This window comes from Halomonas smyrnensis AAD6 (assembly GCF_000265245.1).
GTDB classification, from domain to species: domain Bacteria; phylum Pseudomonadota; class Gammaproteobacteria; order Pseudomonadales; family Halomonadaceae; genus Halomonas; species Halomonas smyrnensis.
Genome location: NZ_AJKS02000001.1, coordinates 226,757 through 281,940 on the forward strand (window position 1 = coordinate 226,757; position 55,184 = coordinate 281,940).

The 55,184-nt window shown below is 68.5% G+C and carries 50 protein-coding genes and 8 tRNA genes (2 of these 58 running past the window's edge); 33 read left to right on the forward strand and 25 right to left on the reverse strand.

The features are described 5' to 3' along the window. The 4 genes from aceF to UYS_RS0201015 all read left to right on the forward strand — a co-directional run. Nucleotides 1-306 carry the final stretch of a pyruvate dehydrogenase complex dihydrolipoyllysine-residue acetyltransferase gene (gene aceF / locus UYS_RS0201000; protein ID WP_016853625.1) on the forward strand. 1,662 nt of this gene lie to the left of the window's left edge, so the window shows 306 of its 1,968 coding nt (coding positions 1,663-1,968); the start codon falls outside the window, past its left edge; its stop codon occupies nt 304-306. A gap of 232 nt (nt 307-538) precedes the next feature. After that, a complete protein-coding gene (gene adk / locus UYS_RS0201005) occupies nt 539-1,195 on the forward strand; it encodes an adenylate kinase (protein ID WP_016853626.1) in 657 nt (218 codons plus the stop codon). Nucleotides 1,196-1,414: 219 nt separating this feature from the next. Continuing rightward, the gene (tsaB, locus tag UYS_RS0201010; protein ID WP_016853627.1) at nt 1,415-2,119 is read left to right on the forward strand and encodes a tRNA (adenosine(37)-N6)-threonylcarbamoyltransferase complex dimerization subunit type 1 TsaB; all 705 of its coding nucleotides are present in this window, start codon (nt 1,415-1,417) and stop codon (nt 2,117-2,119) included. Then, nucleotides 2,116-2,877, forward strand: coding sequence for a class I SAM-dependent methyltransferase (locus UYS_RS0201015; protein ID WP_016853628.1), 762 nt, complete (start codon nt 2,116-2,118; stop codon nt 2,875-2,877). The genes tsaB and UYS_RS0201015 overlap by 4 nt, the downstream gene beginning before the upstream one ends. A gap of 6 nt (nt 2,878-2,883) precedes the next feature. On the opposite strand, the gene plsB is transcribed toward UYS_RS0201015, so the two are convergent. Continuing rightward, a complete protein-coding gene (gene plsB, locus UYS_RS0201020) occupies nt 2,884-5,319 on the reverse strand; it encodes a glycerol-3-phosphate 1-O-acyltransferase PlsB (protein ID WP_016853629.1) in 2,436 nt (811 codons plus the stop codon). A gap of 137 nt (nt 5,320-5,456) precedes the next feature. Here plsB and UYS_RS0201025 point away from each other — a divergent pair, with 137 nt between their 5' ends. Further along, on the forward strand, nt 5,457-6,578 hold the full coding sequence (locus tag UYS_RS0201025) for a phospholipase D-like domain-containing protein (RefSeq protein ID WP_016853630.1): 1,122 nt from the start codon (nt 5,457-5,459) through the stop codon (nt 6,576-6,578). 5 nt (nt 6,579-6,583) lie between these two features. Here the strand turns inward: UYS_RS0201025 and UYS_RS0201030 are convergent, their stop codons facing one another. Beyond that, the gene (locus UYS_RS0201030) at nt 6,584-7,255 is read right to left on the reverse strand and encodes a YecA/YgfB family protein (protein WP_016853631.1); all 672 of its coding nucleotides are present in this window, start codon (nt 7,253-7,255) and stop codon (nt 6,584-6,586) included. Between the two features lie 65 nt (nt 7,256-7,320). Here UYS_RS0201030 and UYS_RS0201035 point away from each other — a divergent pair, with 65 nt between their 5' ends. The 4 genes from UYS_RS0201035 (at nt 7,321) to UYS_RS0201050 (ending at nt 12,055) form a co-directional block, all read left to right on the forward strand. Continuing rightward, nucleotides 7,321-7,863, forward strand: coding sequence for a SprT family zinc-dependent metalloprotease (locus UYS_RS0201035; protein WP_016853632.1), 543 nt, complete (start codon nt 7,321-7,323; stop codon nt 7,861-7,863). A gap of 169 nt (nt 7,864-8,032) precedes the next feature. Further along, nucleotides 8,033-9,982: an acetate--CoA ligase gene (gene acs, locus UYS_RS0201040; protein WP_016853633.1), complete on the forward strand. Its 1,950-nt coding sequence runs from the start codon at nt 8,033-8,035 to the stop codon at nt 9,980-9,982. 228 nt (nt 9,983-10,210) lie between these two features. Continuing rightward, nucleotides 10,211-11,170, forward strand: a complete 960-nt coding sequence (locus tag UYS_RS0201045; RefSeq protein ID WP_156821516.1) for a DMT family transporter — start codon at nt 10,211-10,213, stop codon at nt 11,168-11,170. A gap of 219 nt (nt 11,171-11,389) precedes the next feature. Next, a complete protein-coding gene (locus UYS_RS0201050) occupies nt 11,390-12,055 on the forward strand; it encodes a LuxR C-terminal-related transcriptional regulator (protein WP_016853635.1) in 666 nt (221 codons plus the stop codon). A gap of 82 nt (nt 12,056-12,137) precedes the next feature. On the opposite strand, the gene mntR is transcribed toward UYS_RS0201050, so the two are convergent. The 7 genes from mntR to UYS_RS0201085 all read right to left on the reverse strand — a co-directional run bounded on the left by mntR (nt 12,138) and on the right by UYS_RS0201085 (nt 20,835). Continuing rightward, complete coding sequence (gene mntR, locus UYS_RS0201055; protein WP_016853636.1) at nt 12,138-12,563, reverse strand: manganese-binding transcriptional regulator MntR; 426 nt, start codon at nt 12,561-12,563, stop codon at nt 12,138-12,140. Between the two features lie 6 nt (nt 12,564-12,569). Next, nucleotides 12,570-13,853, reverse strand: a complete 1,284-nt coding sequence (locus UYS_RS0201060) for an Nramp family divalent metal transporter (protein WP_016853637.1) — start codon at nt 13,851-13,853, stop codon at nt 12,570-12,572. Nucleotides 13,854-13,948: 95 nt separating this feature from the next. Continuing rightward, entirely contained in the window at nt 13,949-14,092 is a 144-nt protein-coding gene (locus UYS_RS18320) for a hypothetical protein (protein WP_016853638.1), read from the reverse strand. Between the two features lie 207 nt (nt 14,093-14,299). Then, entirely contained in the window at nt 14,300-18,067 is a 3,768-nt protein-coding gene (locus UYS_RS0201070) for a hybrid sensor histidine kinase/response regulator (protein WP_016853639.1), read from the reverse strand. 100 nt (nt 18,068-18,167) lie between these two features. Then, nucleotides 18,168-18,683, reverse strand: a complete 516-nt coding sequence (locus tag UYS_RS0201075) for a hypothetical protein (protein ID WP_016853640.1) — start codon at nt 18,681-18,683, stop codon at nt 18,168-18,170. Between the two features lie 91 nt (nt 18,684-18,774). Beyond that, nucleotides 18,775-20,568 carry a sodium:solute symporter family protein gene (locus tag UYS_RS0201080; RefSeq protein ID WP_016853641.1) on the reverse strand — a complete coding sequence of 598 codons (1,794 nt, stop codon included), beginning with the start codon at nt 20,566-20,568 and terminating at the stop codon, nt 18,775-18,777. A 6-nt stretch (nt 20,569-20,574) separates the two neighbouring features. Further along, nucleotides 20,575-20,835 (reverse strand): DUF4212 domain-containing protein, encoded by a 261-nt coding sequence (locus UYS_RS0201085; protein WP_016853642.1) that lies wholly within the window; start codon nt 20,833-20,835, stop codon nt 20,575-20,577. A gap of 609 nt (nt 20,836-21,444) precedes the next feature. Here UYS_RS0201085 and UYS_RS0201090 point away from each other — a divergent pair. The 3 genes from UYS_RS0201090 to ttcA all read left to right on the forward strand — a co-directional run bounded on the left by UYS_RS0201090 (nt 21,445) and on the right by ttcA (nt 24,908). Further along, nucleotides 21,445-23,271 (forward strand): putative nucleotidyltransferase substrate binding domain-containing protein, encoded by a 1,827-nt coding sequence (locus tag UYS_RS0201090; protein WP_016853643.1) that lies wholly within the window; start codon nt 21,445-21,447, stop codon nt 23,269-23,271. A gap of 19 nt (nt 23,272-23,290) precedes the next feature. Beyond that, complete coding sequence (locus tag UYS_RS0201095) at nt 23,291-23,911, forward strand: 3'-5' exonuclease family protein (protein ID WP_016853644.1); 621 nt, start codon at nt 23,291-23,293, stop codon at nt 23,909-23,911. Nucleotides 23,912-23,996: 85 nt separating this feature from the next. Beyond that, nucleotides 23,997-24,908: a tRNA 2-thiocytidine(32) synthetase TtcA gene (gene ttcA, locus UYS_RS0201100; RefSeq protein ID WP_016853645.1), complete on the forward strand. Its 912-nt coding sequence runs from the start codon at nt 23,997-23,999 to the stop codon at nt 24,906-24,908. 254 nt (nt 24,909-25,162) lie between these two features. Here ttcA and fnr read toward each other — a convergent pair whose 3' ends face one another. From fnr to ccoN, 11 genes are all read right to left on the reverse strand, one after another. Beyond that, nucleotides 25,163-25,906, reverse strand: a complete 744-nt coding sequence (gene fnr, locus UYS_RS0201105) for a fumarate/nitrate reduction transcriptional regulator Fnr (RefSeq protein WP_016853646.1) — start codon at nt 25,904-25,906, stop codon at nt 25,163-25,165. An 80-nt stretch (nt 25,907-25,986) separates the two neighbouring features. Next, nucleotides 25,987-26,952 carry an oxygen-independent coproporphyrinogen III oxidase gene (locus UYS_RS16670; protein ID WP_016853647.1) on the reverse strand — a complete coding sequence of 322 codons (966 nt, stop codon included), beginning with the start codon at nt 26,950-26,952 and terminating at the stop codon, nt 25,987-25,989. Nucleotides 26,953-27,040: 88 nt separating this feature from the next. Further along, nucleotides 27,041-27,796: a sulfite exporter TauE/SafE family protein gene (locus UYS_RS0201115; RefSeq protein WP_016853648.1), complete on the reverse strand. Its 756-nt coding sequence runs from the start codon at nt 27,794-27,796 to the stop codon at nt 27,041-27,043. Then, nucleotides 27,797-28,009 carry a cbb3-type cytochrome oxidase assembly protein CcoS gene (ccoS, locus tag UYS_RS16675; RefSeq protein ID WP_016853649.1) on the reverse strand — a complete coding sequence of 71 codons (213 nt, stop codon included), beginning with the start codon at nt 28,007-28,009 and terminating at the stop codon, nt 27,797-27,799. Next, nucleotides 28,006-30,486 carry a heavy metal translocating P-type ATPase gene (locus UYS_RS0201125; RefSeq protein WP_016853650.1) on the reverse strand — a complete coding sequence of 827 codons (2,481 nt, stop codon included), beginning with the start codon at nt 30,484-30,486 and terminating at the stop codon, nt 28,006-28,008. Before UYS_RS0201125 ends, ccoS begins: the two co-directional genes overlap by 4 nt. Nucleotides 30,487-30,494: 8 nt before the next feature. Next, nucleotides 30,495-31,007, reverse strand: coding sequence for a FixH family protein (locus tag UYS_RS0201130; protein ID WP_016853651.1), 513 nt, complete (start codon nt 31,005-31,007; stop codon nt 30,495-30,497). Then, complete coding sequence (ccoG, locus tag UYS_RS0201135; protein WP_016853652.1) at nt 31,007-32,422, reverse strand: cytochrome c oxidase accessory protein CcoG; 1,416 nt, start codon at nt 32,420-32,422, stop codon at nt 31,007-31,009. The genes UYS_RS0201130 and ccoG overlap by 1 nt, the downstream gene beginning before the upstream one ends. Before the next feature lie 68 nt (nt 32,423-32,490). Beyond that, nucleotides 32,491-33,420, reverse strand: coding sequence for a cytochrome-c oxidase, cbb3-type subunit III (gene ccoP / locus UYS_RS0201140; protein ID WP_016853653.1), 930 nt, complete (start codon nt 33,418-33,420; stop codon nt 32,491-32,493). After that, on the reverse strand, nt 33,417-33,626 hold the full coding sequence (locus UYS_RS0201145; protein WP_016853654.1) for a CcoQ/FixQ family Cbb3-type cytochrome c oxidase assembly chaperone: 210 nt from the start codon (nt 33,624-33,626) through the stop codon (nt 33,417-33,419). Before UYS_RS0201145 ends, ccoP begins: the two co-directional genes overlap by 4 nt. 1 nt (nt 33,627) lies before the next feature. Next, on the reverse strand, nt 33,628-34,236 hold the full coding sequence (gene ccoO / locus UYS_RS0201150) for a cytochrome-c oxidase, cbb3-type subunit II (protein WP_016853655.1): 609 nt from the start codon (nt 34,234-34,236) through the stop codon (nt 33,628-33,630). A gap of 25 nt (nt 34,237-34,261) precedes the next feature. Continuing rightward, nucleotides 34,262-35,689 (reverse strand): cytochrome-c oxidase, cbb3-type subunit I, encoded by a 1,428-nt coding sequence (gene ccoN / locus UYS_RS0201155; protein WP_016853656.1) that lies wholly within the window; start codon nt 35,687-35,689, stop codon nt 34,262-34,264. A gap of 185 nt (nt 35,690-35,874) precedes the next feature. On the opposite strand from ccoN, the gene UYS_RS0201160 reads away from it, so the two are divergent. The 10 genes from UYS_RS0201160 (at nt 35,875) to UYS_RS0201205 (ending at nt 44,403) form a co-directional block, all read left to right on the forward strand. Further along, nucleotides 35,875-36,546 (forward strand): alpha/beta family hydrolase, encoded by a 672-nt coding sequence (locus UYS_RS0201160; RefSeq protein ID WP_016853657.1) that lies wholly within the window; start codon nt 35,875-35,877, stop codon nt 36,544-36,546. A gap of 112 nt (nt 36,547-36,658) precedes the next feature. Then, nucleotides 36,659-36,734, forward strand: a tRNA-Val gene (locus UYS_RS0201165). 41 nt (nt 36,735-36,775) lie between these two features. Next, a tRNA-Asp gene (locus tag UYS_RS0201170) sits at nt 36,776-36,852 on the forward strand. A 28-nt stretch (nt 36,853-36,880) separates the two neighbouring features. Beyond that, nucleotides 36,881-36,957: transfer RNA gene (locus UYS_RS0201175), tRNA-Asp, on the forward strand. Between the two features lie 30 nt (nt 36,958-36,987). Beyond that, nucleotides 36,988-37,064 (forward strand) — tRNA-Val (locus UYS_RS0201180). 3 nt (nt 37,065-37,067) lie between these two features. Continuing rightward, nucleotides 37,068-37,144: transfer RNA gene (locus UYS_RS0201185), tRNA-Asp, on the forward strand. Nucleotides 37,145-37,338: 194 nt separating this feature from the next. After that, entirely contained in the window at nt 37,339-39,351 is a 2,013-nt protein-coding gene (locus UYS_RS0201190; protein WP_026068269.1) for an NADPH-dependent 2,4-dienoyl-CoA reductase, read from the forward strand. A 201-nt stretch (nt 39,352-39,552) separates the two neighbouring features. Next, a complete protein-coding gene (locus UYS_RS0201195) occupies nt 39,553-41,475 on the forward strand; it encodes a PrkA family serine protein kinase (protein WP_016853659.1) in 1,923 nt (640 codons plus the stop codon). Nucleotides 41,476-41,545: 70 nt separating this feature from the next. Further along, nucleotides 41,546-42,829: a YeaH/YhbH family protein gene (locus tag UYS_RS0201200; protein ID WP_016853660.1), complete on the forward strand. Its 1,284-nt coding sequence runs from the start codon at nt 41,546-41,548 to the stop codon at nt 42,827-42,829. 20 nt (nt 42,830-42,849) lie between these two features. Further along, nucleotides 42,850-44,403 (forward strand): SpoVR family protein, encoded by a 1,554-nt coding sequence (locus tag UYS_RS0201205; RefSeq protein ID WP_016853661.1) that lies wholly within the window; start codon nt 42,850-42,852, stop codon nt 44,401-44,403. 78 nt (nt 44,404-44,481) lie between these two features. Here UYS_RS0201205 and UYS_RS0201210 read toward each other — a convergent pair whose 3' ends face one another. Next, nucleotides 44,482-44,796, reverse strand: coding sequence for a high-potential iron-sulfur protein (locus UYS_RS0201210; protein ID WP_016853662.1), 315 nt, complete (start codon nt 44,794-44,796; stop codon nt 44,482-44,484). A 214-nt stretch (nt 44,797-45,010) separates the two neighbouring features. Between UYS_RS0201210 and UYS_RS0201215 the strand changes: the two genes are divergently transcribed. After that, nucleotides 45,011-45,286 (forward strand): Lrp/AsnC family transcriptional regulator, encoded by a 276-nt coding sequence (locus UYS_RS0201215; protein ID WP_016853663.1) that lies wholly within the window; start codon nt 45,011-45,013, stop codon nt 45,284-45,286. Nucleotides 45,287-45,337: 51 nt separating this feature from the next. Next, on the forward strand, nt 45,338-46,162 hold the full coding sequence (locus tag UYS_RS0201220) for a DNA/RNA non-specific endonuclease (protein ID WP_016853664.1): 825 nt from the start codon (nt 45,338-45,340) through the stop codon (nt 46,160-46,162). A gap of 168 nt (nt 46,163-46,330) precedes the next feature. Here UYS_RS0201220 and UYS_RS0201225 read toward each other — a convergent pair. The 3 genes from UYS_RS0201225 to UYS_RS0201235 all read right to left on the reverse strand — a co-directional run bounded on the left by UYS_RS0201225 (nt 46,331) and on the right by UYS_RS0201235 (nt 46,705). Then, nucleotides 46,331-46,417, reverse strand: a tRNA-Leu gene (locus tag UYS_RS0201225). A 47-nt stretch (nt 46,418-46,464) separates the two neighbouring features. After that, nucleotides 46,465-46,551, reverse strand: a tRNA-Leu gene (locus UYS_RS0201230). 67 nt (nt 46,552-46,618) lie between these two features. Next, a tRNA-Leu gene (locus tag UYS_RS0201235) sits at nt 46,619-46,705 on the reverse strand. Nucleotides 46,706-46,937: 232 nt separating this feature from the next. Here UYS_RS0201235 and rnr point away from each other — a divergent pair. The 9 genes from rnr to UYS_RS0201280 all read left to right on the forward strand — a co-directional run bounded on the left by rnr (nt 46,938) and on the right by UYS_RS0201280 (nt 54,742). Continuing rightward, nucleotides 46,938-49,310, forward strand: coding sequence for a ribonuclease R (gene rnr, locus UYS_RS0201240; protein WP_016853665.1), 2,373 nt, complete (start codon nt 46,938-46,940; stop codon nt 49,308-49,310). A gap of 37 nt (nt 49,311-49,347) precedes the next feature. Continuing rightward, a complete protein-coding gene (rlmB, locus tag UYS_RS0201245; protein WP_016853666.1) occupies nt 49,348-50,154 on the forward strand; it encodes a 23S rRNA (guanosine(2251)-2'-O)-methyltransferase RlmB in 807 nt (268 codons plus the stop codon). Between the two features lie 265 nt (nt 50,155-50,419). Continuing rightward, the gene (rpsF, locus tag UYS_RS0201250) at nt 50,420-50,794 is read left to right on the forward strand and encodes a 30S ribosomal protein S6 (protein ID WP_016853667.1); all 375 of its coding nucleotides are present in this window, start codon (nt 50,420-50,422) and stop codon (nt 50,792-50,794) included. A 31-nt stretch (nt 50,795-50,825) separates the two neighbouring features. After that, nucleotides 50,826-51,053, forward strand: a complete 228-nt coding sequence (gene rpsR, locus UYS_RS0201255) for a 30S ribosomal protein S18 (RefSeq protein WP_016853668.1) — start codon at nt 50,826-50,828, stop codon at nt 51,051-51,053. 12 nt (nt 51,054-51,065) lie between these two features. Continuing rightward, the gene (locus UYS_RS0201260; RefSeq protein WP_016853669.1) at nt 51,066-51,917 is read left to right on the forward strand and encodes a YybS family protein; all 852 of its coding nucleotides are present in this window, start codon (nt 51,066-51,068) and stop codon (nt 51,915-51,917) included. 15 nt (nt 51,918-51,932) lie between these two features. Beyond that, a complete protein-coding gene (gene rplI, locus UYS_RS0201265) occupies nt 51,933-52,379 on the forward strand; it encodes a 50S ribosomal protein L9 (protein WP_016853670.1) in 447 nt (148 codons plus the stop codon). 145 nt (nt 52,380-52,524) lie between these two features. Continuing rightward, nucleotides 52,525-53,913: a replicative DNA helicase gene (dnaB, locus tag UYS_RS0201270; protein ID WP_016853671.1), complete on the forward strand. Its 1,389-nt coding sequence runs from the start codon at nt 52,525-52,527 to the stop codon at nt 53,911-53,913. A gap of 70 nt (nt 53,914-53,983) precedes the next feature. After that, nucleotides 53,984-54,277 (forward strand): hypothetical protein, encoded by a 294-nt coding sequence (locus UYS_RS0201275; RefSeq protein WP_026068270.1) that lies wholly within the window; start codon nt 53,984-53,986, stop codon nt 54,275-54,277. Nucleotides 54,278-54,439: 162 nt separating this feature from the next. Then, nucleotides 54,440-54,742, forward strand: a complete 303-nt coding sequence (locus UYS_RS0201280; protein ID WP_016853673.1) for a DUF6482 family protein — start codon at nt 54,440-54,442, stop codon at nt 54,740-54,742. A 180-nt stretch (nt 54,743-54,922) separates the two neighbouring features. On the opposite strand, the gene UYS_RS0201285 is transcribed toward UYS_RS0201280, so the two are convergent. Then, nucleotides 54,923-55,184 carry the 3' portion of a thiol-disulfide oxidoreductase DCC family protein gene (locus tag UYS_RS0201285; RefSeq protein WP_016853674.1) on the reverse strand. The gene runs 158 nt beyond the window's last position, so the window shows 262 of its 420 coding nt (coding positions 159-420); its start codon lies off the right edge, out of view; its stop codon occupies nt 54,923-54,925.

The following is a 55,184-nucleotide window of genomic DNA, read 5'->3' on the forward strand; positions in this document are numbered from 1 at the left end:
GCCAAGAAGGCGCAGTCGAAGAAGCTCAAGCGCGAGGAGATGACCGGTGGCTGCTTCACCATCTCCAGCCTGGGCTCCATCGGCGGCACCGCCTTCACGCCGATCGTCAACCCGCCGGAAGTCGCCATCCTCGGCGTTTCCAAGGCATCGATGAAGCCGGTCTGGGACGGCGCGGCCTTCCAGCCGCGGCTGACCATGCCGCTGTCGCTCTCCTACGACCACCGGGCGGTCAACGGCGCCGACGCGGCGCGCTTCACCGCCTTCCTCGGCCAGGTGCTGACGGACATCCGTCGCCTGCTGCTCTGATCGAGGACGAGTGAGCCACGACCGACGGCGCCGCAAGGCGCCGTCGGCGTTTCCGGACCGGGAAATACCAAAGTGCTAGTCTCGCCAGTCCCTTGATCTCACGGGGTTTTCTGGCGCGTTCGGGGCCGTCGCGGGCGTGTGTCGCTTGTGTGACGTCGGTCGCCCCGGTATGGTTCGCTATTCTTCATTTTCTCCCCTTTCTGAATCCATCACACTTCCAAGGAGCAGTTCGATGCGAGTGATCCTGTTGGGCGCGCCGGGCGCCGGCAAGGGAACCCAGGCCCAGTTCATCTGCGAGCGCTACGGCATTCCGCAGATTTCCACCGGCGACATGCTGCGTGCCGCGGTCAAGGAAGGCAGCGAGCTGGGCCTCAAGGTCCAGGAGATCATGACCACCGGCGGCCTGGTGTCCGACGACATCATCATCGCCCTGGTCAAGGAGCGCATCGCCCAGCCGGACTGTGTCAACGGCTTCCTGTTCGACGGCTTCCCGCGCACCATTCCCCAGGCCGACGCCATGAAGGAAGCGGGCGTGAAGCTCGATCACGTGCTCGAGATCGCCGTGCCCGACGAGGAAATCGTCAACCGCCTGGCCGGCCGCCGCGTGCACCCGGCCTCCGGCCGCGTCTACCACGTCGACTACAACCCGCCGAAGGAAGAGGGCAAGGACGACGTCACCGGCGAGGCGCTGATCCAGCGCGACGACGACAGCGAAGCCACCGTGCGCAACCGCCTGTCCGTCTATCACGAGCAGACCGCGCCGCTGGTCGACTACTACCAGCAGTGGGCCCAGCAGGAGCCCGACGCCGCGCCGGCCTACCACAAGGTGGAAGGCGTGGGCAGCGTCGACGACATCACCAATCAGGTGATCGCCGCCCTCGAGAGCTGAGAAAAGGCGGATTTGCTACTGCGCTCGACATCTTGATCACCGGCGGTGCTCGAAATCCTCACCTAGTACCCCCTAGGCTCCGGTTTCTGCGCTCCGGCGGTGACCAATCTGTCTTCGCTCGTGACGTAAATCCACGCTTTTCTTCATCCCGGTAACGGCCCGCATTGCGCGGGCCGTTGTCGTATAATGCCCCGACACTTCCCGCACCGTTAGAGACCCATGCCGATCCTGCTGGCCCTGGATGCCTCCTCGAGCGCCTGCTCCGCCGCCCTGCTGCGGCGTCGCGAGGGCGCCGACGACGAGGTGATCTCCCGCTTCGAACTCACTCCCCGAGCCCATACCCGCCGGCTGATGCCGATGGTCGACGAGGTGCTGGCCGAGGCCGGCGTCGCCCCGGCCGAGCTGGACGCGGTGGCCTATGGCCGCGGCCCGGGCTCCTTCACCGGCCTGCGCATCGCCGCCGGCGCCGCCCAGGGGCTGGCCTTCGGCCTCGACCGCCCGCTGCTCGGGGTCTCGACCCTGCAGGCGCTGGCCCTGGGCGCCCATCTCCGCCATCGCTACCGCTACCTGATCACCGCGCTCGACGCGCGCATGGGCGAGATCTACGCCGCCGCCTGGCAGTGCTTCGACGGCCGCGTCGAGTGCCTGGCCGAGGAGGCGGTGCTGCCGCCCGAACGGCTGCGCCTGCCCGAGGCCCAGGCCGATCATGACTGGGTCGGCGTGGGCTCCGGCTGGTCCCTGTGGGACGCCATGCCGGCCGACGTGCAGGCCGGGATGAGCCTGTGCCTGCCCGACCAGGAGGCCGCCGCCGAGGACATGGTGCGCCTGGCCGCCGACGCCTTCGAGGCCGGTGAGGGGCGCCCGGCGGCCGAGGTCCAGCCGGTCTACCTGCGCGACCGGGTCGCCTGGCAGAAGAGCCGATGAGCGCGGTGGCGGCGGACGACGCGGCCCTGGCCGCGCGCTGGGGGCTGCCCGAGGCCGATGCGCTAGCGTCGGGCGAAGCGCCGCCGCTCACGCTCGGCCGCGAGGGCGGCCGGCTGGTGCTGGCCGGCGACGCGAAGGCCTACGGCAAGCCGCTGTCGGTGGACTTCGTCGAGGGCAAGGCGGCCCACCGGCGCCGCTTCGGCGGCGGCCGCGGCCAGCTGATCGCCAAGGCCTGCGGGCTCGGCAAGGGCGTGACGCCCTCGGTGGTGGACGCCACCGCGGGGCTCGGCCGCGATGCCTTCGTGCTTGCGACCCTCGGCGCCGAGGTGCTGATGGTCGAGCGCGTGGCGGCCATCGCCGCCCTGCTCGAGGACGGCCTGGCGCGTGCCATGGCGGACCCCGACACCGCCGAGATCGCCGCCCGGCTGCGGCTGGCCCACGGCGACGCGAGTGGCGAGCTCGCCGACCTGGTGGCGGCGTCCGGCGTCGCGCCCCAGGTGGTCCATCTGGACCCGATGTTTCCCCATCGCGAGAAGTCGGCGCTGGTGAAGAAGGAGATGCGGCTGTTCCGCGAGCTGGCCGGCGACGACGCCGATGCCCCGCGGCTGCTGGAGGCGGCGCTGGACGTGGCCACCCACCGGGTGGTGGTCAAGCGGCCGCGCAAGGCGCCGCCCATCGAGGGTCCCCCGCCGCGCCACGTGCTGGAGGGCAAGACCAGCCGTTACGACCTCTACGTCCACCGTTCCCTCGGCGACTAGCGCTCGCTAGTCGCCCGTGCTCTCTTCCGGGGCGCCGTTCCGGGCGTCGCTACGTCGGGCGGCGACTCTTTCCAGCCGATGGCGCAGCGCCGGATCGAACAGCGTCCGGCCGCGCCGGGCCGCCTCGCGCAGCGACTCGTCGTAGTACAGGCGTTCGTCGCGGATCGTCAGCCAGCCCTCGCGTGCCAGGCTCTCCACCAGGCCGTCGAACAGCCGCGCGTCGAAGAACTCCGGCGCGTCGCGGCCGGTGAGCCGTGCCAGGCGCTCGGCGAGCTGGCGGGCGTGGTTCGCCAGGCCGGCGTGGTCGAAGTGCCCCGGCGCCTCGCCGAGCAGGGCGGCGACCAGCAGGTAGCCGCGTTCCAGCGTCGGGCGGATCAGCCGCCCCAGCATGCGCAGCTGTTCGGCCTCGGCCAGCCCCTCGGCGCGTCGCCATCCCTGTGCCTCCTCGATCAGCAGCCCGGCCTCGGCGAGCTGGGCGAGGGTGGCGTCCAGCGCCGCCTCGAAGTCAGCCGGCGCCTCGATCGACAGCTCGTGTGCCAGCGCCGGCCAGCCCGGCGCCAGCAGCGCCGCCAGGGCGTCGCGGCGATGGCGGCCCTGATGGCGGAAGGCGAAGGCGACGAGCCCGGCCAGCGCGTAGAGGTGCAGCACGTTGTTGCGATACCAGGCCAGGCGGCCGGCCTGGCGCTCGTCGGCGGTGACCAGATCGCCCAGCGGGTGAGGGCGGTAGTCGAGCAGGCCCAGGGCGCGGGCGTGGTCGATCCAGTCGCGGGGCGCGCCGGCGGGCAGGGGATGGCTCTCGTCGCCGGGGCGGGGGCGACGGAGCTCGGCCAGCAGCGCCAGCTGGCGTTCGAGCAGCTCGGCCTCGATGGCCCGGTGGGGCGTGGCCAGCAGCCCGAGGGCGACCAGGTTCACCGGGTTGAGCGTGGCGGCGGCGTTAATGCGCCGCGCCAGGGTCTCGCCCAGCCGCGAGACCGCATCGGCGCGCCAGGCCGGGCGCGGCTCGCCGAGGTCTTCTCGCCAGCCGGGCTGGTGGGCATCGAGGAAGGCGTCGAGGGCCAGCGGCTCGCCGACGTTCACCGTGACCCGCCCGTAGGGCTCGCGCAGCCTGCCGAGCACGCCGAGCAGCCCCAGCGGGGTCTCCTTGCGCTTGGCGCCGCCGGCCAGCTCGCGCTGGTAGCTGGCCTCCTCGAGGATGCGCTCGTAGCCGATGTAGACCGGCACGAACGACAGCGGGCGGCCATCGGCGGGGCGGCGCAGGAAGGAGCCCAGGGTCATGGCCAGCATGCCGGGGCGCGGCGCCAGCAGCCGGCCGCTGCGCGAGCGCCCACCCTCGATGAAGTACTCGAGGCTGTGGCCGCGTGACAGCAGGCGGTGCAGATACTCGTCGAAGACCCGCGCGTAGAGCGGCTGGCCGCGGAAGCTGCGACGCAGGAAGAAGGCGCCGCCGCGGCGCAGCAGCGGGCCGATCACCGGCATGTTCAGGTTGCGGCCGGCGGCGATGTGCGGCGGCATCAGCCCCTGTTCGTAGAGCACGTAGGACAGCAGCAGGTAGTCGATGTGGCTGCGGTGGCAGGGCACATAGACCAGGGTGTGATGCCCGGCCAGCGCCTTGACGCGCTCGATGCCGCGCAGGTCGATGCCGTCATAGATCCGGTGCCACAGCCGGCCGAGCAGGCCGTCGAGGAAGCGCAGCGCCGGATAGCTCATGCTGGCGGCGATCTCGCGGCCGTAGCGATGCGCGCGCCGGCGTAGCCGGCCACGGCTGGCCTCGTCGTCGCCGGCCTGGTGGTCGATCTCGGCCTCGACCGCGGGGCTCGCCGCCACGCCGGCGATCAGGGTGCGGCGATGGGACAGGTCCGGCCCCAGCACCCGCTCGCGCACGCGCCGGAAGTGGACGCGCAGCAGGCGGGCGGTCTTGCGCTCGATGTGGGCGGGATCGCGGCCGTCGGCCAGCTCGGAGAGGCGCAGCGGGGCGCCCAGCTGCACCTCCAGGTCGCGGCCGTTGACCAGCACCGCCAGCAGGCGGCGCAGCCGGCCGGTCAGCCGCCAGTCGTCGGCGGCCAGCAGCTGCCAGATCCCGAAGCGCTTGCCCGGGGAGCGGCCCCAGAACACGCTCACCGGCACCAGCTGCACGTCCTCGCCGCGCTCGATCAGCCGCCGCAGCGGGGTCGGCCGGCGGTGGCGCCGTCGCGGATCGGGCAGGGCCAGCAGGGGAGGCGGTGCGTCATCGCCTCGGGCGCGACGCCCCGCCGTGGGCGGCAGGCCGTCGCGCTCGGTCAGGCACTCGAGCAGCAGGCGGTCGGAGAGCGACGGGCGGGGCAGCACGTAGACGGTCGGCAGCTCGGGATCGAGGCCCAGCGCCTCGGGAGCGGGTTCGCGCCGGCGCACCCGCACCCAGGCGCTAAGCAGTCGGCGCAGCGGGCGCCAGCGGGAGTCGGCCATCCGGTTGCCTGTGTGGTCGCATGTGCGGCCAGTATACGCATGCCGGCGGCGCCGGGTCAGGCGTTGGCGGCGCCGGCTTTTCCCGCCCCGGCAAACGTGCGTCAATGGCCGCCTGTCATCATGGCCAGGGAGGCGTCATGCACGGCATGTGGCGAGAGGGAAACCGGTTCGAGTTGCTGCCCGAGGCGTCGCGCTTCCTGCCGGCCATGTTCGAGGCCGTGGACGGCGCCCGCCACTCGGTGCTGGTCGAGCTCTACCTGATGGAGTCCGGTCGCCTGGCCAGTGCGGTGATCGAGGCACTGAGCCGCGCCGCGGCGCGCGGCGTGACGGTGCTGCTGCTGCTCGACGGCTATGGCGCCATGGGCCTCGACGCCGAGGATCGCCGGCGTCTCGAGTCGGCCGGGGTGGCGCTGCGCTGGTTCAATCCGCTGGGCTGGCATTCGCTGGCCCGCAACCTGACCCGCGACCATCGCAAGCTGGTGGTGGTGGACGGCGAGATCGCCTTCACCGGGGGCTTCGGCGTCGTCGACGAGTTCCTCGAGGCCTGGTACGAGGTGGCCCTGCGCATCCGCGGCCCGGTGGTGGCCGACTGGGTGCGGCTGTTCTCGAGCCTGTGGGACTCGCCAATGAGCCGCGGCGCGGGCGCGCCGGCGCTGGTGCACGGCCTGGCCAACGACGGCTCCGCCAGCGAGGGCTATCGCGGCATGCGCGGACGCGTGGTCTGGGGCCAGGGCTATCGCTACCAGGCGATTCGCCATTCCCTTCAGCAGCGGGTGAGCGGGGCGCAGCGGCGCATCTGGATCTGCACGCCGTATTTCGTGCCGACGCTGAGCCTGCGGCGACGCCTGGTGCGGGCCTCGCGTCGCGGCGTGGAGGTCTGCCTGCTGCTGCCCGGCGCCAGCCATGATCATCCCGGCGTGCGCTATGCCGGCCAGCGCTTCTATGGGCGCATGCTGCGCGCCGGGGTGCGCATCTTCGAGTTCCAGCCGTCGTTCATCCACGCCAAGTTCACCCTGGCCGACGACTGGGTCAGCCTGGGCTCGTGCAACTTCGATCACTGGAGCCTGCAGTGGAACCTGGAGGCCAATCAGGAGGTGGAGGACCCACGGCTGGCCGACGAGGTGGCCGAGCTGTTTCGGCGCAACTTCGCCGCCAGCCGCGAGATCGACGCCGAGGCCTGGGCGCGTCGGCCGCGGCTTCAGCGCCTCAGGGAATGGCTGTACGGGACCCTCGACGGCTGGCTTACCTTGCTGCGCTGAGCCGTTTACTTCTTGCGCTTCGGCTTGCCCTTGTCCTTCCCCTTGCTCTGGCCGGCGGGCTGCTTGCGGCGCGGCTTGGGCTTGGGCGTCTCGGGCGGCACGCGATAGTGCAGGTAGAGGTCGAGCACCAGCTCGGGCAGCTGGGCGGTCAGGCTCTCGAGGCGGTCGCCGTCCTTGGCCAGCTCGGCCATGTCCGGCTCGTCGCCGAACAGCCCGGAGAGCAGCATGAAGGGCAGCAGCAGGGTGGCGGCGGCCTCCTCGTCCTCGGCGAACCAGGCCGGCTCGTCGAGGAACACGCCCTCCATGAAGCCGGCGCACCAGTCGCCGATCGGCGTCTCCTCGGGCGGCACGCCGCCGAGCTCGAGATCGAACGGCAGCTCGGGCAGGCCGCCGCCCTCCAGCACCGAAATGGCGGTGGCGCGCAGCCGCTCCAGCAGCCCCAGCACTTCCTCGCGCTCGGCGTCGTCGGCGAAGGTCGGCTCGCCGTGAAAGAGCTCCGCCACCCAGGTGGCCGGTGGCACGTCGCTGGGCGAGACGGCCAGGGCGACCAGGAAGCCGTGGGCGCCGATCAGATCCAGGGCGTCGGCGTCGACGCCGTCCGACTCGAGAAAGTCGTCCAGGCGGTCCAGGGCCTCGTCGTCGAGGAGCGGCAGGGGCTGGGGCTTGTCGTCTGACATGTCTCTCACTCGCTGGTGTCGGCGGGGCTTTACGCCATCTAAACGGAGCGCCATTCTAGCATCCCATGACGACGCCCGCGCTGCCCGACCCGGACCCGCACTGGCTGGCCGGCCTCGATGTCGAGGCCGGCCGGGCGGCGCTGCGCGAGCGGGTCGAGGCCGCCTACGCGCTGTGTCGCGAGGTGCATCCGGGTCTGCCGCGGCCCGGCGTGTGGCTGGACCTGCGCGGCCGCTCGGCCGGCCAGGCGCATTTCGGCCGCGGCGGGCTGCGCTTCAATCCGGTGCTGTTCGACGAGAATCGCCATGCCTTCCTGGTCGAGGTGGTGCCCCACGAGATGGCCCACTGGCTGGTGCATCACCTGGAGGACGGCCATCGGGCCAAGCCCCATGGCCACGAGTGGCGCACCGTTATGCGCCGGCTGTTCGGGCTCGCGCCCCGCACCACCCATCGTTTCGACACCGGCCGCGCGAGCCCCGCGCCCCATCGCTACCGCTGCGGCTGCCGAGAACATGCCTTCACCGCGCGGCGCCATGCGTTGGCGCGGGCCGGCCGCGCCTATCGCTGTCGACACTGCGCCGAGACCTTGGTCTATCTGGGCCTGGGCTGACCCGGATGAACGGGCTTAACGTACTGTTATAAAAAGAAAAACGTTCATACCAATGTCTAAGGGGAAGGCGCCTCGACGGAAGAGTATGCTGAATTCATCTTAATGGCGCCGGTCGCCGCGATCGGCATCGTCAACCTGAAGGGACCACCCCGAGGACAGAGGCAACTCCATGAGTGATCAACCGCACGTCTATCCGGTACCCGATGACTTCGCCGCCAAGGCCTGGGCCGACAAGGCCACCTACCAGGCCATGTACCAGCGTTCGCTGGACGATCCGGAGGGCTTCTGGGCCGAACAGGCCGAGTGCCTCGACTGGTTCAAGGCGCCAAGCAAGATCAAGCACACCGTCTTCGATCCCCAGGACGTCGACATCCGCTGGTTCGAGGACGGCCGCCTCAACGTCAGCAGCAACTGCCTGGACCGTCACCTCGAGACCCGCGGCGACCAGACGGCGATCATCTGGGAAGGCGACGATCCCGAGGATTCCAAGACCCTGACCTATCGCCAGCTGCATGAGCGCACCTGCCAGCTGGCCAATGCCCTCAAGGGCATGGGCGTGAAGCGCGGCGATACCGTCACCCTCTACATGCCGATGATCCCCGAGGCCGCCATGGCGATGCTGGCCTGCGCCCGCATCGGCGCGGTGCATTCGGTGGTGTTCGGCGGCTTCTCGCCGGACGCCCTGGCCCAGCGGGTCAAGGACGCCGGTTCCCGGGTGGTGATCACCGCCGACGAATCCGTGCGCGGCGGCAAGCAGGTGCCGCTCAAGGACAACGTCGACGCCGCCCTGACCCGCGAGGGCAGCGACGTCTGCGAGAAGGTGCTGGTGGTCCAGCGCACCGGCGGCGAGATCGACTGGCACGAGGGCCGCGACCTGTGGTTCCACGAGCAGGTCGATCCGCAGTCCACCGACTGCCCGGCCGAGGAAATGGGCGCCGAGGACCCGCTGTTCATCCTCTACACCTCGGGCTCCACCGGCGCGCCCAAGGGCCTCAAGCACACCACCGGTGGCTACCTGCTGCACGCGGCCCTGACCCATCGCTACGTGTTCGACTACCACGACGGCGACATCTACTGGTGCACCGCCGATGTGGGCTGGGTGACCGGCCACAGCTACATCGTCTACGGCCCGCTGGCCAACGGCGCCACCACCCTGATGTTCGAGGGCGTGCCGAGCTATCCGACCAACGGCCGCATGGGCGAGATCGTCGACAAGCACCGGGTCAACATCCTCTACACCGCGCCCACCGCGGTGCGTGCGCTGATGGCCCACGGCGACGACGTCATGGATTCCAGCTCCCGCGACAGCCTGCGCCTGCTGGGCTCGGTGGGCGAGCCGATCAATCCCGAGGCCTGGGAGTGGTTCCATCGGGTGATCGGCAACGAGCGCTGTCCGATCGTCGATACCTGGTGGCAGACCGAGACCGGCGGCATCATGATCGCGCCGCTGCCCGGCGCCACCGACCTCAAGCCCGGCTCCGCCACCCTGCCGTTCTTCGGCGTGCAGCCGGCGCTGGTCGACAACGAGGGCAACATCCTCGAGGGCGCCACCGAGGGTAACCTGGTGATGCTCGACGCCTGGCCGGGGCAGGCGCGCTCGATCTGGAACAACCACGAGCGCTTCCTGCAGACCTATTTCAGCACCTACAAGGGCATGTACTTCACCGGCGACGGCTGCCGCCGCGACGAGGACGGCTACTACTGGATCACCGGCCGCGTCGACGACGTGCTCAACGTCTCCGGGCACCGCATGGGCACCGCCGAGATCGAGTCCTCGCTGGTGGCCCACGAGTCGGTGGCCGAGGCCGCCGTGGTCGGCTTCCCCCATGACATCAAGGGGCAGGGCATCTACATCTACGTGACCCTGGCCGACGACGTGGAGCCCAGCGACGAGCTCAAGAAGGCGCTCACCCAGTGGGTGCGCAAGGACATCGGGCCGATCGCCTCGCCGGACGTCATCCAGTGGGCGCCGGGGCTGCCCAAGACCCGCTCGGGCAAGATCATGCGCCGCATCCTGCGCAAGATCGCCGCCAACGAGTGCGACGGCCTGGGCGACACCAGCACCCTGGCCGATCCGTCGGTGGTCGACGACCTGATCGAGCATCGCGCCAACCGCTGAGCTCGGATCAGATCGCCGGACTCGTGGGATGAGACCATCAGCGACAGCGAAGCGCGGGGGCCCGGCCCCCGCGCTTTTTCGTGTGTCGCTCTTCCGCCAGCCGGCAGCCAAAAGAGTGGCTATCCATGAGACGCTGCCTTGATAATGGTGCGATGACACAGGGCGACAGGGGGCCGCGGGGCGCCCTTGAGCACATTGTCATTCCTTTCATGATCAAGGCCGTTCTCCATGTCAGCAGGCAAGTCGGATGCATTCTCAGAGTCTCAGCCAGCCACTTCCTCACCGGTGTCATCATTCGCCTCCGGCGTGGGCGAGAATCGTCCACGCGCCGTGGTGCTGATGTGCCTGTCGGCGATCTCCTTCGCGCTGATGGGGGCGATGGTCAAGCTGAGCGGTGACTTGCCGCTGTTCGAGAAGGTCTTCGTGCGCAACCTCGTCAGCCTGGGCGTCGCCATCGTGATGGTTCGCCTGGCCGGGGCGCGCCTGTTGGGGCATTGGCATCATCAGCCGCTGTTGCTGGCCCGTTCACTGATCGGGCTCGGCGGCGTGATGAGCTTCTTCTATGCCATCGAGCATCTGTTGCTGGCAGATGCAACCATCCTGAACAAGCTTTCGCCGTTCTTCGTGACGCTGTTTGCCGGCCTCTTCCTGGCCGAGCGTCTGGGGGGATGGCGGCTGGTGGGCATGTTGATCGCCTTCGTCGGGGCGGCGCTGGTCATCAAGCCACAGCTGGCGTTCGCGGAAGGGGGGATGGAGGCGCTCCTGCCGGCGCTGGTCGGGCTGGGGTCCGCCATGCTGGCAGGCGGAGCCTACACGCTGATACGGGCGCTGAGAGGGCGTGAGGCGTCCGCGACCATCGTGCTACATTTCTCGCTGGTCTCCAGCATCGCCACCCTGGTGCCGATGCTGATGAATCCGGTGATGCCCAGTGGGCCTCAGGCATTGGCCTTGCTGGGTATCGGGATCTTCGCGGCCGGTGGCCAGATACTGATGACCAAGGCCTATCGCCTGGCGCCCGCGGGGGAAGTGTCGATCTATTCCTATCTGACCATCGTGTTTTCCGCTCTGGCCGGCTGGGCGATCTGGGGCGAAGTGCCGGATGCCGCCAGTCTCGTCGGCTTCCTGCTGATTGCCGGAGTGGCACTGGCCGGCTGGCAGGCGAGTCGCGTTGCGGCAAGGGCGGCCTGAGCCATCCGCAGGATGATGTCAGAATTCACGTGTGCATTGCTCACTCATTGGTGGGCAATCCGTGCGATACTCGTGTTCCCCGAGCGAAACATCAGTAGGTCTCCCGATGGTGGGCTGCTTTGTTAAACGCGCGTTCCGTGGGGTAACATGCCGTTAATAAATACTGCGTCCCGCAGGCGGCGGTCGGCCCCCGCTGCTCTCGGATCCGGAGGAGAATCCATGGCCTTTGCCCAGAAGTTCATCGTCGCCGACGATCATCCGCTGTTTCGCGCGGCCCTGACCCAGGCGCTGCGCCAGGTCGCCCCCCAGGCCGAGATCGTCGAGTCCGATACCATGGAGGCCACCACCGAGGTCGTCACCCGGCATCCGGACGCCGATCTGATCCTGCTCGACCTGCACATGCCCGGTGCCCACGGCTTTTCCGGGCTGATCCAGCTGCGCGGCCAGACGCCGGACATCCCGGTGGCGGTGGTCTCGGGCAGCGACGAGCTGCACGTGGTGCGCCGTGCCATCGACTACGGCGCCTCCGGCTTCATTCCCAAGTCGTCGTCGCTGGCGCTGATCGCCGAGGCGGTGGGCGAGATCCTCGACGGCGAGGTATGGCTGCCCGAGGAGATGGCCGAGGCGCTGGGCGAGGCCGACGAGGAAGAGGCGCGCTTCGCCGAGGCCATCGCCTCGCTGACGCCCCAGCAGTTCCGGGTGCTCAACATGCTCACCGAGGGCCTGCTCAACAAGCAGATCGCCTATGAGCTCAACGTCTCCGAGGCCACCATCAAGGCCCACGTCACCGCCATCCTGCGCAAGCTCGGCGTGCACTCCCGCACCCAGGCGGTGATCGCCGCCCAGAAGCTCGAGGTCGAGCCGCCCAAGGTCGAGCAGTCCTGAGCCGCCTCCGTGGTCCGGTCCTGACGAAACGCCGCCCCGCTGATTGCGGGGCGGCGTCGTTTCGGGGCTCGCATGCGTGGCGTCAGTCGTCGGTGCCGGCGGCCTGGCCGAGGAAGCGGCGCATGGCGGCGACCGTCTCGTCGCTGCAGTGATGCTCGATGCCCTCCGAGTCGGCGCGGGCGACCTCCTCCGGCACCCCCAGCCGTCGCAGGGTCGCCAGCACCACCCGGTGGCGGGCGGCGACCCGCTCGGCCATGGCCTCGCCGTCCGGCGTCAGGAAGATGCCGCGATAGGGTCGGGCGATCACCAGGCCGTCGCGGCGTAGCCGGGCCACCACCTTTGAGACGGCGGCGGCGCTGACGCCGAAGCAGGCGGCCAGGTCGCTGGCGCGGGCCTCGCCGTGACGCGCATGCAGGTGGGCGATCTCCTCGACGTAGTCCTCGACCAGCTCGCGCTGGTGGTCCTGGCGCACGCGTTCGAAGGCGGCATGCTTGGGCAGTGCGGGCATGGTGGCTTATCCCTCGCCAAACAGGGTGAAGAACAGCACATAGCCGTTGAGGCCGATGATCAGTACGCAGATCGCGCCGCCGACGACGGTCACCGTGCGGCTGTTGACCAGGTTGCCCATCAGTCGGCGGTTGGCGGTGAAGCACAGCAGCGGGATCAGCGCGAAGGGGATGCCGAAGCTCAGGATCACCTGGCTGGCCACCAGCGCCTTCTGCTCGGAGATGCCCAGCAGGATCACCGCCAGTGCCGGCCCCATGGTGATCAGGCGGCGCAGCCACAGCGGAATGGTGAAGCGCACGAAGCCCTGCATGATCACCTGACCCGAGAGGGTGCCGACGATCGACGAGGACAGCCCGGCGAGCAACAGCGCAAGCCCGAACAGGCGGCTGGCCAGCTCCTGTCCCATCATCGGCGCGAGCAGCCGGTAGCTGTCGCTGATGGTCGCGACGTCGAGCAGCCCCTGGGCGTGGAACACCGAGGCGGCCAGCGCCAGCATGCTCAGGTTGACCAGCCCGGCGATGGCCATGCCGACGATGACGTCGAGCCGGTAGTAGCGCATCAGCCGCCGGCGTTCGCCGTCGTTGCGTGCCTGGATGCGGTTCTGTGACAGCGCCGAGTGCAGATAGATGACATGGGGCATCACCGTGGCGCCGAGGATGCCGGCGGCGAGATAGAGGGCATAGCCGTCGGGGAAGCCGGGCACCAGCAGGCCCTTGAGCAGAGGGGCGGTCTCGGGGGGCGCGAGGATCATCTCCATCAGGAAGCCGCTGGCGATGGCCAGGATCATGGCGCCGATGACGATCTCCATCAGCCGGAAGCCGTGCCGATGCATCAGCAGCGCCGCATAGGTGATCGCCCCGGTCAGCAGCGCGCCCTCCACCAGCGACAGGCCGAACAGCAGGTTGAAGGCCAGGGCGGCGCCGAGGAACTCGGCGAGATCGGTGGCGATGGCGACGATCTCCGCCTGGACCCAGTAGACCCACACCACCGGGCGCGGATAGCGCTCGCGGATCACCTCGGCCAGGTTCTGGCCGGTGGCCAGCCCCAGCCGCGCCGAGAGGGTCTGGATCAGCATCGCCATCAGGTTGGCGCCCAGCACCACCCACAGCAGTGCATAGCCGTAGCGCGAGCCGGCCTCGATGTTGGTGGCGAAGTTGCCGGGGTCGACGTAGGCCACGGCGGCGATCAGCGCCGGCCCGAAGAAGGCCGTCCAGCCCCAGCGGCGGCGCTGGCCGCTGAGGGCGTGGGCCGCCTTGGCCCGAACCGTGTCGTTGGAAATGGCGGGAAGCATCGGCGTGGCTCTTGTTAACCGAGGTTAATAACTGTTCCTCAGGTTAAGGCAGACGCCGTCGCCCGCCCAATAGCGTCTCTGCTCTGGGGCGATCGTCATGGACTATCGCGCCGCGGGGCCGGGCCTTTGATGCCGTGGCGCAGGGCCTCCATCACCACCCGGAAGGCCGCCGTCTGCTGGCGCCGGCTGGGGTAGTAGAGATGATAGCCCTCGAAGGGCTCGGACCCGTCTCCCAGCACCTCCTCGAGCTCGCCGCACGCGGAAGACCGAGATCCATCCGGGCGATATCGTCTACTGCAACTGCGGTCGCCGACGAGGACTATCTCGGCGGCCCGCTCGCGAAGGACCGAGGGGGCGGGAGCGTCGAGCGAGGCGACGAAAAACGCCGGCGGGCCCGTTGATTCGGGCCCGCCGGCGTCGTTTCGTGCCCTCGACTGGCGTGTGGCTCAGCCCTGATGAGAGGCGGCGCGGCTGGCCTGCAGGGTGCGGGTCAGCAGCGCGCGCAGGGCGGCGGGACGCACCGGCTTGAGCAACAGCTGGTAGCCGGCGCGCTTGATCTCCTCGGCGACCTCCTCGGTGCGGTCGGCGGTGATCACGATGCCCGGCACCGCGCCCTCGAGGCGCTCGTCGAGCGCCTCCATGGCCATCAGGCCGGTGACCTCGTTGTCGAGGTGGTAGTCGGCCAGGATCGCATCGGGGTCGGCGTCCAGGTGGCGCAGCACCGACTTGGCGCCGCCGATCGAGGTGGCGGTGAAGACCTCGCAGCCCCAGCCGGACAGCATCGCCTTCATGCCCTCGAGGATCAGCGACTCGTTGTCGATGCACAGGATGCGCTTGCCGGCCAGCTTGTTGCCGGCGCGCTTGGGCCTGGCCTCCTCGCGCTGCTCCTCCTCGCGGGCGGCCACCGTCGGCACGCTGACCGAGAACACGGTGCCGCTGCCCTCCCAGGAGCGGACTCGGATCGGGTGTTCGAGCACGCGGGCCATGCGATCGGCGATGGAGAGCCCCAGGCCCAGCCCCTTCTCGCTTTCCTTGTGGCGCGAGGTCTGATCGAGACGGCGGAACTCCTGGAAGATCTCGGCCTGCTTGGCCTCGGGGATGCCGGGACCGGAGTCCCAGACCTCGATCGACAGCCGCTCGCCCTGGCGCCGGCAGCCCAGCATCACCCGGCCCTCCTGGGTGTAGCGGATGGCGTTGGAGAGGAAGTTCTGCACGATGCGCCTCAGCATCTGGGCGTCGCTGTCGACCCACTGGCGGGTGGGCACCACCACCAGGTCGAGGCCGCGCTCCTCGGCCATCATCTCGAACTCGGCGCGCAGCGGACGGAAGACGTCGGCCAGGGCGAAGTGGCTGCGCCGCGGGGTCAGCGCCCCGGCATCGAGCTTGGAGATGTCGAGCAGGGTGCCGAGCAGCTCCTCGGCGGCCTGCAGCGAGTTGTCGATATGGCCGATGGTGCGGCGCATCTCGTCGGCCTGCATCTCCTGGGACAGCGCCTGGGTGCGCTCGCGCACGCGCTCCTCCAGGCTCTCGTTGGTCTCCTGCAGGGCGATCTCGGCGCGGCGGCGCTCGGTGATGTCCTGGTAGAGGGCGAAGAAGCCCAGGATCGCGCCGCTGTCGCCGAAGTGCGGGGTGTAGGTCACCAGCATGTAGCGGATGCCCTCGGTCAGCGTCAGCGAGACCTCGAAGCTGACCCGCTCGCCGTCCAGGGCGCGCTCGATCCAGGGCGCGCGCTCGCGATGCATGTCCGCCGGCAGCACCTCGTGGAGCGGCTGGCCGATCACCGCGTGGCGATCGATGGAGAAGGCCTGCTCGTAGGCGCGGTTGGTGAAGAGGTAGCGGCAGTCCTTGTCGAAGTAGGCGATCAGCGCCGGCACGTTGTCCGTGTAGATGCGGATGTTGTTCTCCGAGCGGATCAGCGCCTCCTCGGTGCGCTTCTGCTGGGTGATGTCCTGGTAGGTGTAGACGAAGCCGCCGCCGGGCATGGGGTTGCCCTGGACCTCGAGCACGCTGCCGTCCTGGCGGTAGCGCACATAGCGGTGCGGCTGGCCCTCGCGGATGTTGTCGAGCAAGAGCTGCACGTGCTCCTCGGGGTCACCGGGGCCGTATTCGCCGTTGTGGGCGTTGTAGCGGAAGATGCGGTCGATCGGCGCGCCGACCCGGATCAGGTGATCGGGGAAGCGGAACAGCTCCAGATAGCGCTGGTTCCACACCACCAGCCGCAGGTTCTGGTCGACCACGCTGATGCCCTGGTTGATGTTCTCGATGGTGGCCTGCAGCAGGGCGCGGTTGAACTCCAGTACCTGGGAGGCCTCGTCGACGATCGAGATCACGTCGGAGATGCCGATGCCGCGGCCCTGCAGCGCCGAGTTGACCACGATGCGCGCCGAGGAGGCGCCGAGCACCGAGGCCAGGAAGCGCTCGGTGAACTGGATGACGTCGATCGAGGCCCGGGCGTGGTCGTCCAGCGGCGTGCCGGTGCGCCGGGCATAGTCGTCGAAGGCCCGGTCGACCTGGTCGGCGCCGAGGAAGCGCTGGCACAGCACCTTGAGGTCGCCCACCGTGGTGGCGCCGGTCCAGGGGCGGTTGACCGAGGTCTGGCGGGTCTCGACGCTGTCGACGAACAGCGAGGCCTGGATGCGCTCCACCACCCGCTGGGGCGTCATCTGGGAGACGAAGATGTAGCTGACCAGATTGACGCCCAGCGACAGCATCACGCCGTGGGTGAAGCCGTCGCCGACGTTGAGGCCGAACAGCGAGGTGGGCGACAGCCAGCCGATGCCCAGCGGGCCGCCGTCGAGCCAGGCCTGGGGCAGCACGCCGGCGCCGATCATCGCCGGCATCAGCAGGCTGTAGGCCCAGATGGCGAAGCCGGCGTTCATGCCGACGATCACGCCCAGGCGGTTGCCGCGCTTCCAGTAGAGCCCGCCGATCAGCGCCGGCGCGAACTGGCCGGCGGCGGCGAACGACAGCATGCCGATGGAGGCCAGCGAGCTGAAGTCGCCGATCAGGTGATAGGTGCCGTAGGCCAGCGCCAGGATCGCGGCAATGGTGATGCGCCGGGCGCGCAGCACCAGCCGGCCGTAGTCGCGGGCCTTGGTGTCGAACCAGCGCAGGCGGAACAGCGCCGGGATGACGATCTCGTTGGAGATCATGATCGACACCGCCACCGCGGCCACGATCACCATGCCGGTGGCGGCCGAGAAGCCGCCGATGAAGGTCAACAGGGCCAGCCATTCGCTGCCCGCGGCCATCGGCAGGGCCAGCACGTAGCTGTCCGGGGCCACGCTGCCGTCGGCGAACAGGGTCAGGCCGGCGGCGGCCAGCGGCAGCACGAAGAAGGCGAAGGCCGCCAGATAGAGCGGGAACAGCCAGCGGGCCTTGGCGGCGTCGTCGCGGTGGATGTTCTCCACCACCGCGACGTGGAACTGGCGCGGCAGGCACAGGATCGCCAGCATCGCCAGCAGGGTCTGGGCCCAGAAGCTCTGGCCGAAGTCCTGCTGGGCCAGCTGTTGCTGCAGCTCGAGCTGGATGTCGGCGAAGGCCAGCAGATCGCCGAGGCCGTCGAACATGCCCCAGGTGACATAGGCACCGAGCACCAGGAACGCCACCAGCTTGACCAGCGACTCGAAGGCCACGGCGTGGATCAGTCCCTCGTGGTGCTCGGTGGCGTCGGTGTGGCGGGTGCCGAAGAGGATCGCGAACACCGCCATCACCAGCGCCACGTAGAAGGCCGTGTCGCCGAACAGCGGCGCGCGGGTGATGTCCGTGGCGTCGGTCATCATGCTGAAGGAGGTCGACACCGCCTTCAGCTGCAGCACGATGTAGGGCAGGGTGCCGACCAGCGCCACCAGGCTGGCGAAGGCCGCCAGCGACTGGGTCTTGCCGTAGCGCGAGGCGATGAAGTCGGCGATCGAGGTGACGTTCTGGTGCTTGGCGACGCGGATCATCTTGGCCAGCACCGGCCAGAACAGCAGCAGCGTGAGGATCGGCCCGACGAAGATGCTGGCGAACGACCAGCCCGAGGTGGCCGCCTGGCCGACGGCGCCGTGGAAGGTCCAGGAGGTGCAGTAGATCGCCAGCGCCAGGCTGTAGATCACCGGCCGGCGGCGACTGGCGCCGTGGCGGCGGGCCATGCGGTCGCCGCGCCAGGCGATGGCGAACAGCACGGCGATATAGAGCAGTGAAACGGCGATCAGCAGCCAGCCAGCGAACATGGTCATCTCCCTCGGGTTCCCGCCCATTCTAAGGCCCGGTGGAAGGCTGTCCATGTTCGATGGAGGAGGCCGGCGGTCAGCTGGCCGGGGAAAGGACGTCTCAGGCGGCGGAGCAGACCGCCCGGCGTAGCGGGTCACCGTCGTCGAGCCGGCGCAGGGCCTCGGTCTGCGGGCGGCCGCTCGCGTCGTCGAGCGGCACCAGCTCGCCGGAGGCGCAGTTCAGCAGGTGCAGGCGGTGCACCAGCCGGTCGGCGGCGCCCATCTCGAAGCGGTAGAGGATGAACTCGACCAGCGGCTGGTCGTCGGCCCGCGAGCGCGACAGGCCGTCCTCGTCGATCACCGTGAAGGCCGTGGTCAGCGGCACCACATAGGTCCAGGGGCGCCAGAAGGCCGGCCGCTGCTCGCTGGCCACCACCCGGCTGTCGTCGGGCAGCTGGGCCTTTTTGTGGTCGAACCAGGTGTATTCGTGGTGGATCTGGTAGGCGATCATGCCCAGGCCGGCGAAGGCCGGCACGATCCAGCGCGGCAGCCGTCTGGCGGTCAGGGTGCGCAGCAGCAGGGCGATGCCCGCCGCGCCGAGTCCGGCGACGAGCGCCGCGATCAAGTGCCAAATCATCGAGGTCGTCCTGATATGCGTCGGGCTTCCCGAAGGAAGCCCGACATGGAAGAGTGGGCCGGCGCCCCGCGGGCGCCGGAAGGATTATGACTCAGTGGTCGACGGCGGTGCCAGCGCCCTTGGGATAGCGCACGCTCTCGACCAGGTCCTGGATCTCCTGGGGCGGCGCGGCGGTCGCCTTGGAGACGGTGAAGGCCACGGCGAAGTTGATGATCGCACCGACCGCGCCGATGGACAGCGGCGAGATGCCCAGCACCCAGTTCTCCGGGGTGTCCGCCAGGTTGTTGGTGCCCGGGATGAAGAACCAGCCCTTGTAGACGAAGATGTAGGCCAGGGTGAAGACCAGGCCGGTGAGCATGCCGGCGATGGCACCGTGGTTGTTCACCCGCTTGGAGAAGATGCCCATCATCAGCGCCGGGAACAGCGAGGCGGCGGCGATGCCGAAGGCCAGTGCCACCACCTGGGCGGCGAAGCCCGGCGGGTTGGCGCCCAGGTAGGTGGCCACGATGATGGCGACCGTCATCGAGATCCGCGCCGCCATCAGCTCGCCCTTCTCACTGATGCGAGGGTTGATGGCGCCCTTGATCAGGTCGTGGCTGATCGCCGAGGAGATGGCCAGCAGCAGGCCCGCGGCGGTCGACAGCGCGGCCGCGAGACCGCCGGCGGCGATCAGGCCGATGACCCAGCCCGGCAGATTGGCGATCTCGGGGTTGGCCAGCACCAGGATATCGTTGTTGACCGACAGCTCGTTGCCGTTCCAGCCGCGTTGCTCGGCGGTCGAGGCGAAGGCCTCGGTGTCGTTGTAGATCTGGATGCGGCCGTCGTTGTTCTTGTCCTCATACTGGATCAGGCCGGTCTCTTCCCAGGTGCGGATCCATCCGGGGCGCTCCTCGTAGAGGATCGGGTTGGCGGTGGCATCCGCGACGTTCTCGACCTGGCCGCCCATGTCGGGATAGACGGTGGTGGCGATATTGAGGCGCGCCATGGAGGCCACGGCCGGGGCGGTCAGGTACAGCAGGCCGATGAACACCAGGGCCCAGCCGGCGGACCAGCGCGCGTCGGCGACCTTCGGCACGGTGAAGAAGCGGATGATGACGTGGGGCAGACCGGCGGTACCGATCATCAGCGACAGGGTGAACAGCACCATGTTGAGCTTGTTGTCCACGTCCGCCGTGTACTCGTTGAAGCCGAGCGCGGTGACCACCTCGTTGAGCTTGGCCAGCAGCGGCATGCCGGATTCACTGTGCTCGGAGAACAGGCCCAGCGCCGGAATCGGGTTGCCGGTCAGCTCCAGCGAGATGAACACCGCCGGGATGGTATAGGCGATGATCAGCACGATGTACTGGGCCACCTGGGTATAGGTGATGCCCTTCATGCCGCCCAGCACCGAGTAGAAGAAGATCACCACGGCAGCGATGATCAGGCCGGTGGTGGCGTCGACTTCCAGGAAGCGCGAGAAGGCCACGCCGGCGCCGGCCATCTGGCCGATGACGTAGGTCACCGAGGCCACGATCAGGCACACCACCGCGACCATGCGGGCCTGCTTGCTGTAGAAACGGTCGCCGATGAATTCCGGCACCGTGAACTTGCCGAACTTGCGCAGGTAGGGTGCCAGCAGCATGGCCAGCAGCACGTAACCGCCGGTCCAGCCCATCAGGAAGGTGGAGTTGGCGTAGCCGCCGGCGGCGATCAGGCCGGCCATGGAGATGAAGGAGGCCGCGGACATCCAGTCGGCGCCGATGGCCATGCCGTTGGTGATCGGGTGCACCCCGCCGCCGGCGACGTAGAAATCCTTGGTCGACCCCGCCTTCGCCCAGATGGCGATGCCGATGTAGAGGGCGAAGGAGGCACCGACGAACAGTACGTTGATGGCAAATTGACTCATGCTGAGTTACTCCCCGAGCCCGAATTGCTTGTCCAGCCGGTTCATCTTCCAGGCGTAGAAGAAGATCAGGCCGATGAAGGTCAGGATGGAGCCCTGCTGGGCAAACCAGAAACCGAGGTCGGTGCCGCCCACGGCAATGCCCGAGAGCAGCGGGCGCAGCAGGATGGCGCCGCCATAGGAGACGGCTGCCCAGACGACCAGACAGCCGGCGATCAATCGGAGGTTGGCCTTCCAGTAGGCTTCGGCATTGGGGGTCTCTTCAGCCATGATGTTGCTCTCCACTTGTTGTTGGATTCGGGAAGTCGCTCACAGCGTTCATGTGTCGCCACGGTGCCTTCCCGGGGTCTGTCGACCGAACCGCGGCGGCGTGTCGGATGATGAAGTGCCTGTCGAGGAACGGAGCGCTTATCGACGCATTGGCATCACCCGGGGATCATCGACAATGCTGGTCAACAATCCCGAAAAAAACATCGCAGACTTTCGTATCATGAGTGTAAAGCGATCGAAGTGGTTACCACCTTTTTGACGCAAATCAATTTCTTATGTCGGCATTGCGTGTCCAGGCGGTGGCGCCGGACGGCAGGGGTTGGACGATGGTCTATCCATGCATCCGAATGATGACTAGGACCATGACCATGGTCTAACGCCAGGGCCTTCATCGGGCCGATCGAGCGGAGCATGACTTTGGTATAAGAAGAAGGTTAGGCGAGAAGTGTGGCGGCGAATGTCTAACACCATGGTCTAGATTCTGGTAGCGAAAGGGGGTTGCTACTCTGGGTGAAAGCCCTGTCGCTCCCGGTTCGTTCGTCACGCTCCAGGCCTGCCTTCATGCGTACGATCCGGCGGCGGCGATTCCCGGCACGAGGACCCGCTCCCATGGTCGACGTCGATCTCTCCCACGCGCCGTTCAGCCTGCTCGACGAGACCGGGCGGGCGCGCGTGCGCGGCGGGCTCGACCTGGCCTACTTCGATCGCGACGAGATCATCCTCGAGGCCGGGCAGCCCGGCGAGAACGTCTTCCTCATCCACAAGGGCGAGGTCGCCGAGCTGGACACCACCCAGCCCGGCGAGCGTCAGCGCATCGGCCACTACACCGGCGGTGACCTGTTCGGCGCCATCAGCATCCTCAACGGCCAGAGCCGCTACCGCTTCCGCGCCGAGCAGGAATCGCTGTGCTATCTGCTGCCCCGGGCGCTGTTCCTCGAGCTGTGCGCCGCCTATCCCGCCTTCGACGCCTTCTTCCGCCAGCGCCTCGCCGACAAGGCGCGGCTGCTGACCGAGCAGCGCGCGGCCGGCGGGGTGACCATGTCCGGCTTCATGCTGGCCCGCGCCGAGGACTGCATGCGCCCGCCGCGCTGCCTGGCCGGCGAGACGACCATCGCCGAGGCGGTGCGGCGGCTGCATGACGAGGCCGTCGACAGCCTGCTGGTGGAGGGCGAGGACGGGCCGGGCATGGTCACCAAGACCGACCTGCTCGATGCCCTGGTGCTCGAGGGGCTCGGCCAGCAGACGCCGCTGTCGTCGCTGGCGCGGGGCTCGTTGATCACCGCGCGCCCCGATCAGTACCTGTTCGAGGTGCTGGTGCTGATGACCCGGCATCGCATCGAGCGGGTGGTGATCGTCGAGGACGAGGCGCCGGTGGGCGTGGTGGAGCTGACCGACGTGCTCAGCTACTTCTCCAGCCGCAGCCACGTGGTGAGCCTGCAGGTCGAGCAGGCCGGCGACCTGGAACAGCTCGCCGTCGCCAGCCGCCGCACCGCCGAGCTGGCCGGCGCGCTGATGGCCCAGGGGGTCAAGCTGCGCTTCGCCATGGGCCTGCTCGCGGCGCTCAACGGCCGCATCATCCACAAGGCCTGGGGCTTCTCGATGCCCGAGCGGCGGCAGCGCGACAGCTGCCTGATGGTGATGGGCAGCGAGGGGCGCGGCGAGCAGATGCTCAAGACCGACCAGGACAACGGCCTGATCCTCGACGATGGCCTCGACTGGCCGGACTGCATGGAGCGCATGGCCGAGTTCACCGAGACCCTGGTCCGGCTGGGCTACCCGCGCTGCCCGGGCAACATCATGGTCTCCAACCCCGACTGGGTCGGCACCGAGCGCCAGTGGAAGGCGCGCATCGCGCGCTGGGTGGAGGCCCGCGACGGCGACAGCCTGATGAAACTGGCGATCATGCTCGATGCCCATGCCGTGGCCGGCAATCCGGCGCTGCTCGAGCGGGTGAGGGCGGCGCTGTTCGAGGCGGCGTCGAAGGACGAGCTGCTGCTCTCCTATTTCGCCCGTCCGGTGCTGCGCTTCTCCACGCCGCTGACCCTGTTCGGCTCGCTCAAGAAGCCGCAGCACGGCATCGACATCAAGAAGGGCGGCATCTTCCCCATCGTGCACGGCGTGCGGGTCATGGCGCTGGAGCGCGGCATCCTCGCCACCGGGACCCTGGAGCGCCTCGACGCCCTGGCGGCCGACGGCCGGCTCGAGGAGCGCTTCGCCGAGGACCTGGGCGAGGCGCTGTCGCTGTTCACCGAGCTGCGCCTCGAGCAGCAGCTGGCGCGCCTCGCCGGCGATGGCGAAGACGACGGTGGCGAGCCGGACCGGGTGGTGGTGCAGTCGCTGTCGTCGCTGGAGCGCGACCTGCTCCGGGAGGCGCTGCATATCGTCAAGGACTTCAAGCAGCGCCTCTCTCACCGCTATCACCTCGAATACGCCTGATCACGACAAGGAATTCCCCATGCTCAAGACCCTGCGCCGCCTGGTCGACCGTCACCGCCACGCCCATGGCCAGTATGGCTGGCTGTTCCGTCCCTATACCGGGGAGGAGCTGGTAGCGCTGGCCGTGCAGTCGACCGGCGGCGACGTGCGCGGCGCCGAGCCGCTGGCCATCGCCGCGGTGCGGCTGCGCGGCGACCGGGTGCTGACCAGCGAGTCGCTGGAGCTCAGGCTGGCGCGCCCGGAGGGCGTGGACGCCGAGACGCTGCGCCGCCACGGCCTGCGCGGCATCGATCTCGACGACGGCGTGTCGATCGACCAGGCGCTGGCGCGGCTGCTCGACTTCGTCGGCAACCGGCCGCTGGTGGGCTGGCGCCTGGACCGCGATCTGGCGCTGCTCAACCGCCAGCTGCGCGCCCGGTTCGGCTTCGAGCTGCCCAACGCCGGCATCGATCTGGTGCAGCGCTACCAGCGCCATCACCACCATTCGCGGCTCGAGGTGGCGCCGGCCTTCGAGCGGGTCGCCGAGCAGCTCGAGGTGCCGTTGATGGGGCGTCACAGCGTGCTGGGCACCGCCGTGACCACCGCCCTGATGCACCTGCGGCTGGACCGCGATGCGGTGCTCGCCCGTCGCAGCGGCTGAGCGGGCACCACGTCGCCAGTCTCGCGGCAGGGTGGTAGGATAGGCGCCCTTTCCCTTTCCCCGATGCCCTGGCAGCGCCCCGACCATGCAAGATGCCGTGACCTTCGATCCCCGTCCCGCCGATGAGGCCGCTTCGGCCGAGCCGTCGACCCCGTCCGCCGAGGCGCCCGACGCCAAGGCCAAGCGTGAGTTCAACAAGCTGCAGAAACGCCTGCGGCGCCAGGTCGGCAATGCGATCATCGACTTCGACATGATCCGCGAAGGCGACAAGGTGATGGTGTGCCTGTCCGGCGGCAAGGACAGCTACACCATGCTGGAGATTCTCCGGAACCTGCAGCGTAACGCGCCGGTGAACTTCTCGCTGGTGGCGGTGAACCTCGACCAGAAGCAGCCCGGCTTCCCCGAGCACGTGCTGCCCGAGTACCTGGACGGCCTCGGCGTGGACTACCACATCCTCGAGCGCGACACCTACTCGGTGGTCAGGGAGAAGACCCCGGAAGGCAAGACCACCTGTGCGCTCTGCTCGCGGCTGCGCCGCGGCTCCCTCTACGGCTACGCCGAGGAGATCGGGGCCACCAAGATCGCGCTGGGCCATCACCGCGAGGACATCCTCGAGACGTTGTTCCTCAACATGTTCTTCGGCGGCAGCCTCAAGTCGATGCCGCCCAAGCTGCTCTCCGACGACGGCAAGAACATCGTCATCCGCCCGCTGGCCTACTGCCGCGAGGCCGACATCGCCGAATTTTCCGAGCGCATGGCCTTCCCGATCATTCCCTGCAACCTGTGCGGCTCGCAGCCCAACCTGCAGCGTCAGGTGGTCAAGGAGATGCTCGCCGAGTGGGAGGCCAAGCATCCCGGTCGCCTGGAGAGCATGTTCAAGGCGGTCACCAACGTCGCGCCCTCGCAGCTGGCCGACCGCGAGCTGTTCGACTTCGCCGGGCTGGAGGACAAGCAGGCCAAGATGCAGGCCGATCGCATCGACCTGCATAACGAGTGAGTAGCGCCTAGCGGCAAGCGCCCGGCTGCTCAGTAACGGGTGGCAGATGTCGAGGAAGCCGATGAGAAACCCACGGGACGTCGAGTCCTGTGGGTTTCTTCGTTGACGTCAACAATGGCCATGACATCATTCTGCCGCGCTTGGCGCTTGGCGCTTGGCGCTTGGCGCTTGGCGCTTGGCGCTTGGCGCTTGGCGCTTGGCGCTTGGCGCTTGGCGCTTGGCGCTTGGCGCTTGGCGCTTGGCGCTTGGCGCCGTCAGCGGCAGCCCTCTTCCTCTGCCAGCTCGGCCAGGGCGTCCAGGTCGAGGATGTTCACCTCGCGGCCGGACACGGCCACCAGGCCCTGCTGCTGGAAGCGTCCCAGGATGCGGCTGACGGTCTCCACGGCAAGGCCCAGGTAGTTGCCGATGTCGGCCCGGGACATGGAGAGGCGGAAGCTGTAGGCGGAGTAGCCGCGGCGGCGGAAGCGATCGGAGAGGCTGGCGAAGAAGGTGGCCAGGCGCTGGTCGGCGGTCTTGCGCGACAGCAGGCGCATCATGCGGCGGTCGTCGCGCATCTCCTTGCTCATGCTGCGATACAGCTGGGCACGAAGCTCCGGCAGGCGCTCGGAGAGGGCGTCGAGGCGGTCGAACGGAATCTCGCACACGGTGGTGGTCTCGAGCGCGATGACCGAGCCCGGATAGCTCGACTCGTCGATGCCGTCGAGCCCCACCAGTTCGCTGGGCAGGTAGAAGTTGGTCAGCTGATCCGTGCCGCCGCCTTCGCTGGTGACCTGCTTGAGACTGCCGGAGCGCACCGCGTAGACGCTGGTGAAGGGGCTGCCCTGGCGGAACAGCGACTCGCCCTTCTTGAGCGGCGGTCGGCGCCGGATGATGGCATCGAACTCGTCGAGGTCCTCCAGTTCCAGGGCCAGGGGCAGGCACAGGGAACTCAGGCTGCAGGTCCGGCAGCGGGTCTCGTGCAGCAGGGAACGGCGCCGGCCGGCTGCGGTGTCGGGCATGCTGTCCTCCTTGATCGGGGCTTGCCTCCCCCATTATGGCGGATAGCCCCGGTTCGGGCATAGCATCCCTTGGGCGAGTCTCAGGCCAGGCCGGGGCCGGGCGGGCGAGCATGCCGCCAGCGCCCCGAGGCGGTGGCGAGCCGACCGTCGTTCAGCGCCGCCGCGTAGTCCCGGGGCGAGGTGGCGTTGCAGGCCACGGCGTCGGGCAGCCGCGAGATGGCGCCGGTGCCGAGCCCCAGTCGGTCGCGCGCCCGTTCGCGACGCGCCTGGGCGAGGGCATCCTCCAGGGCGGCGCCCCGACGGGCGTAGGAACCGTGTCCCAGTGCCCGGTAGCCGGCCTCGGCCAGGCGTTCGTCGACCCGGGCCAGCAGCGCCGTCGGCAGCGTCGATTCTCCCTCCTGCCAGGCGGGCTCCGGGCGCAGGGAGAGGCGCGGCGGCGTCATGGGCAGCAGCGCGGCGAGCGCGGCGACGGCCTCCCGCGGCGGGATCGTCGGCGCCACGATCAGCACCAGGTTCAGCGAGTGCCAGCCCATGCGCACGGTCTCGTCGAGCAGCGGCTCGACGCGTGACTGCAGGCGGGGCAGGGCGTCCAGGCGGCCGGCCGCGGGCAGGCGCATGATCAGCTTCAGCCGGTTGAAGCCCAGGGCCTCCAGGTGACGCAGGGTGAGCAGATCCGTGGCGCGGGGGTCGAGCTCGACGGTGAAGTCGCGCGGGCGCCCCGGTTCGAAGGGGAAGCGGGAGGCGAGCCGGTCGACGAGGCCGCTCATCTGCGACAGGGTCAGCGAAGGCGGGAGGCCGCTTCCCCAGTGCAGGGCCTCCAGGCGTCGCTCCGGCGCCAGGCAGCGTCGCACCAGCACCATCTCGCGGTCGAGCCGGGCCAGATCGACCTCGAAGGGATCCATGTCCTTGCCGTCGCCGCGGGCATCCACGTCGTGGCGAAGCGGCAGGCGCAGATGCAGCGACAGCGGGCGGGCCTGGGTATTGCTGGCGGTCAGCGCCGCGGCGTAGTCGTCGGCGCCGAAGTCGGCGGGAAGGGTGACGGACATCGCGGAGTTCCGAGCGTTCATGTCGTCAGGCTAGTGCTCGCGGCCCCCAGGGGTGTTGCGCTGGGTCAAACGTGCGGGCGTTAGCGGCTCAATGATGCCCGGCGTGCCCGGCGTGCCCGGCGTGCCCGGCGTGCCCGGCGTCGTGGGCCATCTCCATCGCGCCCGGCCACAGGCCCCACAGCTGCCACAGGGCGAAGCCGATGATCGCCAGCGCCGCCAGGGTGCGGGTGGCCGGATGACGGATCAGGGCGCCGAGCCGTCGCGCGGCCAGGCCGGTAGCGAGCAGCGCCGGCAGGGTGCCGAGCCCGAAGGCGCCCATCAGTGCCGCGCCTCGCAGCGGGTCGGCGCCGGCCAGGCTCCAGGTCAGCATCGAGTAGACCAGCCCGCAGGGCAGCCAGCCCCAGACCGCGCCCAGGGTCACGGCCTGGGGCAGCGTCACCACCGGCATCAGTCGCCGTCCGAGCGGCTCCAGATGGCGCCACAGGCGCCTGCCGAGCGCCTCGACCCCCAGCAGCCCCTTCCACCAGTCGGCGATGTAGAGCGCCATCAGGATCAGCATCACCGCGGCCAGGACCTGGAGCGCCTGGCGGATCCCCGGGGCCAGGCCGACCAGGGTGCCGAGGCCGGCGGCCAGGGCGCCGGCAGCCATGTAGCTGGCGATGCGCCCCAGGTTGTAGCCCAGCAGCAGCCCGCCGAGCCGGGCCGGATGGCGCAGGCTCGGTGGCACGGCGAAGCTCAGGGCGCTCATGATGCCGCCGCACATGCCGATGCAGTGGGCGCCGCCCAGCAGGCCGAAGACGAAGGCCGCGGCCAGCGGCGGAAGATCGAGTCCAGACGGATTCATTCAGGCTTCCTTGTCGTGTTTCCCGGTCGGCGCGTCGGCGTCGTCGTGCCGGCGGGGCGCCTCCCCGGGCGGGTCGTCATCGTCGAACAGGATGCGGTGGGCCGGGCCTTCCAGGTCCTCGAACTGGTCGTGGCGCACGGCCCAGAAGAAGGCCCAGACGGCCAGGCCGAGCAGGATCAGCGACAGCGGGATCAGCAGGTAGAGAATGCTCATGGGGCGTCCTGGGCGGGGGAATCCACGGGAATGTCGGGCAGCGGCCGGCGCGTGAGGCGCAGAGCGTTGGCGACCACCACCAGCGAGCTCGCCGACATGCCCAGCGCCGCCAGCCAGGGGGGCACCCAGCCCAGCGCCGCCGGCGGCAGGGCCAGCAGGTTGTAGGCCAGCGCCCAGCCCAGGTTCTGGCGGATGTTGCGGCGGGTGGCACGGCCGATGTCGACGGCCTCGACCAGGCGCCCGAGGCGCGGGCCGAGCAGCACGGCGTCGGCCCGGGTGCGGGCGAGGTCGGTGGCGCCGTTCATGGCGATGGCGAGGTCGGCCCCGGCCAGCACCGGCACGTCGTTGATGCCGTCGCCGACCATGGCTACCCGCTGGCCGTCGGCCTGGCACTCGCGCAGCCGGGCGAGCTTGTCCTCGGGGCTGGCGCCGGCGCGCCATGCGTCGATGCCCAGCCGCTCGGCCAGCGCCCGGGTAGGCGCCTCGGCGTCGCCGGACAGCAGTTCCACCGCGATGCCCCGCGCCGCCAGCGCGGCGACGGTGGCGGCGGCGTCCTCCCGGGGCCGGTCGCCTAGGGCGAACCAGGCCCGCGGCTGGCCGTCCTCGGCGAGCAGCAGCCAGTGGCCGTTTCCGGCGTCAGTGTCCGGGGGCGCCGGCGGGGCGTCCGGGGCCGCGAAGGCGGGCCGGCCGAGCCGCCAGGGGCGGCCGTCGATGACGCCGGCGAGGCCCCGGCCGGGACGGGCGATGACATCATGGGCGCTGATGCCGGCGCGGCGGTGGGGGCGGAAGGCGCGGGCGATGGGATGCTCGGAGTGGGCCTCCAGGGCCGCGGCCACGGCCGCCAGGCGCTCGGGATCGTCGCCGGAAAGCGCGACCGTGCGCTCTAGCGTCATCTCGCCGCGGGTCAGGGTGCCGGTCTTGTCGAAGATCATCCGGTCGAGGCGCGGCAGGGTCTCCAGGGCGTCGGCGCGGGTCAGCAGCACGCCGCGCCGGTGGAGCCGGCCGTGGGCGGCGGTCAGGGCGGTGGGCGTGGCCAGCGCCAGGGCGCAGGGGCAGCTGACCACCAGCACCGAGAGCGTCACCCAGAAGGCCCGCTCGGGGTCGATGAACGACCAGGCGAGCCCGGTGGTGGCGGCGATCAGCAGCACCTGGAGCACGAAGTGATGCGCCAGCCGGGCGGCCCGGCGCGCGATGCGCGGGCGTTCGGCGAAGGCGCGGTCGGTGAGGTCGAGCAGCTGCGCCGCCCGGGCATCGGGGCCGGCCCGGGTCACGCGCACCGTCAGCGGGCTCTCGACGTTGTGGCTGCCGCCGGTCACGGCGTCGCCCACGCCGCGCGTCACCGGCAGCGCCTCGCCGCTGAGCATCGACTCGTCGAGGCTCGAGGCGCCCTGCTCGATCACGCCGTCGGCGGGCACGCCGTGGCCGGGCCTGACCAGCACCCGGTCGCCGGCGGCCAGCTCGCTGGCGGGCAGGAGGCGCTCCTCGTCGCCCTCGTCGAGGCGGATCGCCGACAGCGGCAGCATCCCGGCCAGGGCGTTGCCGCGGCGCCCGCCGCGTCGCCGGGCGCGGACCTCCAGGAAGCGGCCGGCCAGCAGGAAGAAGGTGAACATGGCCGCGGAGTCGAAGTAGACGTCGCCGTGGCCGACCAGCAGCGCCCAGGTGCTGGCGAAATAGACGCCGGCGATGGCCAGCGACACCGGCACGTCCATGCCCAGCCGGCGGTTGCGCAGGTCGCGCCACGCGCCGCCGAAGAACGGCTGGGCCGAGTAGAGCACCACCGGCGTGGTCAGGGCGAAGGCCAGCCAGTGGAAGAGGGTATCGAAGTCGCCGCCCAGGCCGTCGTCGCCGGACACGTAGAAGGGGATCGAGAACATCGCCACCTGCATCATGCCCACCGCGGCCACGATCAGCCGGCGGATCTGGCGGTGTTCCTCGCGCTGCAGGCGGCGCTGGGCCTCGTCGGGCTCGTAGGGCTGGGCCGGGTAGCCGATGGCGGCCAGCTCGGCGAGCAGCCGCGAGAAGGCGAGGCGCGCCGGATCCCAGGCGACCCGGACCCGATGATGGGCGAGGTTCACGGCGCTGGCGCGAACGCCGTCGAGGGCGTTGAGGCGATGCTCGATCAGCCAGGCGCAGGCCGCGCAGGTGATGCCCTCCACCGCCAGGGTGGCGTGGACGCCGTCGTCGTCCCGGTGCACGAAGCGGGCCTGCAGGCCCGGGTCGTCGAACACCGCCCAGGTCTCGGACTCGGCGGCGCGACGGTCGTCGGGGCGCGCGGGCAGCTCGCTGCGAAAGCGGTAGTAGCCGGCCAGGCCGCCGTCGACGATGGCATGGGCCACCGCCTCGCAGCCAGGACAGCACAGCGGATGCTCGGCGCCGTCGAGGGTCAGGGTCCAGGGCGCGCCCTTGGGCACACTGGCGCCGCAGTGGTAGCAGGCGGCGGTCTCGGCCCTGGCGGCGGTCGGGGCGGTCGCGGTCATGGCGCCGCTCAGACCCCGGGCGCCAGGTCGATGTCGCCGTCGGCGGGGAAGCGGGCCTCGCCGGTGAGTCGCCAGGCGGGTTCGCCGCCGTCGTCGGGCTCCAGGTGCAGATACCAGCGATGCCGCAGGGGCGCCTCGAGCATGGTGACGTAGCGCCCGGCGCGCACGTGCTCGAGGGTCAGCCGGCGGTCGCGCTGGCTCTCGGTGGGGAAGATCAGCGTCAGGGTCAGCCGCTCCGGGCGGGCCTCGCCGGCCAGGTCGATCACCAGGTCGCCGGTGGTCGGATCGGCGCGCAGGGCGGCCGAGAGCCCCAGCGCCCGGGCCTCTTCCTGCTTGGCGATCTGCTGGTTGATGGCCAGGCCTTCCTTGTAATAGTCCTCCGCCACGGTGCCGTCGAAGTAGTGAATCGAGAGCGCCAGGTAGACCAGGCTGAAGGTCACCGAGGCGCCCAGCAGGCCGATCAAAAACCAGGGCCAGAACTGCTTGTACCAGGGCGGGATGGTCTCGTGTTCCGCCGTCATCAGCGGGTCTCTCCTATGAAGCGGCCGTCGCGCTCGAGGCGGATATCGGGATCGTCGATGGCCTCGAGGCGCAGCCGGATCTCGTGGCTGGGGCGTGCCAGGGCGTCGCGCGGTGCGGTGACCTCGACCACCAGCCGGCGCGACTCGCCGGCGGGCACGCTGACCCGGTCGGTGTCGAGGGCCAGGCCCTCGAGGCCCGAGGCCGCGAGGCGGTAGGCGTGGTCCTCGCGGTCCAGGTTGCGCACCGTCAGGGTGTAGACGTTACGGATTCTGCCGTCGTCGGTCATCTGGAACAGCTGCTGGCGACCGCGCTCCACCTCGAAGCCCAGCGGGGTGCGGTCGCCGACCGCCCAGGCGAACAGCCCGATCATCACCAGCAGCACGGCCAGATAGCCGAGCAGGCGCGGGCGCAGCAGGTGCGAGGGCCTGCCCTCGAGGGCGTTCTCGGTGGTATAGCGGATCAGCCCGCGGGGATAGCCCATGCGATCCATGACGCCGTCGCAGGCATCGATGCAGGCCGCGCAGGTGATGCATTCGTACTGCAGGCCGTCGCGGATGTCGATGCCGGTAGGGCAGACCTGCACGCAGAGATCGCAGTCGATGCAGTCGCCGTGGCCGGCCTCGCGAGCCTCGTCATGGTCGAGGCGCCGGCTGCGCGCGCCGCGCGGCTCGCCGCGATCGGCGTCGTAGGAGACGATCAGGGTGTTGGCGTCGAACATCACCGACTGGAAGCGGGCGTAGGGGCACATGTAGATGCACACCTGCTCGCGCAGCCAGCCGGCGTTGAGGTAGGTGAACAGGGTGAAGAAGCCGACCCAGAAGTACGACCAGCCGTGGGCCTCGAGGGCCGGCAGCTGCACCGCCAGCTCGCGGATCGGCGTGAAGTAGCCGACGAAGGTCAGGCCGGTGGCGGCGGCGATGGCCAGCCAGACGACGTGCTTGCCGAGCTTGCGGCGCAGCTTGTCGGCGTCCCAGCCGCGCTTGTCGAGCTTGATGCGGCGGTTGCGCGGGCCCTCGAGGCGGTGCTCGACCCAGATGAACAGGAAGGTCCAGACGCTCTGCGGGCAGGTGTAGCCGCACCACACGCGGCCGGCGAACACGGTGATGAAGAACAGCCCGAAGGCGCAGATGATCAGCAGCCAGGAGAGCAGCATGAACTCCTGGGGATAGAAGGTGGCGGCGAAGAGGTGGAACTCGCGGCCGGGCAGGTCGAACCATACCGCCGGGCGGTCGCCCCAGGGAATCCACGGGATCAGGAAGTAGGCCAGCATCAACGCCCAGTTGGCGCTGCGCCGCAGGCGCTGGAAGACGCCCTTGATCTCGCGCACGTAGAGGTGGCGGCGGCGGGCGTACATCGCCTGGCTGACGGTGTCGCCGGCGTCGGTGATGTCGCGGTGGGGAATCTTGTCGCTCATGGCAGGCTCTCGGCAGGCGGCCTCGCGCGGGAGGATGGCGGCGGGGCGGGGCGCCCCGCCGCCCGGGCTCAGTCGCGGCGGCTGAGGCCGTAGACGTAGGCGGCCACCAGGTGGACCTTGTCCTCGCCGATATAGGCGGCCTGGGCCGGCATGTGGCCGTTGCGGCCGTTGCGCAGGGTCTGGCGGATGGAGGCCTCCAGCGGCTGGCCGGGCCGGCGATACAGCCAGGCGTCGTCGGTCAGGTCGGGGGCTCCCAGGGCCTGGTTGCCGGTGCCGTCGGGAGAGTGACAGGCCGCGCACACCGAGGCGAACACCGCCGCGCCCTGCTCGGCGCGCTGGGCGTCCTCGGCCCGGCCGGACAGCGACAGCACGTGCTGGGTGAGGTTCTCGATGTTGTCCTCGCCGAGCTGCTGCCAGGCCGGCATCAGACCGTTGCGGCCGTTGGTGAGGGTCGCGACGATGGCCTCGGGGGTGCCGCCGTAGAGCCAGGCGTCGTCGGTCAGGTCGGGGAAGCCGTAGCCGCCCTGGGCGTTGGCGCCGTGACAGATCGCGCAGTTGTTGAGAAACAGCCGTTCGGCGACCCGCATGGCCTCGCCGTCCTCGGCCAGCGCCGGGATCGGCACCTGCTGGTACTGCTCGAAGATCGGCGCGTAGCGCTCCTCGGCGCGGGCCACCTCGGCCTCCCACTGGTTCTCCTGGGTCCAGCCCAGCAGCCCGGCGTAGTTGCCGAGGCCGGGATAGAGCACCAGATAGCCCAGGGCGAAGATCACCGTGCCGACGTAGAGCTGGAACCACCAGCGGGGCAGCGGGTTGTCGTATTCCTCGATCTCGTCGGCCGCATGGCCGGTGGTCTCGACGTTGCCCTCGGCATCGGCGGCCTTGTCGGTCTTGCGGTTGGCGAACAGCAGCCAGGCGCTGATGACGATGGTGCCCAGCGTGATGACGATGATCCAGGCGCTCCAGAAGCCGGGCAGGACGTCATTCCAAAGTGAGCTCATGTGTCACGGTCTCCCTGTTCTTGTCGAGCGCGTGCCTGACCGGCGCCGGTGTCGGGGGATGACGGCTCGTCCTCGTCGGCGAAGGGCAGGTTGGCCGCCTCGTCGAAGTCCGGCTTGCGCCGCTTCGAATAGGCCCAGCAGACCAGGCCGATGAAGCCGATCAGCAGCAGGCCGGTGATGATGCCGCGTAGCGTTCCCATGTCCATGTCAGCGCGCGTCCTTCAGCACGGTGCCGAGCTGTTGCAGGTAGGCCACCAGGGCGGTGATCTCGCGCTCGCCGCGGACCTCGTCGCGGGCGCCGGCGATCTGCTCCTCGGTGTAGGGCACGCCCAGGGTGCGCATGGCGCGCATGCGGTTGGCGACTTGCTCACCGTCGAGGACGTTCTCGAACAGCCAGGGATAGGCCGGCATGATCGATTCCGGCACCACGTCGCGCGGGTTGTAGAGGTGCGCGCGGTGCCAGTCGTCGCTGTAGCGGCCGCCGACCCGGGCCAGGTCCGGGCCGGTGCGCTTGGAGCCCCACAGGAAGTTGTGCTCGTAGACCGATTCGCCGGCCACGCTGTAGTGGCCGTAGCGCTCGGTCTCGGCGCGGAAGGGGCGGATCATCTGCGAATGGCAGCCCACGCAGCCCTCGCGGCGGTAGATGTCGCGCCCGGCGAGCTCCAGCGGTTCGAGCGGCTCGAGCCCTTCCACCGGCTCGGTGGTCTGCTTCTGGAAGAACAGCGGCACGACCTCGGCCAGGCCGCCGAAGCTGATCACCACCAGCACCAGCACGGCGAGCAGGCCCACGTTCTTTTCGACGATCTCGTGTCTCATGGCTGTGTTCTCGTTCCCTGTTGGCTCAGGCCGCGGCCTGGGTCTGCGGCCGCTGCAGACTCTGCTGGCGGCGCACGGTCATGAAGACGTTGAAGGCCATGATCAGCATGCCGACCACCCAGCAAAGCCCGCCCACGGTGCGCACGACGTAGCCGGCGCCGCTGGCCTCGACGGATTCGATGAAGGTGTACATCAGGGTGCCGTCGGGGTTCACCGCGCGCCACATCAGGCCCTGCAGGATGCCGTTGACCCACATGGCGGCGATGTAGAGCACGGTGCCGACGGTGGCCAGCCAGAAGTGCACGGCGATCAGCGACACCGAGTACATCTCGGTGCGCCCGTAGAGCCGCGGGATCAGGTGGTACATGGAGCCGATGGTGATCATCGCCACCCAGCCCAGGGCGCCGGCGTGGACGTGGCCGATGGTCCAGTCGGTGTAGTGGGAGAGGGCGTTGACGGTCTTCACCGCCATCATCGGGCCCTCGAAGGTCGACATGCCGTAGAACGACAGCGCCACCACCAGGAAGCGCAGGGTGGGGTCGGTGCGCAGCTTATGCCAGGCGCCGGAGAGGGTCATCATGCCGTTGATCATGCCGCCCCAGGAGGGCGCCAGCAGGATGATCGACATCACCATGCCCAGCGACTGGGCCCAGTTGGGCAGGGCGGTATAGTGCAGGTGGTGAGGGCCGGCCCACATGTAGACCATGATCAGCGCCCAGAAATGGACGATCGACAGCCGGTAGGAGTAGACCGGACGCTCGGCCTGTTTGGGCACGAAGTAGTACATCATGCCCAGGAAGCCGGCGGTCAGGAAGAAGCCCACCGCGTTGTGGCCGTACCACCACTGGGTCATGGCATCGACGGCGCCGGAATACAGCGAGATCGAGTACATGGCCGAGACCGGCAGCGCCGCGCTGTTGACGATGTGCAGCACCGCCACGGTGAGGATGAAGGCGGCGTAGAACCAGTTGGCCACGTAGATGTGCGAGGTGCGGCGCTGCTTGATGGTGCCGAGGAAGACGATGGCGTAGGCGATCCACACCACCGCGAGCAGGATGTCGATCGGCCATTCCAGTTCGGCGTATTCCTTGACCTCGGTGTAGCCCAGCGGCAGCGTGATGACCGCCGAGACGATCACCGCCTGCCAGCCCCAGAAGGTGAAGGCGGCCAATCGGTCCGAGATCAGCCGCGTCTGGCAGGTTCGCTGCACCACATAGTAGGAGGTGGCGAACAGCGCCGAACCGCCGAAGGCGAAGATCACGGCGTTGGTGTGCAGCGGGCGAAGCCGGCCGAAGCTGGTCCAGGGCAGTCCCAGGTTCAGCTCCGGCCAGACCAGCTGGGCGGCGATCGTGACACCGAGGACCATGCCCACGATGCCCCATACCACGGTCATGATCGCGAACTGTCGCACGACCTTGTAGTTGTAGGTGGGGTGTTCCAGTGCTGTGCTCATGTCGGGTTCCATCGAACGCGGTGGAGGGAGTCGCGCTTGGGCAGCAGTCTAGACCAAGGCTTTTGCCCACATGATGATGACGGTCAAGTCGGGGGCGGTCAGGACGCCCAGTGTGAGGCGCCCGACGGGAAGCGTCTTCTTGTACGTTAGGCGAAAAGATTAAATGTATCCAATAAGTGTATACAATGACTGAAGGCGAAAATATTCTCCATCTCGAGGCGCTGGGGCCGCTGGCGATCCGCGGCGAGGCCCGTATCGGTCGCCTGTTGCTGGCGCACGGGGCCGGCGCCGGGCAGGACGCCGACTTCATGCAGCGCCTCCGGCGAGCGCTGGCCGAGCGCGGGGTGCAGACCCTGGCCTTCGAGTTCGCCTACATGCAGCGCATGCGCGAGGAAGGGCGTCGGCGCCCGCCGCCGCGGGTCGATCGCCTGACCGAGGAGTTCGCCGCCTGGCGCGACGCGGTGCAGCGGCGCGAGCCGGGGCCGCTGTGGCTGGGCGGCAAGTCCATGGGCGGTCGAGTGGCCAGCCTGCTGGCGGCCCGCGCCGCCGCCGACGGCCTGGCGCTCTGCGGCTATCCCTTTCATCCGCCGCGCAAGCCCGAGTCGCTGCGCCTCGAGCACTGGCCGAGCCTGAACTGCCCGACCCTGGTGGTGCAGGGCACCCGCGATCCCTTCGGCACTCGCGAGCAGGTGGCCGGCTATGCGCTGCCGGCCTGCGCCGAACTGCACTGGCTGGAGGACGGCGATCATGACTGGAAGCCGCGCCGTGCCTCCGGGCGCGATCAGGCGGCTTTGATCGAGGAGGGCGCGACGGCCATCGCCGCGGCCATGGAGCGTCGGGCCGTCGGCCATCGGTAGCGGCCAAGTGGATGAATGGCCTGGCGTTATCCGCCGACCGTTCGACACGAAGATGAAAAAAACGCGTTGACAATGAACGCAGTTTCCGTAGAATGCAGCGCCATGTGACCGGGGGTGGTTAGCTCAGCTGGGAGAGCACCAGCCTTACAAGCTGGGGGTCACAGGTTCGATCCCTGTACCACCCACCATCGTCGAAGACGGTGGCCGATTGCATCGCAGAAACGAGTGCGGACCGGTAGTTCAGTTGGTTAGAATGCCGGCCTGTCACGCCGGAGGTCGCGGGTTCGAGTCCCGTCCGGTCCGCCAGCGTTTTCTGTACCGCATCATCACTTGCGGACCGGTAGTTCAGTTGGTTAGAATGCCGGCCTGTCACGCCGGAGGTCGCGGGTTCGAGTCCCGTCCGGTCCGCCACGATGACGCACAATCTAAGCAGTACCGCGTGGGCGATTAGCTCAGTTGGTTAGAGCACCAGCCTCACATGCTGGGGGTCACTGGTTCGAGTCCAGTATCGCCCACCACGCGGACCGGTAGTTCAGTTGGTTAGAATGCCGGCCTGTCACGCCGGAGGTCGCGGGTTCGAGTCCCGTCCGGTCCGCCATCTGCTCAGAATTCCCAAGGCCCCGTGGCTCACGCCACGGGGCTTTTCTGTTGTCTGAAGCCTCGATTTTTCGCCATCAACGCTTCGCCTTTCACCGCTCCTTCCCCTGACAAAGCCGACGCGATTTTTGCGCTGCCCGCGAGTCTGTCATACAGTTGTTTTAATTTCTGTCGACGGTCCGAGGGTGCTCGAGCGTGGCTGACTTTCCGAATCTTTTTCGCCCCATCGCACTGGGCCCGCTGCGCCTTCCCAATCGGGTGGTGATGGGCTCTATGCACACCAACCTGGAAGAAATGCCCGGCGGTTTCGAACGCCTGGCCGCCTTCTATGCCGAGCGCGCCCGGGCGGGCGTGTCGCTGATCGTCGGGGGCGGCATCGCGCCCAATGCCGAGGGGGCGGTCTTCGCCGGCGGCGCGACCCTGGAGCGGCCCGAACAGGTGGCCGAACACCGCCGCCTGGTCGAGGCGGTCCACGCCGAGGGCGGCCATATCTGCCTGCAGATCCTGCACGCCGGCCGCTACGCCTACACGGACGCGCCGGTGGCGCCCTCGGCGATCCGGGCGCCGATCAATCCGCGCGAGCCGCGTGCCCTCGGCGCCGACGAGATCGAACGCACCCTGGACGACTACGTCCGATGCGCCCGGCTGGCTCGGGAGGCCGGCTACGACGGCGTCGAGGTCATGGGCTCCGAGGGCTATCTGATCAATCAGTTCGTGTGCCGCCGCACCAATCACCGCGAGGACGAATGGGGCGGTGGCTTCGCCAACCGCATTCGCTTCCCGGTGGAGGCGGTGCGGCGGATTCGCCGGGCTCTGGGGCCCGAGGCGCTGATCCTGTTCCGGCTGTCGATGATCGACCTGGTGGAGGAGGGCAGCACCCATGACGAGGTGGTCGCCCTGGGGCGCGCGGTGGCCGAGGCCGGCGCCGATGCCATCGACGGCGGCATCGGCTGGCACGAGGCAAGGGTGCCGACCATCGTCACCAGCGTGCCGCGGGCGCTGTTCGCCGAGGTCTCGCGGCGCATGCGCGATGAGTTGCCGGTGCCGCTGATCGCCACCAATCGCATCAACATGCCCGGGGTGGCCGAGCGGCTGCTGGCCGACGGCGTGGCGGACATGGTCTCCATGGCGCGCCCCTTCCTGGCCGACTCGGCCTGGGTGGCCAAGGCCCGCGAGGGGCGGAGCGGCGAGATCAACACCTGCATCGCCTGCAACCAGGCCTGTCTCGACCACACCTTCCAGGGCAAGACGACCTCGTGCCTGGTCAATCCGCGGGCCGGTCACGAGACCGAGCTTGCGATCGCGCCGGCCGGCTCGGTCAGGCGCATCGCCGTGGTGGGCGGCGGTCCCGCCGGGCTCGCCGCGGCGGTCACCGCCGCCGAGCGCGGCCATGCGGTCACGCTGTTCGAGCGCCAGGCCGAGCTGGGCGGGCAGTTCAACCATGCCCGGCGGATTCCCGGCAAGGAGGAGTTCGACGAGACGCTGCGCTATTTCCGCACCATGCTCGACCGGCGTGGCGTGAGCGTGCGGCTCGGCGTCGCGCCCGGGCTCCACGAACTTCGCGACTTCGATGAGGTGGTGCTGGCCACCGGCGTGCGGCCGCGGGCCCTCGCGCTGCCGGGCATCGATCACCCGAAGGTGATGGCCTATCCGCTAGCGATTCAGCAGCCGGAGCGGGTGGGGCCGAGGGTGGCGATCATCGGTGCCGGGGGCATCGGCTTCGACGTGGCGGAACTGCTCACCCATGCCGGCCACCCCGCCCTGGACGCCGAGGCCTGGTGCGCCGAGTGGGGCGTGGACCTCTCGGTGGCCTCGCCGGGCGGGCTGCGGGCGCCGATCAGGCCCTCGGTGCCGCGGCGGGTCACCCTGCTGCAGCGCAAGGCGTCGAAGCCCGGTCGCGGGCTCGGCGCTACCACCGGCTGGGTCCATCGTGCCTCGCTGCGCCACCGCGGCGTCGAGATGCTGGCCGGCTGCGAATACGTCGGCATCGACGACGCCGGCCTGCATGTCCGCGTCGACGGCGAGCCGAGGCTGCTCGAGGTCGACAGCGTCGTGGTATGCGTCGGTCAGGAGTCGGTGCGCGACATGCTCGAACCGCTGCGAGCGGCCGGCGTGTCGGTTCATGTCATCGGCGGCGCCGACGAGGCCGCCGAGCTCGATGCCCGGCGCGCCATCGACCAGGGCGTGCGGCTGGCCGCCACGCTCTAGGGAGGGGAGCAGGCCGCGTTCGTTGAAAATCTGTCCCTCTCGGGATGAACCGCTTCGGGTTCGTGGGCTCATAGGGAGTGCAGCCCTGCGTTGAAGGTTCCGGGCACCATCGTCCGGTCGAGCTGGCTACGCTGAAGCTACCGACCCGGCCAGCAGGGCGAGGACCGCCAAGCCGGAGTCCCGGGCTTTAAGGAGGCATCGATGAGCATCTTCGATCATGTGCAGAACCGCTTCGAACGAACCCTGCAGGAGGAAATGAGCCTGCAGGAGTACCTGGAACTCTGCCGTGAGGATCCCTCGGCCTACGCCAGTGCGGCCGAACGAATGCTGGAAGCCATCGGCGAGCCCGAGGTGATCGACACGGCCAAGGATCCTCGCCTGTCGCGTATCTTCTCCAACAAGGTCATCCGCCGCTATCCGGCGTTCTCCGAGTTCTACGGCATGGAGGAGGCGATCGAGCAGATCGTCGCCTACTTCCGGCATGCCGCCCAGGGGCTCGAGGAGAAGAAGCAGATCCTCTACCTGCTCGGCCCGGTCGGCGGCGGCAAGTCGTCGCTGGCCGAGCGGCTCAAGCTGCTGATGGAGCACGTGCCGTTCTACGCCATCAAGGGCTCGCCGGTGCAGGAATCCCCGCTGGCGCTGTTCTCGCCCGAGCACGACGGCGAGCTGCTCGAGAAGGAATACGGCATCCCGCCGCGCTGCCTGAAGAGCGTGATGTCGCCCTGGGCCGCCAAGCGCCTCAAGGAGGCCGGCGGTGACATCAGCCAGTTCCGGGTGGTGCGGCTCTACCCGTCGCGGCTCAATCAGATCGCCATCGCCAAGACCGAGCCCGGCGACGAGAACAACCAGGACATCTCCTCGCTGGTCGGCAAGGTGGATATCCGCCAGCTCGAGCTCTATTCCCAGGACGATCCCGACGCCTACAGCTTCTCCGGCGGCCTGTGCCGGGCCAACCAGGGCCTGATGGAGTTCGTCGAGATGTTCAAGGCGCCGATCAAGGTGCTGCATCCGCTGCTGACCGCCACCCAGGAGGGCAACTACAACCCCACCGAGGGCATGGGCGCGATCCCGTTCGACGGCATCGTGCTGGCGCACTCCAACGAGAGCGAGTGGCAGGCCTTCCGCAACAACCGCAACAACGAGGCCTTCCTCGACCGGGTCTACATCGTCAAGGTGCCCTACTGCCTGCGGGTGACCGAAGAGATCAACATCTACAAGAAGCTGCTCGAGCACTCCTCGCTCAACGAGGCACCCTGCGCGCCGGACACCCTGCGCATGCTGGCCCAGTTCTCGGTGCTCTCGCGGCTCAAGGAGCCGGAGAACTCCAGCGTCTATTCCAAGATGCGGGTCTACGACGGCGAGAACCTCAAGGACACCGATCCCAAGGCCAAGTCGATCCAGGAGTACCGCGACGCGGCCGGGGTCGACGAGGGCATGGACGGGCTCTCCACGCGCTTCGCCTTCAAGATCCTGTCCAAGGTGTTCAACTTCGACAACCACGAGGTGGCGGCCAACCCGGTGCATCTGCTCTACGTGCTCGAGCAGCGCCTCGAGCAGGAGCAGCTGCCCAAGGAGACCTTCGAGCGCTACCTGCGCTTCATCAAGGAGTTCCTGGCGCCGCGCTACGTGGACTTCATCGGCAAGGAGATCCAGACCGCCTATCTCGAGTCCTACTCCGAGTACGGTCAGAACATCTTCGACCGCTACGTCACCTACGCCGACTTCTGGATCCAGGATCAGGAGTATCGCGACCCGGAGACCGGCGAGCTGTTCGACCGTCAGTCCCTCAACGAGGAGCTGGAGAAGATCGAGAAGCCGGCGGGCATCTCCAATCCCAAGGACTTCCGTCACGAGGTGGTCAACTTCGTGCTGCGGGCCCGGGCCCAGAACAACGGCATGAACCCGAGCTGGCAGTCCTACGAGAAGCTGCGTGGGGTGATCGAGCACAAGATGTTCGCCAACACCGAGGAGCTGCTGCCGGTGATCTCCTTCAACGCCAAGGCGTCCACCGCGGACCAGAAGAAGCACGAGGATTTCGTGGCCCGCATGGTCGACCGCGGCTACACCGAGAAGCAGGTGCGCCTGCTCTCCGAGTGGTATCTGCGGGTGCGCAAGTCGCAGTAGCCGTCGAGGTCCGCGCGGGGCGCCGAGGGAGGGCGCCCCGGGTGGACGCAGGGCAGCCCAGGAGGTCCGCATGACCTACTTCATCGACCGTCGTGCCAATGCCAGGCACAAGAGTGCGGTCAATCGCCAGCGTTTCCTCGATCGCTATCGCACCCATATCAAACGGTCCGTCGAGGAAGCGGTCAACCGCCGCTCCATCACCGACATGGAGCGCGGCGAGAAGGTGTCGATTCCCGCCCGCGACATCTCCGAGCCGGTGTTCCAGCACGGGCCCGGCGGCCAGCGCTCGATCATCGCCCCCGGCAACAAGGAGTTCGTCGAGGGCGACCGCCTGCGGCGTCCCGGCGGGGGAGGCGGCGGCGGGTCCGGCGAGGGCAGCGCCTCCAACCAGGGCGAGGGCATGGACGAGTTCGCCTTCACCCTGTCCCGCGAGGAGTTCCTGGACTTCGTCTTCGATGGCCTGGAGCTGCCGCACCTGGAGCGCAAGAACCTGGTGGACCTCGACGAGGTGCGCCCGGTGCGGGCCGGCTTCACCCGCGACGGGGTGCCGGCGAGGATCAACATCGTGCGCTCGATGCGCGAGGCCCATGCCCGGCGCATCGCCATGCGCGGGCCGATTCGTCGGGCCCTACGCGAGGCACAGGAGGCGCTGGAGGCCGAGGAGCGCAAGGATCAGGTGCTGCGCAATCCGGCGCGGATCGCCGAGCTCAAGGCCGAGATCGAGCGGCTCGAGAAGCGCCTCGAGTCGGTGCCCTTCATCGATACCTACGACCTGCGCTACAACAACCTGGTCAACCAGCCACAGCCGTCGAGCAAGGCGGTGATGTTCTGCGTGATGGACGTCTCCGGCTCCATGACCCAGGCCCACAAGGACATCGCCAAGCGCTTCTTCCTGCTGCTCTACCTGTTCCTGGAGCGCAACTACGAGAAGGTCGAGCTGGTCTTCGTGCGTCACCACACCGCCGCCAAGGAGGTCGACGAGGAGGAGTTCTTCTACTCCCGCGAGACCGGCGGCACCATCGTCTCCAGCGCCCTGACCCTGGTCGACGAGATCATCACCGACCGCTATCCGCCGACCCAGTGGAACCTCTACGTGGCCCAGGCCTCGGACGGCGACAACTGGGACGACGACTCCCTGACCTGTCGCGACCAGCTGGCCAACGGCCTGATGCCGCGACTGCAGTACTTCACCTACGTGGAGATCACGCCCCACGCGCATCAGGCGCTGTGGGAGGAGTACGAGAAGGTCGAGGCCGAGTATCCCGAGCGCTTCGCCATGCGTCAGATCGTCGAGGCCGGCGACATCTACCCGGTGTTTCGCGACCTGTTCCGGCGGCGCACGGTCCAGTCCTGAGGCCAGGCCAAGGAGGCAGCATGACCGAACGCAAGCCCATCGCCAGTGGCTCCGACTGGAACTTCGAGGTCCTGGAGCGGTTCGAGACGGAGATCGCCCGGCTGGCCGACGAGTATCGGCTGGATACCTATCCCAACCAGATCGAGATCATCACCACCGAGCAGATGATGGACGCCTACGCCAGCGTGGGCATGCCGGTAGGCTATCATCACTGGTCCTTCGGCAAGCAGTTCCTGGCCGTGGAACAGGCCTATCGGCGCGGCCAGATGGGGCTGGCCTACGAGCTGGTCATCAACTCCGATCCCTGCATCGCCTACCTGATGGAGGAGAACACCCTGATGATGCAGGTGCTGGTGATGGCCCACGCCTGCTATGGCCACAACTCCTTCTTCAAGGGCAACTACCTGTTCCGCACCTGGACCGATGCCAGCTCCATCGTCGACTACCTGCTGTTCGCCCGGCGCTACCTGGCCGAGTGCGAGGAGCGCCACGGGGTGACCGCGGTCGAACAGCTGCTCGATGCCTGTCACGCGCTGCAGAACTACGGGGTCGACCGCTACAAGCGTCCCTCGCCGATCTCCGCCGAGGAGGAGGCGCGTCGCCAGCAGGAGCGCTCCGCCTATCTCCAGGCCCAGGTCAATACCCTGTGGAGCACCATTCCCGGGCGTCCGCCCGAGGAGGGGCATCAGGACGTCGGCGACGAGGAGGACCCCCTCGGCCTGCACGCCGGCGGCCGCTATCCCCCCGAGCCCCAGGAGAACCTGCTCTACTTCATCGAGAAGAACGCGCCGCTGCTGGCACCCTGGCAGCGCGAGGTGGTCCGCATCGTGCGCAAGCTGGCGCAGTACTTCTATCCCCAGCGCCAGACCCAGGTGATGAACGAGGGCTGGGCGACCTTCTGGCACTATACCCTGATGAACCGCCTGTATGACGACGGCCTGGTGGACGAGGGGCTGATCCTGGAGTTCCTGCAGTCGCACACCTCGGTGGTCTATCAGCCGGCCTTCGACAGCCCCCACTACAGCGGCATCAATCCCTACGCCCTGGGCTTCGCCATGTTCACCGACCTGCGGCGGATCTGCGAGCATCCCACCGACGAGGATCGGCGCTGGTTCCCGGATATCGCCGGCAGCGACTGGCTCGAGACGCTGCACTTCGCCATGCGCAACTTCAAGGACGAGTCCTTCATCCAGCAGTACCTGTCGCCCAAGGTGATTCGCGACCTGAAGCTGTTCATGGTGCTCGACGACGATCGCGACGAGATGCTCGAGGTGGCCGCCATCCACGACGATCGCGGCTATCAGCGCATTCGCGACGGCCTGGCCGTGCAGTATGCACTGTCGGTGCGCGAGCCCAACATCCAGGTCTGGTCGGCGGACATCCGCGGCGACCGCTCGCTGACCCTGCGTCACGTCCAGGACAGCCGTCGCCCGCTGGCGCGCAGCGTCTACCCGGTGATGCGTCACCTGCACCAGCTGTGGGGCTTCCCGGTGAGGCTCGAGTCGATGGAGGACGACGAGGTCGTGCGTCGCTATCACTGGCCGCTGCCGGAGGACGAGCAGAAGGAGGCGTAAGCGGCCTCCCGAAAGGACGCGGCCCGCACCGGGGAGGTGCGGGCCGCCTGCGTTGGGAAGGCCGGTTCCCGGCCCGGATCAGGCCTTGGCGGTCCAAGACTGGCACCAGCCTTCGGGGGCCACGCTGTTCTGCGGGAACAGCTGGCAGCCCCGGGAGTCGGCCTGGTAGAACATGCAGTTGGCGCAGGTCTCGCCCTCGGCATAGGCCGGATGGTCGCTGGCCTCGGCGGCGGTCTCGACGTAGTTCAGCGCCTTGGCCTGATCGCTCTCGGGGTCCAGGGGCGACAGGTCCTGGGCGAAGCTGCGCGTCGACAGCACGCCGATGCCCAGCGGCAGGGCGGCGAGGCCCAGCAGGCTGTGGCGCATGAAATCACGACGGCTAGGGTTGGCCATGATGGCTCCTCCTGAGGGTCACGGTTGAGGTCGCGCGGCGGCCGGTGGTCCGGCTCTTGGCGTCTCGACCCCGCCCCGGTGCGCGGGCATCCGGCGAGGGTCGGTCTCCTCAGCGTAGCCGAGCCCGGCGGGCGCGACGAGCGGTCGGGCCCCCGTCGGCCGAGGACGCTGTTATACTCGCCGCCGTGAACCGCTTTTCGAGGGAGATTGCTCCATGCAGAATGCCGTCATCCTGATCAACACCGAGAAGGGCCAGGTCAAGTCCGTGGCCGAGCGTCTGGCCGAGGTGGAGGGCATCAGCGAGGTGTTCTCCACCTGCGGACGCTACGACCTGGTCGCCATCGCCCGGACCCGTGACTTCGAGGGCCTGGCGGAGCTGGTGACCGGGCGTCTCAACGACGTCGAGGGCATCCGCGAGACCGAGACCCTCAACGCGCTGCAGGTGCATTCGCGCCACGACCTCGAGACCATGTTCGCGCTGGGCTGGTAAGGCCCGCCGGTGCTGCAACGTCTCTTTTGCCTGCCGTCATGGCGCGGTTCGTTGCGCCGCCTGGGCATCGCCGCGCTGTTCGCGGCGGTGGGCAGCGGGCTCTGGTACATGGAAGAGCGCGAGGTGCGCGAGCGCCTCAGCTGGATGGGCGTGCCGACCTGGGAGCGGCTGACGCCGCTTAGCCTGCATCGGGTGCTGCGCAACGACGGCTTCCTGGTGGGCTGGTCGGACGTGCGCGTCAGTCCGCTGTGGGCCAGCTACGTGCTGAGTGACGATCGCGCGGCCGATGTCGGTGACCGGCCGGGCTTTCGTCGCGACTGGCGCACCCTGTGGCCGGTCACGCCGGACAGCTATTTGCGCAGCGGCTACGATCGCGGCCATCTGGCACCCAACTATGCCATCGCACGGGTGCATGGGCCCGCCGCCCAGTACGACACCTTCCTGATGAGCAACATGGTGCCCCAGCGGCCGGACCTGAATCGTCGGCTCTGGCAGCGCCTGGAGGAAGTGGTGATCGATCGCTTCGTGCCGCGCCACGGCACCCTGCAGGTGATCGACGGGCCGGTCTTCGACGCGGATGTCACCCGGGGCATGCTGCGCCGGGTCGGCCTGGTGGAAGTACCCGAGGCGTTCTACAAGATCCTGGTGGTGCCGGGCGAGCGGCCCATGGCGCTGGCCTTCGTGATGCCGCAGAACGTGCGCGGCGACGAGCCGCTGGATCGCTTCGTGGTCAGCATCGATCACATCGAGGCGCTGACCGGGCTGGATTTCTTCCCGAATCTGCCGGAGGCGGTGGAGCGCGCGCTGGAAGGGCGGGCGAATCCCCGGGGCTGGGGGCTCGAGGCGGTGGCCGATCTGCCGGGGCGCTTCGACTGAGTCGAGGTGGATTGATTCGGCGAAGGTTTGTCTGACGGCTGAACCGGACGTACAGACGCAAAAAAACCGCAACGTATGCGGCCGGAGATATGAAACGATATAGCGATGTGGGGTTGCTCTTTTACGAGGGTATTGCCTCGAGGCTTTGCTCTGTCTGCACAACGCGAATGGTGCCCAGGAGAGGACTTGAACCTCCACGTCCGTAAGGACACTAGCACCTGAAGCTAGCGCGTCTACCAATTCCGCCACCTGGGCGCGTCATGCATATTCGTCGTGTTCCGAGCCATCGCTTGAGCGATGAATGGTGCCCAGGAGAGGACTTGAACCTCCACGTCCGTAAGGACACTAGCACCTGAAGCTAGCGCGTCTACCAATTCCGCCACCTGGGCGAAACACGAGCGAATCGAGCTTTTAAAGAGCGTGATACCTGACGATGCTGCTGACAGTGTATCGAATTGGTGCCCAGAAGAGGACTTGAACCTCCACGTCCGTAAGGACACTAGCACCTGAAGCTAGCGCGTCTACCAATTCCGCCATCTGGGCAAGTGGCGCGTATATTACCGTATATTTTGGCTGATGCAACCCCTTGCGGGTCGGCGAGCGGCTTTTTTTGCGTATCCACCCGCCTGATAGGTCGTCGCATGGTTGGGTGCGACCCTTGGCGACGCTATACTGCGGCCATGACAAGAGACCCTTATTGCATCACTGCATGCCCGCGGCGCGTGAGCGCCACTCTCCTTCCGTCGTCCCCGACCCTGCCAAGGATGCTCTCCGCATGAATCACTGGACGCTCAGCGACGATCTGCACGCCAGCCGCGAGGCCCACAAGTACGACAAGCCGGCGCCCAGCCGCGAATACCTGCTGGCGCGGCTCGAGGAATACGGCAAGCCGATCACCCATGAGGCCATGAGCGAGATGCTGGGCCTCGAGGACGAGGATCTGCAGGAGGCCGTGCGCCGCCGCCTGTCGGCCATGGAGCGCGACGGCCAGGTGCTACGCAATCGTCGTGGCGCCTATGCGCTGATCGACAAGCTCGACCTGATCAAGGGCCGGGTGCTCGGCCACCGCGACGGCATCGGCTTCCTGCTGCGCGACGACGGCAAGAAGCCCGACCTGGTGCTGCCGCCGCGCCAGATGCGCCGCGTGTTCCATAACGACCACGTGCTGGTGCGCATCAGCGGCCGCGACCGCCGCGGCCGCGACGAGGCCACCATCGTCGAGGTGCTGGCGCGCAATACCCAGAACATCGTCGGCGTCTATCGCGAGAACACCCCCGAGTTCGGCGTGCTGATTCCCGAGAATCCGCGCATTGCCCAGGAAATCATCATTCCGCATAACGCCAACGGCGGGGCCCGCGACGGCCAGGTGATCTCGGCCGACATCGTCAAGCAGCCGGCCACCCGCGTGCAGCCGGTGGGCCATGTCACCGAGGTGATGGGCGAGCGGATGGATCCGGGGATGGAGATCGACATCGCCATCCGCAGCTACGAGATCCCGTCCGAGTTTCCGCCGGAGGTGCAGGATCAGATCGCCGGCATGTCCGCCGAGGTCGCCGAGGAAGACAAGGCACACCGCGTCGACCTGCGCCATCTGCCGCTGGTGACCATCGACGACGAGTCCGCCCGCGACTTCGACGACGCCGTCTGCGCCTGGCAGACCAAGTCCGGCAGCTGGAAGCTGCTGGTGGCCATCGCCGACGTCTCCCACTACGTGCGTCCGGGCAGCCCGCTGGATCAGGAGGCGATCAGCCGCGGCAACTCGGTGTACTTCCCGGGCCAGGTCGTGCCGATGCTGCCGGAGCTGTTGTCCAACGGCCTGTGCTCGCTGAACCCGGACGTCGACCGCCTGGCGATGGTCTGCGAGATGAACATCTCCCAGAAGGGCGCCATCAGCCGCTATCGCTTCTATGAGGCGGTGTTCCGCTCCCACGCGCGCCTGACCTACAACAAGGTCGCCTCGATCCTCGACGAGGACGACGAACAGGGCGATGCGCTGCGTGAACAGTACAGCGAGCTGGTCAAGCCGCTGAACGACCTGAACTCCCTCTACAAGGTGCTGCGCGGTGCCCGCGACGAGCGTGGCGCCATCGACTTCGAGACCACCGAGACGGCGATCGTCTTCAACGACGAGCGCAAGATCGAGAAGATCGTGCCGCGCTCGCGCAACGATGCCCACAAGATCATCGAGGAGTGCATGCTGGCGGCCAACGTCGCCACCGCCCGCTTCCTCGACAAGCACGACCTGCCGGCGCTGTACCGCATCCACGAGCGGCCCTCGCCGGAGCGCCTCGACAAGCTGCGGCTGTTCCTCAACGAGCTGGGCCTGACGCTGCCCGGCGGCGACGAGCCGACGCCGCAGGACTACCAGGCCCTGGCCGAGACCATCCGCGGCCGCGAGGACGCCGACATCATCCAGACGGTGATGCTGCGCTCCATGAGTCAGGCGGTCTACTCGCCGCAGAACGAGGGCCACTTCGGCCTGGCCTATCCGGCCTACGCCCACTTCACCTCGCCGATCCGTCGCTACCCCGACCTGATCGTGCACCGGGCGATCCGCTCGGTGATCCGCGGGCCGCGCCAGACCGCGACCGTGCTGCGCGAGGAGGGCGCGCCGGTGGAGCCGCCGAGCAAGTGGTGCCCCTACACCTTCGAGCAGATGCTCGAGCTGGGCGAGCACTGCTCGATGACCGAGCGCCGCGCCGACGACGCCACCCGCGACGTCGAGAGCTGGCTGAAGTGCGAGTTCATGTCCGACAAGCTCGGCGAGACCTACAGCGGCACCATCGCCTCGGTGACCCAGTTCGGCATCTTCGTGCGTCTCGACGAGTTCTTCGTCGAGGGCCTGGTGCACGTCACCTCGCTGCCCTCCGACTACTACCACTACGAAGCCGAGAAGCATCGCCTCAAGGGCGAGCGCAGCGGCATGAGCTATCGCCTCGGCGACGGCGTCTCGGTGCAGGTGGCACGGGTCGACCTGGACGATCGCAAGATCGACTTCGAGCTGGCCGACGACCAGCCCAAGCCGCAGCGCAAGGCGCGCAAGCCGCGTGGCCAGCAGGGCAAGGGCGGCGGTCAGGGCCAGTCCGCGGGCGACGGCGAGAAGAGCGGCGGCAACAAGCGTCGCCGCCGCGGCCCGCGTCGTCGCTGAGGCCGATGCCCGGATGTCGAGAAAAACCGAGATGTCGATGAAAGCGAAGAAGAAGCCCGCGCCGCGGCGCGGGCCCAAGATGCCGAACGGCCTGGATGCCGTCTACGGCGTGCATGCGGTGCGGGCGCTGCTCGATCGGGGCGAAGCCCCGCGCGAGCTGTGGCTGCAGGAAGGGGAGGCCGGCGGCCGTCTCGCTGAGCTGGTCGATCAGGCCCGGGCGCGCGGCGCTCGGGTCAGTGCCCATCCCCGCGACGACCTGGACCGCCTCGCCCAGGGCGCCGCCCATCAGGGCATCGTGGCCTTCTGTCCGCCGCTGGCCTTCGAGGCCGAGGCCGCGCTGTGGCATCGGCTCCAGGGCTGGTCGAACGCCGAGGCGCCGCTGCTGCTGGTGCTCGACGGCGTCACCGACGTGCACAACTTCGGCGCCTGCCTGCGCAGCGCCGACGCCGCCGGCGCCCACGGCGTGGTGGTGCCCAAGGACAAGTCGGCGCCGCTCAACGCCACGGTGCGCAAGGTGGCCTGCGGCGCCGCCGAGAGCGTGCCGGTCTACCAGGTCACCAATCTGGCCCGGGCGCTCGGGAAGCTCAAGGAGCTCGGCGTGTGGGTCACCGGTACCGCCGGCGAGGCCGAGGCGAGCCTGTTCGAGGCCGATCTGGCCGGGCCCACGGCGCTGGTGATGGGGGCCGAGGGCAAGGGCATGCGCCGGCTGACCCGCGAGGCCTGCGACCAGCTGGTCAAGCTGCCCATGGCCGGCAGCGTCTCGAGCCTCAACGTCTCGGTGGCCACCGGCATCGGCCTGTTCGAGGCGGTCCGGCAGCGGGGCGGAGACACTTCGCCAGAGTGAGCGGCGCCGGGGCCAGGCCGACGCGGGGGTTTTTGCCAGGGAAGGCAAAAGTAGCGTACAGGGATGTATTCACAGCGCCCCGCAGAGGCCTGTCGCCGGAGACGCTGCGATCGATGGCTTTGCGCTTGCGCGCCTGGCGCGCACTCTTTAGAATACTGGCGCCCGTTCGTCCGACGAACGGGCATCGTGTATTTCGATAATCACCTCCTTGCTTCCCCTGGGGCCTCACGCCTCTCTGGAAGCTGTCAAACCGCAAGGAGAACCCATGCGTCATTACGAAGTCGTGTTCATGGTCCACCCGGACCAGAGCGAGCAGGTTCCGGCGATGGTCGAGCGCTACACCAGCATCGTCACCGAGAACGGCGGTACCGTGCATCGCCTCGAAGATTGGGGTCGCCGTCACCTGGCCTACCCGATCAACAAGATCCACAAGGCTCACTACGTGCTGATGAACGTCGAGTGCCGCGGCGAGACTCTCGAGGAAATCGAGAACATCTTCCGCTTCAACGACGCCATCATCCGCAGCCTGGTCGTGCGCTGCAAGGAAGCCGTCACCGAGGCTTCCCCGATGATGAAGCCGGCGGAAGAGAAGCGCGCCCGTCGTGACGAGAAGCCGTCACGTCCCGCCCAGTCCGCCTAAGCCACACATCGCACGCTAAGGAGTCTTTCCCATGGCACGCTTTTTCCGTCGCCGCAAGTTCTGCCGTTTCACCGCTGAAGGCGTGAAGCAGATCGATTACAAGGATCTGGACACCCTCAAGGCCTACATCACCGAGACCGGCAAGATCGTTCCCAGCCGCATCACCGGGACCAAGGCCCGTTACCAGCGTCAGCTGTCCACCGCCATCAAGCGGGCTCGCTACCTGGCGCTGCTGCCCTACACCGATAGCCACCAGTAAGACGCAAGCGTGATGCTGCCCGTCGCCCGCTGGATGATGCGCGGTACGCCCCAGGCAGTCGCCGGGGCGGCCGCGGCCACGCTGGTCCCCTGGCTGTTCTGGCTGGGCGCGGCGATCGCCGGACTGGTCACGCTGCGCCGCGGCCTGGCGCCGGCCATGCCGGTGATCATCGCCGCCGCCTTGCCGGCGGGCTGGTGGTGGACCCGGGGCGACGTCATCCCGCTGGCCTGCACCCTGCTGGTCACGCTGATGGCGGTGGTGCTGCGCTCGCGCATGCGCTGGAGCGAAACGCTGGTGGTCGGCGCCCTCGCCGGGGCGGCGATGATCCAGCTGGGCATCTTCCTGCCGCCGGGCGGCACGGGGCCCCTGCTGGAGCAGCTGCGCCAGGGCTCGCCGGAGTTCGCCTCGATGCTCGACGAGCTCTCGCGCCAGGGGCTCGAGACCGAACGGCTCGCCGAGATGCTGATCGGTGGCGTCACCGGGCTCATCGTGCTGCTGGCCTCGGTGGCCTGCCTGGCCCTGGCCAGGAACTGGCAGGCGGGGCTCTACAACCCCGGCGGCTTCCGCGAGGAGTTCCACGCCCTGCGCCTGGCTCCCCGCGAACTGCTGGTGCTGATGGCGTTTCTCGTCATCGGCACGCTGCTGGTGCTGCCCGGCCTCGGCCTGATGCTCTGGGTGCCACTGCTGGTGGCCGGCATCGCGCTGGTGCATGGTGTTATCGGATTGAAGGGAATGAACGGGCTGTGGCTGGTCGCCTTCTATGTGTTGCTGATCACCACCTGGCCCATGATTCTCATCGTGCTGCTTGCGGCCCTTATCGACGCGTTCGTGGATATTCGCGGACGACTCGGCCGCAGCGACTGACAAGAGGTTTACGAGATGGAAGTCATTCTGCTCGACAAGATTGGCAAGCTGGGCGGTCTGGGTGACCAGGTCACCGTCAAGCCCGGTTATGGCCGCAACTACCTGGTGCCCTACGGCCTCGCCGTGCCGGCCACCAAGGACAACATCGAGGCCTTCGAGGCCCAGCGTGCCGAGCTCGAGGCTCAGGCCGCCGAGCGCAAGGCCGAAGCCGAAGCCCGCGCCGAACAGCTCAACGACATCGAGCTGTCTCTGGTCGCCAAGGCCGGCGATGAAGGCAAGCTGTTCGGTTCCATCGGTCCGCGCGACCTGGCCGACGCCATCACCTCCGCTGGCTTCGAGGTAGAGAAGAGCGAAGTCCGCATGCCGGAAGGTCCGATCCGTCAGACCGGCGAATACGACATCGCGCTGCACCTGCACGCCGAAGTCGACGCCACCGTGCGCGTGGTGGTCGTGGCCGAATAAGCCCGACTCCCCCGCGGACGCCAGGGGCGCGAGGAGAAATCCTCGCGCCCTTTTTTGCTTGCCTGCGGCACGTCACTCCGCCTGCTGCGTCAGGCGTCCTTCGAGGTAGAATGTGTCGGCCCATGTTGCGGAGGTGCCTGCCCCAATGAACGAATCCCTCGAGCTCGATCAGGAAACCGCGGCGCTGAAGGTGCCGCCCCACTCGCTGGAGGCCGAACAGTCGGTGCTCGGCGGGCTGATGCTCGACAACCAGGCCTGGGACAGCGTGGCCGACCGGCTGGTGGCCAACGACTTCTATCGCTACGAGCATCGCCTGATCTTCAACGTCATGGCGACGCTGGCCGAGGAGGCGCGCCCGCTGGACGTGGTGACCCTGTCCGAGGCGCTGGAGGGGCGCGATCAGCTCGAGACCGTGGGCGGACTGGCCACGCTGGCGGAGCTGGCGCGCAACACGCCGTCGGCCAGCAACATCCGCGCCTACGCCGATATCGTTCGCGAACGGGCCACCCTGCGCAAGCTGATCCACGCCGCCAATCAGGTCGCCGAGAGCGCCTTCGCACCCCAGGGGCGGCCCGCCGACGAGCTGGTCAACGAGGCCGAGCGGCTGGTGTTCCAGATCAGCGAGGAGCGGCCCAAGGAGGGCGGCCCCGTCGGCATGAGCGACCTGCTGGCCAAGGCGGTGGATCGCATCGACGAGATGTTCAACATGCAGGGCGAGATGACCGGCCTGTCGACCGGCTTCCGCGACCTGGACGACATGACCTCCGGCCTGCAGCCCTCGGACCTGGTGATCGTCGCCGGGCGCCCCTCCATGGGCAAGACCACCTTCGCCATGAACCTGGTCGAGCACGCGGTGATCTCGAGCGACAAGCCGGTGGTGGTGTTCTCCATGGAGATGCCCGGCGAGTCGATCATGCTGCGCATGCTCTCGTCGCTGGGGCGCATCGACCAGACCCGGGTGCGCACCGGCCAGCTCGAGGACGAGGACTGGCCGCGGCTGACCTCGGCGGTCAACCTGCTGAAGGACAAGCAGCTGTTCATCGACGACACCGCGGCGCTGTCGCCCAACGAGATGCGCTCGCGGGTGCGCCGGATCGTGCGCGAACACGGCAACCTGGCGCTGATCATGATCGACTATCTTCAGCTGATGCAGGTGCCGGGCTTCTCCGAGAACCGTACCGGCGAGATCTCGGAGATCTCGCGCTCGCTCAAGGGCCTGGCCAAGGAATTCGGCTGCCCGGTGGTGGCGCTGTCGCAGCTCAACCGCTCGCTGGAGCAGCGCCCCAACAAGCGCCCGGTGATGTCGGACCTGCGCGAGTCCGGCGCCATCGAGCAGGACGCCGACCTGATCGGCTTCGTCTACCGTGACGAGGTCTACAATCCGGATAACCCCGACAACCAGGGGCTGGCCGAATTCATCATCGGCAAGCAGCGTAACGGGCCGATCGGCACGGTGCACATGGCCTTCATCGGCAAGTACACCCGCTTCGAGGACCTGGCGCCCGACAGCTACGGCGACACCTTCGGCGAGTGACCCCTTGAGCGGGGCGTCCGGCGCCGTATAATCCCCACCCCTCGAACAGCAGACACACTGGAGAAGCACCATGGCAGGCGGATTTCAGCGCGGTAATCGGCGTCGTACCCCGAAACTCGAGGCGCGCGGCGAATTGCAGTCCGTGGAACGCGAAGGGCCGTTCAAGGAATGGCTGGGCATGCCGGATCTCTACCGCTATCAGCTGGTGGTGGACGGCGAGGACTACAGCTACCAGACCGAGGACTCGGAGCTGCCGGTGGCGGTCGGCGACCGGGTGGTGTTCCGCTACAAGGAGACCAAGGCCGGCAAGTGGGTCGACCGCAACTCCCTGGGCAAGGCGATCGATCCCTCCGACTACCAGTAACGTCGCCGGACGGCGGGGCGCTCCTCGCCGGGCGGTCCTCGCCGGGCGGAACCCTCGGTGCCCTCCACCGGTCTCAGGGCGAGTCGACAACGTCATCATCATGTCATCCGACCGCATGAGACTGTGTCAGCATTCACCCTGAAAGATCCCGATGGAGGGACCATGGACTTCAACGACCTCAAGGCCTTCGTGGCCCATCACGACAACTTCGAGATTCGCGTGATCAGTCATGCCGGCAGCCGCGTCTATCAGGTCGAGCTGGAAGACATCGAGGGCCAGCGCCATCTGCTGACCCAGCGCGGCAAGCCGATGCTGTTCCGCGCCCTCGACGACGTCTACCTCGAGCTCAAGCGCGCCGGCATCCACCGCGCCTACCTGGTGCAGTACGTGGCGCACGACGAGATGATCGGTCGCGACGCGCACTACCACGACGCGCTCAGCTCGCGTATGCCGCTGGTGTTCTAAGGCGCGCGTCGCTTCTCTCCTCGACCTTCCACTCACCGACTTCTTCTCGGCTTCAGGCCGCCCACCGACTTGCCACCGCGCGCCCCAGCGCGATTCCTCTTCCTCCAGGTGGCATGTTCTCCGCGCTTCTTCCCCGTTTCGTTCCCGACCTTGCCGTCCCGCGCCTGACATCCGGCTCGGCTAGCGCCCGCTCGCGTTCGACCGACGCCGCCAGGCCCGCCATCGCTCGCCCAGCCTGACCCGGTAACGGGCGAAGAGCGCGTAGCCGCGATCGAAGCCCCAGGCGAGTCCCGGCAGCATCGAGACCGCCACCAGGCGTCGATGCCCCAGCACCGCGTAGAGCGCGCGACTGGCGTCCATGCCGACGAACCAGCGGCCGTCGGCGTCGCGCAGGTGCAGGCGCCCCATCATGCGCTCGAACGAGGGTCCCCGGTCGGCGGCG

Coding starts and splice junctions, on each gene's coding strand:
- adk (WP_016853626.1), top strand. CDS start 539: ATGCGAGTGATCCTGTTGGGCGCGCCGGGCGCCGGCAAGGGAACCCAG.
- tsaB (WP_016853627.1), top strand. CDS start 1,415: ATGCCGATCCTGCTGGCCCTGGATGCCTCCTCGAGCGCCTGCTCCGCC.
- UYS_RS0201015 (WP_016853628.1), top strand. CDS start 2,116: ATGAGCGCGGTGGCGGCGGACGACGCGGCCCTGGCCGCGCGCTGGGGG.
- plsB (WP_016853629.1), bottom strand. CDS start 5,319: ATGGCCGACTCCCGCTGGCGCCCGCTGCGCCGACTGCTTAGCGCCTGG.
- UYS_RS0201025 (WP_016853630.1), top strand. CDS start 5,457: ATGCACGGCATGTGGCGAGAGGGAAACCGGTTCGAGTTGCTGCCCGAG.
- UYS_RS0201030 (WP_016853631.1), bottom strand. CDS start 7,255: ATGTCAGACGACAAGCCCCAGCCCCTGCCGCTCCTCGACGACGAGGCC.
- UYS_RS0201035 (WP_016853632.1), top strand. CDS start 7,321: ATGACGACGCCCGCGCTGCCCGACCCGGACCCGCACTGGCTGGCCGGC.
- acs (WP_016853633.1), top strand. CDS start 8,033: ATGAGTGATCAACCGCACGTCTATCCGGTACCCGATGACTTCGCCGCC.
- UYS_RS0201045 (WP_156821516.1), top strand. CDS start 10,211: ATGTCAGCAGGCAAGTCGGATGCATTCTCAGAGTCTCAGCCAGCCACT.
- UYS_RS0201050 (WP_016853635.1), top strand. CDS start 11,390: ATGGCCTTTGCCCAGAAGTTCATCGTCGCCGACGATCATCCGCTGTTT.
- mntR (WP_016853636.1), bottom strand. CDS start 12,563: ATGCCCGCACTGCCCAAGCATGCCGCCTTCGAACGCGTGCGCCAGGAC.
- UYS_RS0201060 (WP_016853637.1), bottom strand. CDS start 13,853: ATGCTTCCCGCCATTTCCAACGACACGGTTCGGGCCAAGGCGGCCCAC.
- UYS_RS0201070 (WP_016853639.1), bottom strand. CDS start 18,067: ATGTTCGCTGGCTGGCTGCTGATCGCCGTTTCACTGCTCTATATCGCC.
- UYS_RS0201075 (WP_016853640.1), bottom strand. CDS start 18,683: ATGATTTGGCACTTGATCGCGGCGCTCGTCGCCGGACTCGGCGCGGCG.
- UYS_RS0201080 (WP_016853641.1), bottom strand. CDS start 20,568: ATGAGTCAATTTGCCATCAACGTACTGTTCGTCGGTGCCTCCTTCGCC.
- UYS_RS0201085 (WP_016853642.1), bottom strand. CDS start 20,835: ATGGCTGAAGAGACCCCCAATGCCGAAGCCTACTGGAAGGCCAACCTC.
- UYS_RS0201090 (WP_016853643.1), top strand. CDS start 21,445: ATGGTCGACGTCGATCTCTCCCACGCGCCGTTCAGCCTGCTCGACGAG.
- UYS_RS0201095 (WP_016853644.1), top strand. CDS start 23,291: ATGCTCAAGACCCTGCGCCGCCTGGTCGACCGTCACCGCCACGCCCAT.
- ttcA (WP_016853645.1), top strand. CDS start 23,997: ATGCAAGATGCCGTGACCTTCGATCCCCGTCCCGCCGATGAGGCCGCT.
- fnr (WP_016853646.1), bottom strand. CDS start 25,906: ATGCCCGACACCGCAGCCGGCCGGCGCCGTTCCCTGCTGCACGAGACC.
- UYS_RS16670 (WP_016853647.1), bottom strand. CDS start 26,952: ATGTCCGTCACCCTTCCCGCCGACTTCGGCGCCGACGACTACGCCGCG.
- UYS_RS0201115 (WP_016853648.1), bottom strand. CDS start 27,796: ATGAATCCGTCTGGACTCGATCTTCCGCCGCTGGCCGCGGCCTTCGTC.
- ccoS (WP_016853649.1), bottom strand. CDS start 28,009: ATGAGCATTCTCTACCTGCTGATCCCGCTGTCGCTGATCCTGCTCGGC.
- UYS_RS0201125 (WP_016853650.1), bottom strand. CDS start 30,486: ATGACCGCGACCGCCCCGACCGCCGCCAGGGCCGAGACCGCCGCCTGC.
- UYS_RS0201130 (WP_016853651.1), bottom strand. CDS start 31,007: ATGACGGCGGAACACGAGACCATCCCGCCCTGGTACAAGCAGTTCTGG.
- ccoG (WP_016853652.1), bottom strand. CDS start 32,422: ATGAGCGACAAGATTCCCCACCGCGACATCACCGACGCCGGCGACACC.
- ccoP (WP_016853653.1), bottom strand. CDS start 33,420: ATGAGCTCACTTTGGAATGACGTCCTGCCCGGCTTCTGGAGCGCCTGG.
- UYS_RS0201145 (WP_016853654.1), bottom strand. CDS start 33,626: ATGGACATGGGAACGCTACGCGGCATCATCACCGGCCTGCTGCTGATC.
- ccoO (WP_016853655.1), bottom strand. CDS start 34,236: ATGAGACACGAGATCGTCGAAAAGAACGTGGGCCTGCTCGCCGTGCTG.
- ccoN (WP_016853656.1), bottom strand. CDS start 35,689: ATGAGCACAGCACTGGAACACCCCACCTACAACTACAAGGTCGTGCGA.
- UYS_RS0201160 (WP_016853657.1), top strand. CDS start 35,875: ATGACTGAAGGCGAAAATATTCTCCATCTCGAGGCGCTGGGGCCGCTG.
- UYS_RS0201195 (WP_016853659.1), top strand. CDS start 39,553: ATGAGCATCTTCGATCATGTGCAGAACCGCTTCGAACGAACCCTGCAG.
- UYS_RS0201200 (WP_016853660.1), top strand. CDS start 41,546: ATGACCTACTTCATCGACCGTCGTGCCAATGCCAGGCACAAGAGTGCG.
- UYS_RS0201205 (WP_016853661.1), top strand. CDS start 42,850: ATGACCGAACGCAAGCCCATCGCCAGTGGCTCCGACTGGAACTTCGAG.
- UYS_RS0201210 (WP_016853662.1), bottom strand. CDS start 44,796: ATGGCCAACCCTAGCCGTCGTGATTTCATGCGCCACAGCCTGCTGGGC.
- UYS_RS0201215 (WP_016853663.1), top strand. CDS start 45,011: ATGCAGAATGCCGTCATCCTGATCAACACCGAGAAGGGCCAGGTCAAG.
- rnr (WP_016853665.1), top strand. CDS start 46,938: ATGAATCACTGGACGCTCAGCGACGATCTGCACGCCAGCCGCGAGGCC.
- rlmB (WP_016853666.1), top strand. CDS start 49,348: ATGAAAGCGAAGAAGAAGCCCGCGCCGCGGCGCGGGCCCAAGATGCCG.
- rpsF (WP_016853667.1), top strand. CDS start 50,420: ATGCGTCATTACGAAGTCGTGTTCATGGTCCACCCGGACCAGAGCGAG.
- rpsR (WP_016853668.1), top strand. CDS start 50,826: ATGGCACGCTTTTTCCGTCGCCGCAAGTTCTGCCGTTTCACCGCTGAA.
- UYS_RS0201260 (WP_016853669.1), top strand. CDS start 51,066: ATGCTGCCCGTCGCCCGCTGGATGATGCGCGGTACGCCCCAGGCAGTC.
- rplI (WP_016853670.1), top strand. CDS start 51,933: ATGGAAGTCATTCTGCTCGACAAGATTGGCAAGCTGGGCGGTCTGGGT.
- dnaB (WP_016853671.1), top strand. CDS start 52,525: ATGAACGAATCCCTCGAGCTCGATCAGGAAACCGCGGCGCTGAAGGTG.
- UYS_RS0201275 (WP_026068270.1), top strand. CDS start 53,984: ATGGCAGGCGGATTTCAGCGCGGTAATCGGCGTCGTACCCCGAAACTC.
- UYS_RS0201280 (WP_016853673.1), top strand. CDS start 54,440: ATGGACTTCAACGACCTCAAGGCCTTCGTGGCCCATCACGACAACTTC.